This window comes from Pseudomonas sp. FBCC-B545 (assembly GCF_059134095.1).
Genome location: NZ_CP101441.1, coordinates 4899427 through 4954060, shown reverse-complemented (window position 1 = coordinate 4954060; position 54634 = coordinate 4899427). Strand labels below are relative to the sequence as shown.

At 58.2% G+C, this 54634-nt stretch carries 62 protein-coding genes and 3 pseudogenes (2 of these 65 running past the window's edge); 42 read left to right on the top strand and 23 right to left on the bottom strand.

Annotated elements, in window-relative coordinates; genetic code table 11:
* Nucleotides 1–842: the 5' portion of an ornithine carbamoyltransferase gene (gene argF / locus NMB39_RS23020; RefSeq protein ID WP_057021818.1), read on the bottom strand. Its footprint begins 79 nt before the window's first position; 842 of the gene's 921 nt are visible here — the first part of the coding sequence; it begins with the start codon at nt 840–842; its stop codon lies beyond the left edge, outside the window.
* Between the two features lie 435 nt (nt 843–1277).
* On the opposite strand from argF, the gene NMB39_RS23015 reads away from it, so the two are divergent.
* Both NMB39_RS23015 and grxD read left to right on the top strand, forming a co-directional pair.
* A complete protein-coding gene (locus tag NMB39_RS23015) occupies nt 1278–3386 on the top strand; it encodes a molybdopterin oxidoreductase family protein (RefSeq protein WP_494340024.1) in 2109 nt (702 codons plus the stop codon).
* Nucleotides 3387–3472: 86 nt separating this feature from the next.
* Nucleotides 3473–3811, top strand: coding sequence for a Grx4 family monothiol glutaredoxin (gene grxD / locus NMB39_RS23010; RefSeq protein ID WP_005785264.1), 339 nt, complete (start codon nt 3473–3475; stop codon nt 3809–3811).
* A gap of 63 nt (nt 3812–3874) precedes the next feature.
* Here grxD and bfr read toward each other — a convergent pair whose 3' ends face one another.
* Both bfr and NMB39_RS23000 read right to left on the bottom strand, forming a co-directional pair.
* Nucleotides 3875–4345, bottom strand: coding sequence for a bacterioferritin (gene bfr, locus NMB39_RS23005; RefSeq protein WP_043048827.1), 471 nt, complete (start codon nt 4343–4345; stop codon nt 3875–3877).
* Nucleotides 4346–4545: 200 nt separating this feature from the next.
* A complete protein-coding gene (locus NMB39_RS23000) occupies nt 4546–4764 on the bottom strand; it encodes a bacterioferritin-associated ferredoxin (protein ID WP_017526354.1) in 219 nt (72 codons plus the stop codon).
* A 242-nt stretch (nt 4765–5006) separates the two neighbouring features.
* On the opposite strand from NMB39_RS23000, the gene NMB39_RS22995 reads away from it, so the two are divergent.
* Nucleotides 5007–5609 carry a peroxiredoxin gene (locus NMB39_RS22995; protein ID WP_003172097.1) on the top strand — a complete coding sequence of 201 codons (603 nt, stop codon included), beginning with the start codon at nt 5007–5009 and terminating at the stop codon, nt 5607–5609.
* A gap of 67 nt (nt 5610–5676) precedes the next feature.
* Here NMB39_RS22995 and rnt read toward each other — a convergent pair whose 3' ends face one another.
* Together rnt and pyrC are read right to left on the bottom strand one after the other, a co-directional pair.
* The gene (gene rnt / locus NMB39_RS22990; RefSeq protein ID WP_046071155.1) at nt 5677–6348 is read right to left on the bottom strand and encodes a ribonuclease T; all 672 of its coding nucleotides are present in this window, start codon (nt 6346–6348) and stop codon (nt 5677–5679) included.
* Nucleotides 6345–7391 carry a dihydroorotase gene (gene pyrC / locus NMB39_RS22985; protein ID WP_057021819.1) on the bottom strand — a complete coding sequence of 349 codons (1047 nt, stop codon included), beginning with the start codon at nt 7389–7391 and terminating at the stop codon, nt 6345–6347. The genes rnt and pyrC overlap by 4 nt, the downstream gene beginning before the upstream one ends.
* 157 nt (nt 7392–7548) lie before the next feature.
* Here pyrC and NMB39_RS22980 point away from each other — a divergent pair, with 157 nt between their 5' ends.
* The 3 genes from NMB39_RS22980 (at nt 7549) to NMB39_RS22970 (ending at nt 11062) form a co-directional block, all read left to right on the top strand.
* Nucleotides 7549–8457 (top strand): flagellar protein MotY, encoded by a 909-nt coding sequence (locus NMB39_RS22980; protein ID WP_057021820.1) that lies wholly within the window; start codon nt 7549–7551, stop codon nt 8455–8457.
* Nucleotides 8458–8586: 129 nt separating this feature from the next.
* Nucleotides 8587–9804 (top strand): argininosuccinate synthase, encoded by a 1218-nt coding sequence (locus NMB39_RS22975; RefSeq protein WP_034118348.1) that lies wholly within the window; start codon nt 8587–8589, stop codon nt 9802–9804.
* A 625-nt stretch (nt 9805–10429) separates the two neighbouring features.
* Complete coding sequence (locus NMB39_RS22970; protein WP_003188986.1) at nt 10430–11062, top strand: response regulator transcription factor; 633 nt, start codon at nt 10430–10432, stop codon at nt 11060–11062.
* A gap of 83 nt (nt 11063–11145) precedes the next feature.
* On the opposite strand, the gene NMB39_RS22965 is transcribed toward NMB39_RS22970, so the two are convergent.
* From NMB39_RS22965 to metG, 4 genes are all read right to left on the bottom strand, one after another.
* Entirely contained in the window at nt 11146–11328 is a 183-nt protein-coding gene (locus NMB39_RS22965; RefSeq protein WP_057021821.1) for a PA3496 family putative envelope integrity protein, read from the bottom strand.
* Nucleotides 11329–11435: 107 nt separating this feature from the next.
* Nucleotides 11436–12074 (bottom strand): endonuclease III, encoded by a 639-nt coding sequence (nth, locus tag NMB39_RS22960; RefSeq protein ID WP_046071159.1) that lies wholly within the window; start codon nt 12072–12074, stop codon nt 11436–11438.
* A gap of 115 nt (nt 12075–12189) precedes the next feature.
* Complete coding sequence (gene rsxB / locus NMB39_RS22955; RefSeq protein WP_057021822.1) at nt 12190–13356, bottom strand: electron transport complex subunit RsxB; 1167 nt, start codon at nt 13354–13356, stop codon at nt 12190–12192.
* An 84-nt stretch (nt 13357–13440) separates the two neighbouring features.
* Nucleotides 13441–15492 carry a methionine--tRNA ligase gene (gene metG / locus NMB39_RS22950; RefSeq protein ID WP_057021823.1) on the bottom strand — a complete coding sequence of 684 codons (2052 nt, stop codon included), beginning with the start codon at nt 15490–15492 and terminating at the stop codon, nt 13441–13443.
* Between the two features lie 172 nt (nt 15493–15664).
* Between metG and apbC the strand changes: the two genes are divergently transcribed.
* Nucleotides 15665–16759, top strand: a complete 1095-nt coding sequence (gene apbC / locus NMB39_RS22945; protein ID WP_057021824.1) for an iron-sulfur cluster carrier protein ApbC — start codon at nt 15665–15667, stop codon at nt 16757–16759.
* A gap of 495 nt (nt 16760–17254) precedes the next feature.
* Here apbC and fdxA (NMB39_RS22940) read toward each other — a convergent pair whose 3' ends face one another.
* From fdxA (NMB39_RS22940) to NMB39_RS22930, 3 genes are all read right to left on the bottom strand, one after another.
* On the bottom strand, nt 17255–17578 hold the full coding sequence (fdxA, locus tag NMB39_RS22940; protein WP_046071163.1) for a ferredoxin FdxA: 324 nt from the start codon (nt 17576–17578) through the stop codon (nt 17255–17257).
* A gap of 142 nt (nt 17579–17720) precedes the next feature.
* Complete coding sequence (gene mutS / locus NMB39_RS22935; protein WP_059397989.1) at nt 17721–20312, bottom strand: DNA mismatch repair protein MutS; 2592 nt, start codon at nt 20310–20312, stop codon at nt 17721–17723.
* A 214-nt stretch (nt 20313–20526) separates the two neighbouring features.
* Nucleotides 20527–20802 carry a DUF3077 domain-containing protein gene (locus NMB39_RS22930; RefSeq protein WP_494340025.1) on the bottom strand — a complete coding sequence of 92 codons (276 nt, stop codon included), beginning with the start codon at nt 20800–20802 and terminating at the stop codon, nt 20527–20529.
* 421 nt (nt 20803–21223) lie between these two features.
* Between NMB39_RS22930 and NMB39_RS22925 the strand changes: the two are divergent.
* Nucleotides 21224–21513: pseudogene (locus NMB39_RS22925) on the top strand (phage terminase large subunit family protein); the annotation flags it as partial.
* Between the two features lie 26 nt (nt 21514–21539).
* Here the strand turns inward: NMB39_RS22925 and fdxA (NMB39_RS22920) are convergent.
* Entirely contained in the window at nt 21540–21863 is a 324-nt protein-coding gene (fdxA, locus tag NMB39_RS22920; RefSeq protein WP_082636609.1) for a ferredoxin FdxA, read from the bottom strand.
* A gap of 550 nt (nt 21864–22413) precedes the next feature.
* Here fdxA (NMB39_RS22920) and NMB39_RS22915 point away from each other — a divergent pair.
* Nucleotides 22414–22809 (top strand): annotated as a pseudogene (locus NMB39_RS22915) (DNA adenine methylase); the annotation flags it as partial.
* A gap of 43 nt (nt 22810–22852) precedes the next feature.
* Here the strand turns inward: NMB39_RS22915 and NMB39_RS22910 are convergent.
* Nucleotides 22853–23026 (bottom strand): annotated as a pseudogene (locus NMB39_RS22910) (DUF3077 domain-containing protein); the annotation flags it as partial.
* Between the two features lie 436 nt (nt 23027–23462).
* On the opposite strand from NMB39_RS22910, the gene NMB39_RS22905 reads away from it, so the two are divergent.
* The 4 genes from NMB39_RS22905 (at nt 23463) to NMB39_RS22890 (ending at nt 28187) form a co-directional block, all read left to right on the top strand.
* Nucleotides 23463–26150: a phosphoenolpyruvate carboxylase gene (locus NMB39_RS22905; RefSeq protein ID WP_494340026.1), complete on the top strand. Its 2688-nt coding sequence runs from the start codon at nt 23463–23465 to the stop codon at nt 26148–26150.
* Nucleotides 26151–26214: 64 nt separating this feature from the next.
* Nucleotides 26215–27270 (top strand): NAD(P)-dependent oxidoreductase, encoded by a 1056-nt coding sequence (locus NMB39_RS22900; RefSeq protein WP_306957222.1) that lies wholly within the window; start codon nt 26215–26217, stop codon nt 27268–27270.
* A 27-nt stretch (nt 27271–27297) separates the two neighbouring features.
* Complete coding sequence (locus NMB39_RS22895) at nt 27298–27951, top strand: RraA family protein (protein WP_057021830.1); 654 nt, start codon at nt 27298–27300, stop codon at nt 27949–27951.
* Nucleotides 27952–27977: 26 nt separating this feature from the next.
* Nucleotides 27978–28187 (top strand): ultraviolet light resistance protein B, encoded by a 210-nt coding sequence (locus NMB39_RS22890; protein ID WP_307718377.1) that lies wholly within the window; start codon nt 27978–27980, stop codon nt 28185–28187.
* Nucleotides 28188–28249: 62 nt separating this feature from the next.
* Here NMB39_RS22890 and NMB39_RS22885 read toward each other — a convergent pair whose 3' ends face one another.
* Together NMB39_RS22885 and NMB39_RS22880 are read right to left on the bottom strand one after the other, a co-directional pair.
* Nucleotides 28250–28621, bottom strand: coding sequence for a hypothetical protein (locus tag NMB39_RS22885; RefSeq protein ID WP_057021831.1), 372 nt, complete (start codon nt 28619–28621; stop codon nt 28250–28252).
* Complete coding sequence (locus NMB39_RS22880) at nt 28614–29102, bottom strand: Panacea domain-containing protein (RefSeq protein WP_056845367.1); 489 nt, start codon at nt 29100–29102, stop codon at nt 28614–28616. Before NMB39_RS22880 ends, NMB39_RS22885 begins: the two co-directional genes overlap by 8 nt.
* A 234-nt stretch (nt 29103–29336) precedes the next feature.
* Here NMB39_RS22880 and NMB39_RS22875 point away from each other — a divergent pair, with 234 nt between their 5' ends.
* The 25 genes from NMB39_RS22875 to recX all read left to right on the top strand — a co-directional run bounded on the left by NMB39_RS22875 (nt 29337) and on the right by recX (nt 46353).
* Entirely contained in the window at nt 29337–30080 is a 744-nt protein-coding gene (locus tag NMB39_RS22875; protein WP_172833446.1) for a LexA family transcriptional regulator, read from the top strand.
* Nucleotides 30081–30670: 590 nt separating this feature from the next.
* Entirely contained in the window at nt 30671–31015 is a 345-nt protein-coding gene (locus NMB39_RS22870) for a phage holin family protein (RefSeq protein ID WP_198721266.1), read from the top strand.
* Between the two features lie 88 nt (nt 31016–31103).
* A complete protein-coding gene (locus NMB39_RS22865; protein WP_124399550.1) occupies nt 31104–31304 on the top strand; it encodes a Com family DNA-binding transcriptional regulator in 201 nt (66 codons plus the stop codon).
* Complete coding sequence (locus NMB39_RS22860) at nt 31294–31809, top strand: hypothetical protein (RefSeq protein WP_198721265.1); 516 nt, start codon at nt 31294–31296, stop codon at nt 31807–31809. The genes NMB39_RS22865 and NMB39_RS22860 overlap by 11 nt, the downstream gene beginning before the upstream one ends.
* A 152-nt stretch (nt 31810–31961) precedes the next feature.
* Nucleotides 31962–32474, top strand: a complete 513-nt coding sequence (locus NMB39_RS22855; RefSeq protein ID WP_306957227.1) for a hypothetical protein — start codon at nt 31962–31964, stop codon at nt 32472–32474.
* 3 nt (nt 32475–32477) lie between these two features.
* Nucleotides 32478–33089 carry a phage baseplate assembly protein V gene (locus NMB39_RS22850; protein WP_494340027.1) on the top strand — a complete coding sequence of 204 codons (612 nt, stop codon included), beginning with the start codon at nt 32478–32480 and terminating at the stop codon, nt 33087–33089.
* Between the two features lie 9 nt (nt 33090–33098).
* Nucleotides 33099–33431, top strand: coding sequence for a hypothetical protein (locus NMB39_RS22845; RefSeq protein ID WP_057021834.1), 333 nt, complete (start codon nt 33099–33101; stop codon nt 33429–33431).
* Nucleotides 33428–34423 carry a baseplate J/gp47 family protein gene (locus NMB39_RS22840; RefSeq protein WP_056845364.1) on the top strand — a complete coding sequence of 332 codons (996 nt, stop codon included), beginning with the start codon at nt 33428–33430 and terminating at the stop codon, nt 34421–34423. Before NMB39_RS22845 ends, NMB39_RS22840 begins: the two co-directional genes overlap by 4 nt.
* Entirely contained in the window at nt 34420–35148 is a 729-nt protein-coding gene (locus tag NMB39_RS22835; RefSeq protein ID WP_494340028.1) for a phage tail protein I, read from the top strand. Before NMB39_RS22840 ends, NMB39_RS22835 begins: the two co-directional genes overlap by 4 nt.
* Nucleotides 35145–35675 carry a hypothetical protein gene (locus NMB39_RS22830; protein WP_494340029.1) on the top strand — a complete coding sequence of 177 codons (531 nt, stop codon included), beginning with the start codon at nt 35145–35147 and terminating at the stop codon, nt 35673–35675. The genes NMB39_RS22835 and NMB39_RS22830 overlap by 4 nt, the downstream gene beginning before the upstream one ends.
* Nucleotides 35676–35722: 47 nt before the next feature.
* Nucleotides 35723–36508, top strand: coding sequence for a phage tail protein (locus tag NMB39_RS22825; RefSeq protein ID WP_494340030.1), 786 nt, complete (start codon nt 35723–35725; stop codon nt 36506–36508).
* Nucleotides 36509–36811, top strand: a complete 303-nt coding sequence (locus NMB39_RS22820) for a hypothetical protein (RefSeq protein ID WP_494340031.1) — start codon at nt 36509–36511, stop codon at nt 36809–36811.
* Nucleotides 36812–36898: 87 nt separating this feature from the next.
* The gene (locus NMB39_RS22815) at nt 36899–37072 is read left to right on the top strand and encodes a hypothetical protein (protein ID WP_494340032.1); all 174 of its coding nucleotides are present in this window, start codon (nt 36899–36901) and stop codon (nt 37070–37072) included.
* 2 nt (nt 37073–37074) lie between these two features.
* Nucleotides 37075–38241 (top strand): phage tail sheath protein, encoded by a 1167-nt coding sequence (locus NMB39_RS22810; RefSeq protein WP_057021840.1) that lies wholly within the window; start codon nt 37075–37077, stop codon nt 38239–38241.
* Nucleotides 38241–38747 (top strand): phage major tail tube protein, encoded by a 507-nt coding sequence (locus NMB39_RS22805; protein WP_056845359.1) that lies wholly within the window; start codon nt 38241–38243, stop codon nt 38745–38747. Before NMB39_RS22810 ends, NMB39_RS22805 begins: the two co-directional genes overlap by 1 nt.
* Before the next feature lie 184 nt (nt 38748–38931).
* Complete coding sequence (locus NMB39_RS22800) at nt 38932–39504, top strand: phage tail assembly protein (RefSeq protein WP_056845358.1); 573 nt, start codon at nt 38932–38934, stop codon at nt 39502–39504.
* A 127-nt stretch (nt 39505–39631) separates the two neighbouring features.
* Nucleotides 39632–41452 (top strand): glycine zipper domain-containing protein, encoded by a 1821-nt coding sequence (locus NMB39_RS22795; protein ID WP_494340033.1) that lies wholly within the window; start codon nt 39632–39634, stop codon nt 41450–41452.
* Nucleotides 41452–41835: a phage tail protein gene (locus NMB39_RS22790; protein ID WP_494340034.1), complete on the top strand. Its 384-nt coding sequence runs from the start codon at nt 41452–41454 to the stop codon at nt 41833–41835. The genes NMB39_RS22795 and NMB39_RS22790 overlap by 1 nt, the downstream gene beginning before the upstream one ends.
* The gene (locus tag NMB39_RS22785; RefSeq protein WP_017137071.1) at nt 41828–42040 is read left to right on the top strand and encodes a tail protein X; all 213 of its coding nucleotides are present in this window, start codon (nt 41828–41830) and stop codon (nt 42038–42040) included. The genes NMB39_RS22790 and NMB39_RS22785 overlap by 8 nt, the downstream gene beginning before the upstream one ends.
* Before the next feature lie 9 nt (nt 42041–42049).
* Nucleotides 42050–43060: a phage late control D family protein gene (locus NMB39_RS22780; RefSeq protein ID WP_494340035.1), complete on the top strand. Its 1011-nt coding sequence runs from the start codon at nt 42050–42052 to the stop codon at nt 43058–43060.
* Between the two features lie 67 nt (nt 43061–43127).
* Entirely contained in the window at nt 43128–43685 is a 558-nt protein-coding gene (locus tag NMB39_RS22775; RefSeq protein WP_198720727.1) for a glycoside hydrolase family 19 protein, read from the top strand.
* Nucleotides 43673–44152, top strand: coding sequence for a lysis system i-spanin subunit Rz (locus NMB39_RS22770; RefSeq protein WP_198720728.1), 480 nt, complete (start codon nt 43673–43675; stop codon nt 44150–44152). The genes NMB39_RS22775 and NMB39_RS22770 overlap by 13 nt, the downstream gene beginning before the upstream one ends.
* An 82-nt stretch (nt 44153–44234) precedes the next feature.
* The gene (locus NMB39_RS22765; RefSeq protein WP_046071230.1) at nt 44235–44735 is read left to right on the top strand and encodes a CinA family protein; all 501 of its coding nucleotides are present in this window, start codon (nt 44235–44237) and stop codon (nt 44733–44735) included.
* Between the two features lie 83 nt (nt 44736–44818).
* A complete protein-coding gene (gene recA, locus NMB39_RS22760) occupies nt 44819–45877 on the top strand; it encodes a recombinase RecA (protein WP_005785454.1) in 1059 nt (352 codons plus the stop codon).
* Between the two features lie 8 nt (nt 45878–45885).
* Complete coding sequence (gene recX, locus NMB39_RS22755) at nt 45886–46353, top strand: recombination regulator RecX (protein WP_034118389.1); 468 nt, start codon at nt 45886–45888, stop codon at nt 46351–46353.
* 60 nt (nt 46354–46413) lie between these two features.
* Here recX and NMB39_RS22750 read toward each other — a convergent pair whose 3' ends face one another.
* Both NMB39_RS22750 and NMB39_RS22745 read right to left on the bottom strand, forming a co-directional pair.
* Nucleotides 46414–47526, bottom strand: a complete 1113-nt coding sequence (locus NMB39_RS22750) for an LOG family protein (protein WP_056847464.1) — start codon at nt 47524–47526, stop codon at nt 46414–46416.
* 292 nt (nt 47527–47818) lie between these two features.
* A complete protein-coding gene (locus NMB39_RS22745) occupies nt 47819–48253 on the bottom strand; it encodes a PA3611 family quorum-sensing-regulated virulence factor (RefSeq protein ID WP_043048893.1) in 435 nt (144 codons plus the stop codon).
* Nucleotides 48254–48432: 179 nt separating this feature from the next.
* On the opposite strand from NMB39_RS22745, the gene NMB39_RS22740 reads away from it, so the two are divergent.
* From NMB39_RS22740 to NMB39_RS22730, 3 genes are all read left to right on the top strand, one after another.
* Nucleotides 48433–49152 carry a tRNA-uridine aminocarboxypropyltransferase gene (locus NMB39_RS22740; RefSeq protein ID WP_057021864.1) on the top strand — a complete coding sequence of 240 codons (720 nt, stop codon included), beginning with the start codon at nt 48433–48435 and terminating at the stop codon, nt 49150–49152.
* A 252-nt stretch (nt 49153–49404) separates the two neighbouring features.
* Nucleotides 49405–50055 (top strand): response regulator transcription factor ErdR, encoded by a 651-nt coding sequence (gene erdR, locus NMB39_RS22735; RefSeq protein WP_046071233.1) that lies wholly within the window; start codon nt 49405–49407, stop codon nt 50053–50055.
* A 75-nt stretch (nt 50056–50130) separates the two neighbouring features.
* Nucleotides 50131–50493: a diacylglycerol kinase gene (locus NMB39_RS22730; RefSeq protein ID WP_043048897.1), complete on the top strand. Its 363-nt coding sequence runs from the start codon at nt 50131–50133 to the stop codon at nt 50491–50493.
* Nucleotides 50494–50496: 3 nt separating this feature from the next.
* Here the strand turns inward: NMB39_RS22730 and NMB39_RS22725 are convergent, their stop codons facing one another.
* Nucleotides 50497–51423: a LysR family transcriptional regulator gene (locus tag NMB39_RS22725; RefSeq protein ID WP_057021865.1), complete on the bottom strand. Its 927-nt coding sequence runs from the start codon at nt 51421–51423 to the stop codon at nt 50497–50499.
* Between the two features lie 125 nt (nt 51424–51548).
* On the opposite strand from NMB39_RS22725, the gene fpr reads away from it, so the two are divergent.
* Entirely contained in the window at nt 51549–52328 is a 780-nt protein-coding gene (fpr, locus tag NMB39_RS22720) for a ferredoxin-NADP reductase (protein WP_003172178.1), read from the top strand.
* Nucleotides 52329–52451: 123 nt separating this feature from the next.
* Here the strand turns inward: fpr and tsaA are convergent, their stop codons facing one another.
* The 4 genes from tsaA to NMB39_RS22700 all read right to left on the bottom strand — a co-directional run.
* Entirely contained in the window at nt 52452–53147 is a 696-nt protein-coding gene (gene tsaA / locus NMB39_RS22715) for a tRNA (N6-threonylcarbamoyladenosine(37)-N6)-methyltransferase TrmO (RefSeq protein WP_494340036.1), read from the bottom strand.
* A gap of 3 nt (nt 53148–53150) precedes the next feature.
* On the bottom strand, nt 53151–53612 hold the full coding sequence (locus NMB39_RS22710) for a YehS family protein (RefSeq protein WP_043048901.1): 462 nt from the start codon (nt 53610–53612) through the stop codon (nt 53151–53153).
* 68 nt (nt 53613–53680) lie between these two features.
* A complete protein-coding gene (locus NMB39_RS22705) occupies nt 53681–54391 on the bottom strand; it encodes an rRNA pseudouridine synthase (protein WP_057021867.1) in 711 nt (236 codons plus the stop codon).
* A gap of 71 nt (nt 54392–54462) precedes the next feature.
* Nucleotides 54463–54634, bottom strand: partial view of a GNAT family N-acetyltransferase gene (locus NMB39_RS22700; protein WP_057021868.1) — the end only. Its footprint extends 302 nt past the window's final position; only the last 172 of its 474 coding nucleotides appear in the window; its start codon lies beyond the right edge, outside the window; its stop codon occupies nt 54463–54465.

Genomic DNA, 54634 nt, shown 5'->3' with positions numbered 1-54634 from the left:
CAAGCCACCGAACGTGGGTCGTCGAGCAGGTCGAGGCTGATTTCTTCGCCACGGTGGGCAGGCAGGCAATGCATGAACAGCACGTCGGGCGCGGCCGTATCGAGCAGGGCACGGGTCACCTGGAACGGCGCGAACAGGGCCAGGCGCTTGGCCGTTTCGTCTTCCTGGCCCATGGAGGTCCAGACGTCGGTGCTGACCAGGTGGGCGCCGACTACGGCATCCTTGGGGTCGCGTAGCAATTGCACACGGCCATCGGCCTTGGCCATGAACTCGGTGCTCGGCTCGTAGCCTTCAGGGCAGGCGATACGCAGGTGGAAGTCGAACTGGATCGCCGCTTCTATATAGCTGTTGCACATGTTGTTGCCGTCGCCGATCCAGGCCACGGTCTTGCCCTGGATCGAGCCCCGGTGTTCGAGGAAGGTTTGCATGTCGGCCAGCAACTGGCAGGGGTGCAGGTCATCGGACAGGCCATTGATCACTGGCACGCGGGAGTTGGCGGCAAATTCAGTCAGGTTGCTGTGGGCGAAGGTACGGATCATCACCGCGTCGAGCATGCGCGACATGACCCTGGCGCAATCGCTGATCGGCTCACCGCGGCCCAGTTGGGTATCACGCGGTGACAGGAAAATCGCCTGGCCGCCCAGCTGGATCATGCCAGCTTCGAACGACAGGCGTGTACGCGTCGAGGATTTCTCGAAAATCATCCCGAGTACGCGGTTTTTCAAAGGCTCAAACAGTACGCCGCGGTTACGCAGGTCTTTAAGCTCAATGCCTCGACGGATCACGCTGACCAGCTCTTCGGGCGTGCAATCCATCAGGGAGAGAAAGTGCCTTGCGCTCATCATTAACTACCTTTTTGCAACAGACCGCAGATACTCAAAGCCTTGTTTATTGTGACAACGGGCGAGACCTGCGGCGGAAGCCGCACGGGGCGACGAAATAGGGGAAGGCGCGATATTGACATTAAATGTCGCGTCTTACCAATAGGGCTACGGTTTTTAGGGGTGTTCAAGCAGGGCGCTGACGCGCGTTTGAAGACGATTTCCTGACAGCAGCGGGTCATTTGTACACTGGCGCCGAGGCCTTTTGCAATGCGCCGAGGCGGGCCCAAGCCAGGTAGCGTCGGTTTTAGCCAATGGGTGGAGGATTTCTGAAACATTTACTCATGCTTAGCCATGCCTTGGCCTATGCCCACCGATTCACAGCACGAAGGTTGCTGGCGCGCTGGCAGCTCGCCGCCCATAGTTAAGCCAAAGCCCCTATAAAAGAGACTGGCCATGACCAAGACTCTCCATCACCGTGCCTGCCACCTGTGCGAAGCCATCTGCGGCCTGACCCTGGAAACCACCCAGGCTGACGATGGCAGCCTGGCGATTACCTCGATCAAGGGCGACCCCCTGGACAGTTTCAGTCGCGGGCACATCTGCCCCAAGGCCGTGGCCCTGCAGGATATCCAGAACGACCCGGACCGCCTGCACCAGCCGATGCTGCGGGTCGGCAGCGAATGGCAGCCGATCGCATGGGATGAAGCGTTTGCCATGGTGGCCGAACGGCTGGCAAGCATCCAGGCCCGGCACGGGCAGAACGCCGTGGCGGTGTATCAGGGCAACCCCAGCGTGCACAACTATGGGTTGATGACCCACAGCAACTACTTTCTCGGGCTATTGAAAACGCGCAATCGCTTTTCCGCCACCTCGGTCGACCAACTGCCCCATCACCTCACCAGCCACCTCATGTACGGCCATGGCCTGTTGCTGCCCATTCCGGACATCGACCATACCGACTTCATGTTGATTCTCGGCGGCAACCCGCTGGCCTCCAACGGCAGCATAATGACCGTGCCGGACGTGGAAAAACGCCTCAAGGCCATCCAGGCGCATGGCGGCAAAGTGGTGGTGGTCGACCCTCGGCGCAGCGAGACAGCCGCCATCGCCGACCAGCACTTGTTCGTACGCCCCGGAGGCGACGCGGCGCTGTTGTTCGGGCTGCTCAACACCTTGTTCGCTGAGGGGCTGACCCGCGACAGCCATTTGCCAGTTGAAGGGCTGGAAGACGTGCGCCGAGCAATTGTCGGCTTCAGCGCCGAGGCAATGAGTCGTCAGTGTGCGGTGCCTGCCGAGCAGATTCGGCAGTTGGCCCGCGATTTCGCTGGCGCTGACAAAGCCGTTTGCTACGGCCGAATGGGCGTCTCGACCCAGGCGTTCGGCACCCTGTGTCACTGGTTGGTGCAGTTGATCAACCTGGTAACTGGCAATCTCGACCGCGTGGGCGGTGCGCTGTGCACCAGCCCGGCGGTCGACCTGGTGGCCTCGACTGGTGGCGGCCATTTCAATCGCTGGCAGAGCCGTGTGTCCGGGCGCCCGGAATACGGTGGAGAGTTGCCGGTGTCGGCCCTGGCCGAGGAAATGCTCACCGAAGGCGAAGGACAGATCCGCGCGCTGGTGACAGTGGCCGGCAATCCGGTGCTGTCGACGCCCAACGGTCGCCAGTTGGAGCAGGCGCTGGATGGATTGGAGTTCATGGTCAGCGTCGATCTCTATATCAACGAGACCACGCGTTATGCCGACCTGATCCTGCCGTCCACCTCTGCATTGGAAAACGATCACTACGACACCACCTTCAATATGTTCGCGGTGCGCAATGTCACCCGCTTCAACCGTGCGATCCTGCCCAAGCCCGAGGGGGCGCTGCATGACTGGGAGATCTTTGTCGGCTTGGCCAAGGCATTCGCGGCGCAGACCGGCGTAGCGCTCAAGCCAACCCTGCCTCCGGCACAGATGATCGATTTCGGGCTGCGCGCAGGCGCCTACGGTGATGCATCCAGTCATAAGCTATCGGTGGCGATGTTGGCCGATCATCCCCATGGTGTGGACCTGGGGCCGCTCAAGGCCAATCTCGCAGCGCGTTTGAAGACTGTCGATGGCAAGGTCCAGGCGGCACCGGCTGTGATCCTCGCTGACCTGGCGCGCTTCGAGGCGCAGCCGGTGCCGGTGGCCGACGAGCTGCTGCTGATCGGCCGGCGTCATGTGCGCAGTAACAATTCCTGGATGCATAATTACCATCGGCTGGTGAAGGGCAAGCCACGCCATCAATTGCTGATGCATCCTGACGACCTCGCCAGGCGACAGCTCAATGACGGTCAACGGGTGCGGGTGAGTTCGCGCATCGGCATGATCGAAGTGGACGTGTTGGCCAGCCTGGACATGATGCCGGGCGTGGTCAGCCTGCCTCATGGCTGGGGGCATGGCCGCCCGGGCGTACAAATGAGCATCGCCAGTGCTCAGCCCGGGGCGAGTGCCAATGACTTGACCGACGAGCGGCAGTTGGACGAGTTGTCGGGTAACGCCGCGCTTAATGGCGTGCCGGTGCAAGTGGCAGCGGCGTGAGGTGCCCGAGCACCGCGCTGGGATTTTGCGTTACAATGCGCCACCGTGCCGACCTGTGAGTCGCAAAGTTCCAGCCGAGGTGTTCCATGGATATCATCGAAACGATCAAAGACCAGATTGCCAACAACACCATTCTGCTCTACATGAAGGGCGCGCCTAACGCTCCTCAGTGCGGTTTTTCCGCAAAAGCCTCCCAGGCCATCATGGCGTGTGGCGAGAAGTTCGCCTACGTGGATATCCTGCAGAATCCGGAAATTCGCGCCAACCTGCCTAAATACGCCAACTGGCCGACTTTCCCGCAACTGTGGGTAGCCGGTGAGCTGGTTGGCGGCAGCGACATCATCACTGAAATGGCAGCCGATGGTTCGCTGCAAGCGCTGATCAAAGACGCAGCGGAAAAAGCGGCAGCCAAGACTGAAGCTTGATTGACCGGCAATAAAAAGCCCCGCTTCTCAATACGAGAGCGGGGCTTTTTTGTACGCTAGGAGTTATTCACCCATCTGCGATTGCAGGTAGTTCTCCAGGCTGACCTTGTCGATCAGGCCCAGCTGGGTTTCAAGCCAGTCGATATGCTCTTCCTGGTCTTCCAGGATGTCTTCCAGCAGTTCACGGCTGCCGAAGTCGCCCTTGGTTTCGCAATGGGCGATGGCGGCCTTGAGGTCGCTATGGCTCTTGCGCTCAAAGCCCAGGTCGCTGCTGAGCATTTCCTGGGTATGCTCGCCGATGTTCAGCTTGCCCAGGTCCTGCACGTTCGGCAGGCCTTCCAGGAACAGGATGCGCTTGATCAGCGCGTCGGCGTCCTTCATGGCCTTGATCGATTCTTTGTATTCGCGCTTGCCAAGCTTTTCCAGGCCCCAATCGTCGTACATGCGCGCATGCAGAAAGTACTGATTGATCGCGACCAGTTCATTGGCAAGGATTTTGTTGAGTTGCTGGATGACTGAGATGTCGCCTTTCATGACTGGGGTCCTGCCCTGTAATAGCTGTGTATAGGGCAGAGTCTGAGCGGTGGAAATCCTAGTGTCAAACCTAAGTTATTGAATAATAAATGAAAATTAATCGGAATAAGAATGTTTGTGTTCCGCGTCTTGGTGCTAACTAATTGAATTACAGGCATAAAAAAACCGGACACTAGGTCCGGTTCTTTAAAACAGCCTTTTCAGGCGTGTGTAAATTCTGTCGAGTAGGGGAGCGCGGCCTGGGCTGTTTGCAGCTGCGTCAGGGTTTCCCGTACCACTTGCTTGGCGAGGCACGCACATTTACCACACTGACTGGCAACGCCGGTGGTTTCACGCACTTCTTTGTAGCTGCAGCAACCTTCGTAGATTGCTTCGCGGATTTGTCCGTCGGTGACGCCAGTGCAGAGGCAGACATACATAAGGGAGAACCGTCGCGGGTTTAAGGCTTAAGTGCGATGGATCTTAATGTTAACGAGAATGATTGTCAAAGTAGTTTCATCAACGATCTGCCGCGCATTGCCCATGCGCTGACGAACGGTTTTTTCAGTGTATGATGGACGGTCTTCACGAAGCGTGATTGCGTCATGTTTCTGTCGGATTCTACAGGCAGACTCGACCGGTCCTTTTGCTTCAATCGTCATCCCATATCAGGAGATATCCAATGAGCGTACTCGTCGGTAAACAAGCCCCGGATTTCGACGTCCCAGCCGTCCTCGGCAATGGCGAAATCGTTGATAGCTTCAAACTGTCCGAAGCCATCAAAGGCAAATACGGCCTGGTCTTCTTCTACCCGCTGGACTTCACCTTCGTCTGCCCTTCGGAGCTGATCGCCCTGGACCACCGCATGGACGACTTCAAGGCGCGTAATGTAGAAGTAGTGGCTGTTTCCATCGACTCCCACTTCACCCACAACGCTTGGCGCAACACTGCCATCAATGATGGCGGCATCGGCAAAGTCAAATACACCATGGCTGCCGACATGAAGCATGACATCGCCAAGGCCTACGACGTTGAATCCGAAGGCGGCGTGGCCTTCCGTGGCGCGTTCCTGATCGACGACAAGGGCGTCGTTCGCTCGCAGATCATCAACGACCTGCCGCTGGGTCGTAACATGGAAGAGCTCATTCGCCTGGTCGACGCCCTGCAATTCCACGAAGAGCACGGTGAAGTCTGCCCTGCCAACTGGAAAAAAGGCGACAAGGGCATGAACGCTTCGCCAGAAGGTGTTGCTGCTTACCTGACCGAGAACGCTGGCAAGCTGTAAGCGCCCGTTTCACGGCACAAAAAAACCGGCCTGAGAGGGCCGGTTTTTTTATGTGCGGGGTTCAACTTCAATCGCTGAAGTCTTCCCAGCCGCCCATCTGCTTCCAGCGATTGACGATGCCGCAGAACAGCTCGGCAGTCTTCTCGGTATCGTAGCGGGCCGAGTGAGCCTCACGGCCGTCGAAGTCGATACCGGCCGCCTGACAGGCTTTGGCCAACACGGTCTGGCCATACGCCAGACCGGCAAGGGTGGCGGTGTCGAAGCTGGAGAACGGGTGAAACGGATTGCGCTTCATGTCCAGTCGCGCCACGGCGGCATTCAGGAAGCCCAGGTCGAAACTGCTGTTGTGGCCCACCAGGATCGCGCGTTTGCAGCCATTGGCCTTCAGCGCTTTGCGCACACCGCGGAAGATATCGGTCAGCGCCGCTTCTTCGCTCACCGCCATGCGCAGCGGATGGTCGAGCTTGATGCCGGTGAACTCCAGGGCTGCCGCTTCGATATTGGCGCCTTCGAATGGCTCGACGCGGAAGAAGTGGGTATGTTCCGGGAACACAAAACCGTGTTCATCCATGCCGATAGTGGTAGCGGCGATTTCCAGCAAGGCGTCGGTGGCGCAATTGAAACCACCGGTTTCTACGTCGATGACAACCGGCAGATAGCCGCGAAATCGCTCGGCCATCGGGTGACGGGAACCGCCACCACTGTGCTCTTGTTCGTCGTCGTAATGGTCTTCACTCACTTGCTTTCCTCCAGCAGGCGCCAGCGCAGTGTTTCACCGGCGCGCAGCGGGATAACAGTCAGCTCGCCGAATGGCAGGCTGGCAGGGGCGGTCCAGTCTTCACGAACCAGGGTGATGCGGTCGGTATTTGCCGGCAGGCCGTAGAAACGCGGGCCATTGAGGCTGGCGAAGCCCTCGAGTTTGTCCAGGGCATTGCGCTGTTCAAACGCTTCGGCATACAGCTCTATAGCGGCGAACGCCGTGTAGCAACCGGCGCAACCGCAGGCGGCTTCCTTGGCGTGCTGGGCATGGGGCGCGGAGTCGGTGCCGAGGAAGAACTTCGGGTTGCCGCTGGTGGCGGCGTCCAGCAACGCCACCTGGTGGGTGTTGCGCTTGAGGATCGGCAGGCAGTAGAAGTGCGGCCGAATGCCGCCCACCAGCATGTGGTTGCGGTTGTAGAGCAGGTGATGGGCGGTGATGGTCGCGCCCACATTGGCCGAAGCCTCGGTGACGAACTGCACGGCATCGGCCGTGGTGATGTGCTCGAACACCACCTTCAGGGTCGGGAACAGCTCGACCACGCGACGCATGTGCTCGTCGATGAAGACCTTCTCGCGATCAAAAACGTCCACGTCGCCACGGGTGACTTCCCCGTGGATCAGCAGCGGCATGCCCACCTCGGCCATGGCTTCGATGGCTGGCAGGATCTTGTCGATGCTGGTCACGCCGGAATCGGAGTTGGTGGTCGCGCCGGCCGGGTACAGCTTGGCGGCGTGCACGAAGCCGCGGGCCTTGGCCTCACGAATTTCTTCAGGCTGGGTGCGGTCGGTCAGGTAGAGCACCATCAACGGTTCGAAGCGGCTGCCGGCCGGTCGTGCAGCGAGGATGCGCTGGCGATAGGCGTCGGCTTCTGCGGCATTGCGCACCGGAGGTACCAGGTTAGGCATGATGATGGCACGGCCAAACGTGCGCGCCACATCGGCCACGGTTTGGGGTAACGCAGCACCATCGCGAAGATGAATATGCCAGTCGTCGGGACGCAGCAGGGTCAGGCGGTCGGACATTGGGGATTCCAGGCGGGTCAATCTGGTGGGAATGCTACCGGAAAAGACTCTTGCAGGCACTCGCTATCAAGTTTTGCCGGATGCGACCGATATTCCCGGGTATGCCTTAACGATGTATGACGCTTTGAAGTGTTGTAGAAACCAGTGGAGCCTTCCCGTGCGCCAGCATTATCTAGCCCTGCTCAGTGTGTTCGCCAGCCTGCCTGCGATGGCCCTCACGTTCCAGACCCGCCTGGAGAATATTGAGTGGAAGGTAGAAGGTGACCAGTTCGAGTGCCGCCTGACCCAGCCGATCACCGATTTCGGCTCCGGCGAATTCGTGCGCCGCGCCGGTGAGCAGGCGACGTTTCGCTTGAAGGCCTATAACGGCTCGTTCGGCGCAGGTTCGGCGACTTTGTTGGCTGCTGCTGCGCCCTGGCAGCCGGGCCGAGGGGATATCAACCTCGGCGCCGTACGGGTCGGCAGTGGTGACGTATTGTTCAACAGCTCCCAAGCCCAGGCCGGGCGTCTGTTCACCGGCTTGCTCGAGGGGCGTAGCCCGACCGTGCGGCATTACGGACGTGAGGGTGGTTATTCGGAAATTCGCCTGCTGCCGGTGAAGTTCAACAAGGCCTACAGCGACTATCAGTTGTGCACCACCAAGCTGCTGCCAATGAATTATGACCAGGTCAAACAGACTGAAGTCGGCTTCCCCGGTGGCGGCATCGAACTGGACGCGGCTGCCAAGAAGAAGCTGTCGGTGATTCTTGCATTCATGAAAGCCGACCCCACGGTCAATCACGTCGAGTTGAACGGCCATTCGGATAACAGTGGCAACCGACTGACCAATCGCGATGTCTCGCGCCGGCGCGCCCTGGCGGTGATGGACTATTTCAAGGCCAACGGCATCGCGGAATCGCAGATCACCCTGCGGTTTCATGGCGAAAGCTATCCTTTGGCGCCCAACACCAATGCGGCCAACCGCGCCCGCAACCGTCGTGTGAATATCCAGCTTGAGCGGGTAGCGGCCCCCGAGAAACCGGCATCCCAGGCCACTGCGCCGAGCAATCCTGCCGCCACATCATAAGGTGCGACCATCGGTCGCCCACTCGACATAATCTGTCGCTTTATCTTCATTTGCTGTCGCGCCCCTGTAATTTCACGGTTTTGATCGGTAGAATCGACGCCTTTCCGTACAAACCCGTGGAGTGATGGCATGGCCGACGTAAACAAGGTCGTTCTCGCGTATTCCGGCGGCCTGGACACTTCGGTGATCCTCAAGTGGCTGCAGGATACTTATAACTGTGAAGTGGTGACCTTCACCGCTGACCTGGGTCAGGGCGAAGAGGTCGAACCTGCACGTGCCAAGGCGCAAGCCATGGGCGTGAAAGAGATCTACATTGACGACCTGCGCGAAGAGTTCGTCCGCGATTTCGTCTTCCCGATGTTTCGCGCCAACACTGTCTACGAAGGCGAGTACCTGCTGGGTACCTCTATCGCACGTCCGCTGATCGCCAAGCGCCTGATCGAAATCGCCAACGAAACCGGCGCCGACGCTATTTCCCATGGCGCCACCGGCAAGGGCAACGACCAGGTACGTTTCGAACTGGGTGCCTACGCCCTCAAGCCAGGGGTAAAAGTGATTGCCCCTTGGCGTGAATGGGACCTGCTGTCCCGTGAAAAGCTGATGGACTACGCTGAAAAGCACGGCATTCCGATCGAACGCCATGGCAAGAAGAAGTCGCCGTACTCGATGGATGCCAACCTGCTGCACATCTCTTATGAAGGCGGCGTGCTGGAAGACACCTGGACCGAGCACGAAGAAGACATGTGGAAATGGACCGTCTCCCCGGAGAACGCTCCTGACAAGCCGCAGTACCTGGAACTGACCTATCGTAACGGCGATATCGTTGCGCTGGACGGCGTTGAAATGACCCCGGCCACCGTACTGGCGACCTTGAACCGGATCGGCGGCCAGCACGGCATCGGGCGCCTGGACATCGTTGAGAACCGCTACGTAGGCATGAAGTCCCGTGGCTGCTACGAAACCCCTGGCGGCACCATCATGCTGCGCGCCCACCGCGCCATCGAGTCCATCACCCTGGATCGTGAAGTAGCCCACCTCAAAGACGAACTGATGCCCAAGTACGCCAGCTTGATCTACACCGGCTACTGGTGGAGCCCTGAGCGCCTGATGCTGCAACAGATGATCGACGCTTCCCAGGCTCACGTGAATGGCGTCGTGCGCCTGAAGCTGTACAAGGGCAATGTGATTGTCACGGGCCGCAAGTCCGATGAGTCGCTGTTCGATTCCAACATTGCCACCTTCGAAGAAGACGGCGGGGCCTACAACCAGGCGGATGCGGCCGGGTTTATCAAGTTGAACGCACTGCGTATGCGTATTGCTGCTAACAAGGGCCGCTCGTTGTTCTAACTGTCAGGCGCATTGTGAAAATGGCCCCTTGTTCAAGGGGCCATTTTTTTTCGCCTGGGTATTGGTAGGCAAGCGTTAAATAGGTGTTGATGTTTATTTGCGTTTAGCCTGTGTAAGTTTTTCCGCAACTTGCAAGAGGTATTTCGGTTGTTGTCTTTTATTTTTTAGGATGAATGATTTTTTACATCTGCGGAGGAACTATTTCTGACAGAAAATTCACTCATGTAAGTGATGGAGGTATGCGACTTGTTGAATTTTCTGTAGGAATTTTGAGTGTGTGTAAATATGTTAAATGGAACTAACGTAAATGGAATGTGCTCGCCACTTTGCGTGCGTCATCGCGAGAAACAAGGGGCATTTCCTGAAAGTCATGTGCGGCGCGTTTACCTTCTGCAGCTTATGCCGGGGATATTTCACTCAAAATATGTATGTGTCGAGAAAGGTCTGAAAGGAAGCATAAAGCCACACACCTCTAAGTTGGCGATTTTTTGTAGGTTAATTCCTATCTTCTTGTGGGGTGGGTCTCTGCCTACTGTTGCTCGGGGGTGAATGCTATGCCAACTAGCAATCGACTAGGCTATTGTGCTTGCTCTAAATAATTCGAACAGCGAAATTGGACTTTCTCATGAATAAAGTGCTGATCGTGGATGATCATCCCGTCATTCGTCTTGCTGTGCGCATGCTAATGGAGCGTCATGGTTATGAGGTCGTTGCCGAGACTGATAACGGTGTCGATGCATTGCAACTTGCACGGGAACATATGCCGGACATTGTCATACTGGATATAGGAATTCCCAAGCTCGATGGCCTGGAAGTTATTTGTCGGCTGGCTTCGACCAAGCAGGCGGTATCGTTCAAGGTGCTGGTGCTGACGTCACAAGCTCCTGGCCATTTTTCCATGCGCTGCATGCAGGCAGGGGCGGCCGGCTATGTGTGCAAGCAGCAGGATCTGACAGAACTGTTGAGTGCCATCAAGGCGGTGCTTTCCGGCTACAGCTACTTCCCGAACCAGGCGCTGAACTCGGTGCGCTCAACCATGGGCAACGCCAGTGAAGCCGATATGGTCGAACGCCTTTCAGGCCGAGAGATGATGGTGCTGCAACAATTGGCCCGTGGTAAAACCAACAAGGAGATTGCCGACGGCATGTTCCTCAGCAACAAAACGGTCAGTACCTACAAGACTCGCCTGCTACTCAAGCTCAATGCCCGCTCCCTCGTGGACCTGATCGAACTGGCCCAGCGCAACGGCCTGGTCTAGGCGGGCATTGCACCGCTCGTACACCCGTGTAACCGGCAGAAAAAAGCCTCCGTCAGGGAGGCTTCCGGTCGTTGACGCATCGATCAGAAATCGAAGTCGTAATCGGCCAGCTGTTTTTGCAAGCGTCGCTCTTCCAGAAGATTGTCGATAGTGCGGCGTTTGCTCAAATTGGTCTTGGCCACCTCTGCCACAGGTGCCTCTACCACATCATCGTCCGACTCAACGAGGTCGTCTTCTACTTCCAGTTGTTCTTTGCCAGTGCTCATAAGGTTAACTCCAGGCTAAGACTGCCGTTGGGGCTCCTTATAGCGATAAACCGCGAGTGGGTAAAAAAGATTTTTTCAATCGACTGATCAAGAAACCTAATGATCGCTCAATCGTCGGACGTCTTGTCCTTGTATTCACACAGGTCTTCGATACGACAGCTGCCGCAGCGTGGCTTGCGAGCCTGGCAAACGTAGCGCCCGTGCAGGATCAGCCAGTGGTGGGAGTCGAGCAGATACGGCTTGGGTACGAACTTCATCAGTTGCTTTTCCACCTCGACCACATTCTTCCCGCGTGCAATACCGGTTCGGTTACTGACGCGGAAAATGTGCGTGTCCACCGCCATGGTCAGTTGCCGGAATGCCGTATTGAGCACGACGTTAGCCGTCTTACGCCCCACGCCCGGCAAGGCCTCAAGGGCTTCCCGCGTTTGTGGTACCTCGCCTGCGTGCAGTTCCATTAGCAGGCGGCATGTCTCGATCACGTTCTTGGCTTTGCTGTTGTACAGGCCAATGGTCTTGATGTATTCGGACAAGCCTTCCACGCCGAGGGCATAAATCGCTGCGGGGGTATTCGCTACCGGGTACAACTTGGCGGTCGCCTTGTTGACGCCCACGTCGGTGGACTGAGCCGACAGGATCACCGCAATCAATAATTCGAACGGCGAGGAGTAGGCCAGCTCGGTTTTGGGTTCCGGATTGTCTTCGTGAAACCTGCGGAAAATTTCCAGGCGTTTTGCGGCGTTCATGGGCAGAGCGATTCCTTGCGGGTGGTCTACGTCATTTGAAAAAAGAGCCCAGGCCTTAAACCCGGCACGTATCAATGTGGTGGCGGCCATGTCGCGTAGCAAGCCCCCCGACTCATTATGGGCTCGGTCTATGGGCTTGCAGCTGACGCTCTGCCTCGTCCAGCCTTCGCTGCGCGGCGTTCAATTCATCCACAGATGGGGCCGGTTGACGTTGTAATTTGCTGACATCAGCGCGAGCGTAGGCCAACGCGGTTTTCAACTGACGCAGTTGGCTGTCGATAGGGCGTTTTTCCACGCGCTGCAAAGACGGTCGCGGCTGCTCGGAGGCTGCTTCGGCTTCATGCAGGTTGTGCTCGGCGGCAGTCAACGCGGCACTCAATGTGGCCAGTTGCTGGTTGTCAGCACGCTGCTCCCGCGCCTTTTTCAATTCCGCACGACGCATGGCCAGTTGGATCTTGGCACGCTTGAGTGCTGGGTCCTTGGGTATTGCTGTCGCTGGCGGGCTGTCCACCTCAAGCATGGCCAGCACCTGCTCCGCAGCTTCGAATTGCCGTTGCAGGACGATCAGTTGCGACTGCTGCTCAAAAGTCGGTGGATGGCCAAACGCTTTCAAGGATTTGTACAACTGGGCGCGGCTCATCGCGACGGTGATCCTGGCTTTCTTGATCGCAGCATCCTGAACAACCTGATGGTTATCTACAGGTATTGTGTCCATCGGTGCCGAGCGCTCGGAACGTGCCAGGCGTTCAGCGAGCTTGTGTTCTTCTTCCCGTTGCAGGCGCGCATTGCGTTGTTCATAACGCCTGCGTGCCCGATCACGCTTGAGGCTACGTTCATGGCGCTCGAGATCGTTGGTCGCCAGGCCACCCACTATGGGGACGACACTGACCAGTGGGCGCAGCTCAATGCAGTCGACAGGGCAGGGGGCGACGCACAGATCGCAACCGGTGCACTCGTCGATTATCACCGTATGCATCAATTTGGCGGCGCCAACGATGGCATCCACTGGGCAAGCCTGGATGCATTTGGTACAACCGATGCATTCGGCTTCGCGGATATAGGCAATCTGCGCCGGTGCTTCGCCGCGGCTGATATCCAGGTCCAGCACCGGTACGCGTAGCAAGTACGCAAGCCCAGTGATGGTTTCTTGCCCACCCGGCGGGCACTTGTTGATTGCCTCGCCTTTAGCGATACCCTCGGCGTAAGGCTTGCAGCCCGGGTGCCCGCACTTGCCGCATTGAGTCTGCGGTAGCAGCGCGTCGATACGTTGAATGAGGTTCATGCTTTGATCATAGCGTTGACGCCCGGCCCTGTGAGGTGGGCAAGCTGAAAAGCCCCGTCGTTGAAACGGGGCATTTTGCTGGACTTACTTGATACGTTGACCCGGCTTGGCGCCGCTGTCCGGGCTCAGCAGGTAGATTTCCTCGCCTCCGGGGCCAGCTGCCATCACCATGCCTTCGGAAATGCCAAACTTCATTTTCCGTGGCTTGAGGTTGGCAATCATCATGGTCAGGCGACCATCGAGCTTGGACGGGTCCGGATAAGCGCTCTTGATCCCGGAGAACACGTTGCGCTGTTCGTCACCGATGTCCAGCGTCAGGCGCAGCAGCTTGTCGGCACCTTCCACGGCTTCGGCCTTGATAATCAGCGCCACGCGCAGGTCCACGGCGGCAAAGGCGTCGAAATCGATTTCCGGGGAAATCGGGTCCTTGGCCAGTTCGCCATTGCCCGCAGGTGAGGATTGCCCGGTATCGGTCTGGCTGGCGATCAGGTCTTCTTTCGAAGCGTCGGTCATGGCCTGGACTTTCACCGGGTCGATACGGGTCATCAGCGGCTTGAACGCGTTCAACTGATGGTTGCTGAGCCACGTGGCGTGGTCGGCCCAGGTCAAGGGAGCCACATTGAGGAACGCCTCGGCGTCGGCGGCCAGCAATGGCAGGACCGGCTTGAGGAAGATCACCAACTGGCGGAACAGGTTGATGCCGGTGGAGCAGATCGCCTGGACTTCAGCTTCTTTGCCTTCCTGCTTGTTCAGCGACCAGGGCGCTTTGTCGGCAATCCAGGCGTTGGCACGATCGGCCAGGCCCATGATCTCGCGCATGGCGCGGGCAAAGTCGCGGGCTTCATAGGCGTCGGCAATGCTTGGCGCGGCCGCCAGGAAGGCTTCAGTCAGTTCCGGCGCAGCGTTTTCCGCCACCATTACACCGGCGTTGCCCTTGTGGATAAACCCGGCGCAACGGCTGGCGATGTTGACGACTTTGCCCACCAGGTCCGAGTTGACCTTTTGTACGAAATCTTCCAGGTTCAGGTCCAGGTCGTCGACGCCACGGCCCAGCTTGGAGGCGTAGTAATAGCGCAGGTATTCCGGCGACAGGTGATCCAGGTAGGTGCGCGCCTTGATGAAGGTGCCGCGAGACTTGGACATCTTCTGGCCGTTGACCGTCAGATAGCCATGCACAGCGATGCCGGTTGGCTTGCGGTAGCCCGAGCCTTCAAGCATCGCTGGCCAGAACAGCGCGTGGAAGTTGACGATGTCCTTGCCGATGAAGTGGTACAGCTCGGCGGTGGAGTCCTTGGCCCAGAACGCGTCGAAGTCCAGCTCCGGCGTGCGGTCGCACAGATTCTTGAAGCTGGCCATGTAGCCGATCGGCGCATCCAGCCACACATAGAAGTATTTGCCCGGCTCGTCCGGGATCTCGAAACCGAAGTAAGGCGCATCGCGGGAGATGTCCCACTGTTGCAGGCCAGCATCCAGCCACTCGGCGATCTTGTTGGCCACCGCGTCCTGCAGGGTGCCGCTGCGGGTCCAGGTTTGCAGCATCTGCTGGAAATCCGGGAGCTTGAAGAAGAAGTGCTGGGAATCCTTGAGCACCGGGGTGGCACCTGAAATGGCCGATTTCGGATTCTTCAGGTCAGTCGGCGCGTAGGTGGCACCGCACTTTTCGCAGTTGTCGCCGTACTGGTCTTCGGTGCCGCATTTCGGGCAGGTGCCCTTGATGAAGCGGTCGGCCAGGAACATTTTCTTGTCCGGGTCGAAATACTGGGTGATCGAGCGCGTGGCAATGTGCCCGGCGTCACGCAGGCGCTTGTAGATCTGGCTCGACAGCTCGCGGTTTTCTTCGGAATGGGTGGAGTGGAAGTTGTCGAAGTCCACCAGGAACTCGGCAAAGTCGGCGCTGTGTTCAGCCTGCACGTTGGCGATCAGTTGTTCCGGGGTGATGCCTTCCTTTTCGGCGCGCAACATGATGGCCGAACCGTGGGCGTCGTCCGCGCAGACATAAATGCATTGATTGCCGCGATGCTTCTGGAAGCGCACCCACATATCGGTCTGGATGTACTCAAGCATATGGCCAAGATGGATGGAACCATTGGCATAGGGCAGGGCGCTGGTGACGAGGATCTTGCGTGGCTCGGACATGGGGCTCGGCTACTTGATGAAACGGAGGTCGGCCACTATAAAGCGCCGGGAAATTTATTTCACCCCGTGAGGCTGTTTCAGAATTTTCGGCGCCTCAGAAAGCATGCCGTTCGCCGGCCGGAACGGTTAGGATAGCCGCCTGTTTCAGTCAGTCTTTTTTCGGGAGTAGCCCATGAGCGCCGTCAATCGCGCAGCGGTGGAAGCCGTTCTTCGCCAATACACCGACCCTTATTTGAACCAGGACCCGGTCAGTGCCGGTTGCGTACGTGCCATCGAGGTCCAGGGTGACCAGGTGTCGGTACAACTGGAGCTGGGCTATGCCGCCGGCCTGTTCAAGAGCGGCTGGGCGCAGATGTTGCAAATGGGCATCGAGGGCCTGGATGGCGTGGCTTCGGCCAAGGTCGACATCCGGTGTGTGATCGCGCCGCACAAGGCTCAGGCGCAGATCCCGGGCCTGGCCAACGTCAAGAACGTGGTGGCGGTGGCCTCCGGCAAGGGGGGCGTGGGTAAATCCACCACCGCGGCCAACCTGGCCCTGGCCCTGGCCCGGGAAGGTGCACGGGTGGGTATTCTCGACGCCGATATCTACGGGCCGAGCCAGGGCGTGATGTTCGGTATCGCCGAAGGCACGCGGCCGAAGGTCAAGGACCAGAAATGGTTTGTACCCATCGAGTCGCTGGGCGTGGAAGTGATGTCCATGGCCTTTCTCACCGATGACAATACACCGATGGTCTGGCGGGGGCCGATGGTCTCCGGTGCGTTGCTGCAACTGGTCACGCAGACGGCCTGGGGCGACCTCGACTACCTGGTAATCGACATGCCGCCAGGCACTGGCGACATCCAGCTCACCCTGGCGCAGAAAGTCCCGGTGGCGGGGGCGGTGATCGTTACCACCCCTCAGGACCTGGCGCTGCTGGACGCCAGGAAAGGCGTGGAGATGTTCCGCAAGGTCAATATTCCGGTGCTGGGCGTCGTGGAAAACATGGCGGTACACATCTGCTCCAACTGTGGTCATGCCGAGCATCTGTTTGGTGAGGGCGGGGGTGAGAAGCTTGCGACTCAATACGGCGTCGAACTGCTCGCCTCGTTGCCACTGTCGATGGATATCCGCGAACAGGCCGATGGCGGTAAACCCACTGTTGCGGCCGAACCCGATGGGCAGGTTGCGATGATCTATCAGGAACTGGCCCGTCATGTGGGGGCGCGCATCGTGTTGCAGGAAGCAGCTGCCCCGGCGATGCCGACCATTACGGTCAGCGACGACTGATCCAGTCGACGGACAAAAGCCTCGACATTGTCGGGGCTTTTTTTGGCCCGCTCACAGGTCAAGCACGCGACTTCGCGCATTATTCAATTGGGCGTGTAAGCATTCGCTTACTTTCTCGTAAGTGTTTGGTTTTTTTGCTGGGTGTGTACGTCTCAAATGCGTGCGAGTTTTTTCTATCCATTTGAAATATAACAATTATTTATCTTAATTTTGATGTGGGCGCGTGTCAGTTCGCACGTTGGATCCCGTTGAACTTCTCATTGAACTCTCTAAGATCAGTCCTGTGTCCACGGATTGACACAGCCATCAAGGAACGATGGTTTGAGGGAACGTCGCAGGATGCGATTCATCAGGACGATGAAAAAGGAATAAAGGGACTAGGGAAAAAATGTGGGCGGGTCATACCGCCCCTTTTTTCGCCTGCAGAAAAGTAAAACACGTCCTTCAGAAACGCAAAAAGGCCCGCAAGGGGCCTTTTGGAGGGCGGCGACGCTATCAGCGTTCGAGGTCTGCAATCTTACCTTTCTTGCCATCCCATTCCGCGGCATCGGGCAGCGGATCTTTCTTCTCAGTGATATTCGGCCAGATTTCCGCCAGCTCGACGTTCAACTGAATAAACTCCTGCATCTCCGCCGGGACTTCGTCCTCGGAGAAAATCGCGACGGCCGGGCATTCCGGCTCACACAGGGCGCAGTCAATGCACTCATCCGGGTGGATAACCAGGAAGTTCGGGCCTTCGTAGAAGCAGTCCACCGGACACACTTCTACGCAGTCGGTGTACTTGCACTTGATGCAGTTGTCGGTGACGACGAAGGTCATTTCTAATTTTCTCCTCAGGCGGCGGCAGCGAAACCCCTTCCGGCGGGGCTCGCGAGGTTTGGGAGCGATAGTCTGCAGGCCAGGCTAAAAGCCCACAGCATCCCAAACCGCGCGAGAGTCTACCAGCTTGCAAGCGTCTGCGTTATATCCGAGTCTTCAGTGCATATAACATTTCGAGCGCTTTACGTGGTGTCAAGTCATCCAGATCAAGCTTGGACAACTCATCCAGTACCGGATGGGGCAGGCTGGCGAACAGATCGCTCTGGTGCGGCGCTGCAGGTTTCTTACTGGCCTTGGCGGGGCTGGCGACCACCGTTTCATGGGGCAGGGCCGTGGTTTCCAGGCGGCTGAGGTGCTCGCGGGCGCGGGTGATCACGTCGTTCGGCACACCGGCCAGCTGCGCCACGGCCAGGCCGTAACTCTGGCTGGCTGGCCCCGGAAGCACATGGTGCAGGAACACGATGCGCTCATTGTGCTCAGTGGCATTGAGGTGCACGTTGGCTACCAGCGGTTCGCTTTCCGGCAGCACCGTCAGTTCGAAGTAGTGGGTGGCAAACAGCGTATAGGCGCGCAAATGCGCCAGGCGCTCGGCCGCCGCCCAGGCCAGGGACAGGCCGTCGAAGGTGCTGGTGCCGCGGCCCACTTCATCCATCAGCACCAGGCTACGCTCGGTGGCGTTGTGCAGGATGTTGGCGGTCTCGCTCATTTCCACCATGAAGGTCGAACGGCCGCCGGCCAGGTCATCACTGGAACCGATCCGCGTGAAAATACGGTCCACCAGGGACAGCTCGCAACTGGCTGCCGGCACAAAGCTGCCGATATGCGCCAGCAACACGATTAACGCGGTCTGGCGCATGTAGGTAGATTTACCGCCCATGTTCGGACCGGTGATCACCAACATGCGTGTATCGTCGTCCAGCGACAGATCGTTGGCGACGAATGGCGTGGTCAATACCTGCTCCACCACAGGGTGTCGGCCTTGCACAATGCGCATGCAGGGCTCGCTGACAAACCGTGGACAGTTCAGGTCAAGGTTCAGCGCTCGTTCGGCGAGGTTGCTCAGTACATCCAGCTCCGCCAGGGCGGCGGCGGTGTCCTGCAATGGCGCCAGGCGGCTGATCAGGTCCTCGAGCAAGGCTTCGTAGAGCATCTTTTCGCGGGCCAGGGCGCGGCTTTTGGCTGACAGCGCCTTGTCTTCGAACTCCTTGAGCTCCGGGGTGATAAAACGCTCGGCGCCCTTGAGGGTCTGGCGACGTTGATAGTCGATAGGCGCCGACTCGGCTTGCTTGCTCGGCAGCTCAATAAAGTAACCGTGGACACGGTTGTAACCGACTTTAAGGTTCGCCAAGCCGGTGCGGGCTTTTTCGCGGGCTTCCAGGTCAATCAGGAACTGCCCGGCGTTTTCGCTCAGGGACTGCAGCTCATCCAGCTCGCTGTCATAGCCGGTTTTCAACACGCCGCCATCACGGATGATCGCGGGCGGGTTGTCGATGATGGCTTTTTCCAGCAGTGCCGCGAGGTCCGGGTAAGTGCCGGCAGTCACCGCCAGCTGTTGCAGGTGCGGCGTGTCCAGCTCGGTCATCGCCACTTGCAACTGCGGCAGGGCGCTCAAGGCATCACGCAGGCGCGCCAGGTCACGGGGCCGCGCGTTACGCAGGCCGATCCGCGCCAGGATACGTTCGATATCGCCGATTTCTTTCAGTTGCGGCTGCAGTTTTTCAAAGCGATAGCCGTCGAGCAGGCAGGTAATAGACGTCTGACGCGCTTGCAGCACGGTCAAGTCCCGTAGCGGACGGTTCAGCCAACGGGTCAGCAAGCGGCTGCCCATGGCGGTCTGGCAACGGTCGACCACCGATTGCAGGGTGTTATCGCGCCCACCGGCCAGGTTAGTGTCCAGCTCCAGGTTGCGACGGCTGGCGCCATCGAGCACCACGGTATCGTCCAGACGCTCATGACGCAGACTGCGCAAATGCGGCAGGGCGGTGCGCTGGGTTTCCTTGGCATAGCTGAGCAGGCAACCGGCGGCGCCGATGGCCAATGTCAGGGTTTCACAGCCAAAACCTTTAAGGTCTTGCACCGAGAACTGCTGACACAGACTTTTCAGTGCCGAATCACGCTCGAAATCCCACGGCGCACGACGCTTGGTCCCACGACGCTTCTCGGCGGGCAAGTCCTTGGGCCAATCATCCGGGATCAACAACTCCACCGGATTGATGCGCTCAAGCTCCGCCAGCAGGTTCTCCCAGCCCTTGATCTCCAGCACACTGAAATTGCCACTGGTGATATCCAGCACCGACAGGCCGAACAGACGCTCATCGCCCAATACCGCAGCGATCAGGTTGTCGCGACGCTCATCCAGCAACGCCTCATCACTCACCGTGCCTGGGGTGATGATGCGCACCACCTGGCGTTCCACCGGCCCTTTGCTGGTGGCCGGGTCACCGATCTGCTCACAGATCACCACCGACTCGCCCAGCTTCACCAGTTTGACCAAGTAGCCTTCCAACGAGTGATAAGGAATCCCACACATCGGAATCGACTGCCCCGCCGACTGCCCGCGGGCGGTCAGGGTAATGTCCAGCAGCTTGGCGGCCTTCTTCGCGTCTTCATAGAAGATCTCGTAGAAGTCGCCCATGCGATAGAACATCAACTGATCAGGGTGCTGGTTTTTCAGGCGCCAGTACTGCTGCATCATCGGAGTGTGGGAGGACAGGTCTGAAGTGTTTTTACTCATTGGGTAGTAGGCAAATTCGTTGAAAGTGATGGGGCAAAGGGGGCGCTTGGCCCAGCATTTTTTGCGATGGCGGCAAGGTTAACACGCGAGGTCGGGAGGACGCAGGTCGCAAACGGATAGGTAAAAAGCAAAAGCGGTGCCGCCCCGACATTCACCATTAAAGGAGCGGCGCCGCTACAGGTTAGCGGTTACCCGCCTTTTCTATTTTCGCGGCTTATTGAGTATTAACCGGCGAATCCAACACCTTCACCACATCATCAACCACCACCTTGACCATTTCCTGCAAGTAATGCGAAGCCCAGGCATAACGGTCCGTCTCCTTGGTCATCGCCGCATCTTCTGCGAGCAGCTTGGCGACGTGGAGAAGATTGGAGGCGTGGTGCAAGGCTTCTTGCAGGGAAACACCACTGTTAACGCGGAATAGAGGTTGGTCGGAGTGAAAGGAGAAGGGGGTGACGCCGAGGGTGGTCAGGTCTTGCACAGAATTCATACAGCACCTCCGAGCATGGAGGAAATGAATCGAGAAGGGTGACGCCGTTTGGTGCGGTAAACATAGAAGCACATAAGTGAAAGCTCCTTGATTTGAGGAACTGCCACGAACCTTCTCACAGATTTGGGTGGCAGCTGTGCGCAGGGTGAGAAACCGGCAATCAAGGCAACCGGTAGACCCGAGGGTCTCCCACGCACAGCCGCCATAAAACGATATCGCAGACGAAAAAAAGCGCCGCGATAGGGTTCTTGGGCGCTTTGCGCCTTGATTGACTCGGGTTCTCACGCCCGGTCGCTGAATTTGCAGCGACGAAGGGAGATTAGCGTGATGGTGGGGGGCGCGCAACTGGGGGCGTGGATTGTCCACGTTGCTGATGCTGATACGAAAGGAGTGGATTACCGATGGAAAATAAATGCGTCCCCTTATTCTGAAGGTGTATTGCTTCACGATGGCGCATTACCTCGGCATTAATCGGTATCAGGAACATGATTGGGCGCGGGTACGCCAGACACTGGTGCAATCTGGTTTGTTTGATGAGTCGCTATGCATAAATCCTGTTCAGGATGAGCGTTGTCGACGATAACGAATAAACTGCGCCAGTATTGAACAGTCCGTCGCAACAGGTGCCGGCAGTTGTAGTTGGCGTGCCTGTACGCGTAAGTTCACCTTTACAACGTCGTAGCCAGTAGCGGCTATCTTAAGAGACGATAAGCAGGCGAAAGGTGGATTTACTTATATCAACGTATTAAAAGTTCAAGTTTGTTATCCATATTCACCCATCGATAAGCATCTGGAAGTTCAGGTTTGTTTCTGGTGATTTTTGGCCAGCCCCTAGCTAATTCAGCATTGAGTTCTTTGAAATTTTTCATTTCAAGAGGTAGTGCGTCTTCGTGGAGAATAGCACCCGCTGGGCATTCTTGTACGCACGCTTCGCAATCGACGCATTCATCAGGATCTATTACTAGAAAATTTGGACCCTCGTGAAAGCAATTTACCGGGCATACCATAACGCAGTCGGTATATTTGCAGTTTATACAGTTGTCAGTCACTACATAGGTCATCTTAAATCTCCTCACATATTACGAAATCTTTTATTGGTGGTTTTTGTTGTGAGTATTAGTTGGCATGATTTGTATAGGATTTGTAACTGTCGGAAATGACAGTTTTTTATAATTCTTAGCACTCTTTGTTATTCCCCCGGATTATTAGAAGCTTGTTCATTGTCCTTCACGCCAAAGCACTTCGAAGCCATTGAGCGCGCCATCGCTGCTGAAAAGACCGTGCTCGATAGCGACCGCACAGTGGAATACCTCTACCGACGAATTGCTCAAGGCCCGCAACGATATTCGTGTGTCGCTTACAAACGTAGCCGGGCCGCGACCATGCGAGGTTCGGCTGATCAAGGATTGATCGCCTTACGGGCCTGTCGGGATTACGTAAAAGAAGTTTCTACATCGAAGTAAAAGGAGCGGTCGAGCAGGATGCGTCAACCCCCAACCCGGCACCTTTCCTGCAGATCATCCCTGCAAGTCCAGCCAACGTTCTTGCTTCCTGCACAAAGCAAAGCGAGTCTATAACTGTTTATCCATACAGCAAAGGTCTTGCTTTTTTATGTCCACACCCATCATCCCTTGGATGGGCGGCAAACGCCGCCTGGCCGACCGCCTTATCCCGCTCTTCCCGCCACACGAACGCTACGTTGAAGTGTTTGCCGGCGGCGCCGCGCTCTACCTCATGCGCCCCCAGGCAGCACCGGTTGAGGTCCTCAACGACATCAACGGCGACCTGGTGACGCTGTACCGCGTCGTGCAGAACCACCTGGAAGAATTCGTGCGCCAGTTCAAATGGGCGCTCAGTTTCCGGCAGGTGTTCGAATGGCAGAAGATGACCCGCCCGGAAACCCTCACCGACATCCAGCGCGTCGCCCGATTCTTTTACCTGCAGCAACGGATAGGTAAAAAAAACAAAAGCGGTGCCGCCCCGACATCCACCACTAAAGGAGCGGCGCCGCTACAGGTTAGCGGTTACCCGCCTTTTCTATTTTCGCGGCTTATTGAGTATTAACCGGCGAATCCAACACCTTCACCACATCATCAACCACCGCCTTGACCATTTCCTGCAAGTAATGCGAAGCCCAGGCATAACGGTCCGTCTCCTTGGTCATCGCCGCATCTTCTGCGAGCAGCTTGGCGACGTGGAGAAGATTGGAGGCGTGGTGCAAAGCTATTCATAAAGTCGTGTTTATGAAGAATTGTTTAGGTTGCGCTCGCAGGCCGTGCCTGCGCGAGATTCTTCTTGGGGCGAGCGTTTTTGAGCGGGTGGATTTAATTTCAAATAATCAGGGTTTTAGAAAAAACACCTGTACTAAAACAGAATCGTTGATGTGATTTTTATTAGCTTCCTACCAGTTTTTCCTAACTTTCTATTCCAAAAAGGTCTTTTGTTGAAAAATTCGGAGCATGTTTTATTGCTCACAGATGTAACAAATTGTTTCTTTTTTTTGCCGTTTTTCGGTACCGACAAGGGGGCTTTCTGTCGGCGAACAGGTGAGTTCCGTTCGTTGCGACGCAGTGGGTTAAGCCTGGGACATTGATGATTTTGCGTGTGTCTGTTCGGCGTACTGCAAACAAGGGATTTGACAATTATCGAGGCTTGAACCCATGAATCATGTGATCAACTCCATACTGGAAAATGCATCAACTCGCCCCTCAATCGGCCATACCAATCCTGCGCTACTGCATGACGTCCTATGGCGAGCCCTGGAGCACGCACTCAAGGCCAACACGGATGATGCTTCCCACACCCCGCATGCCCGGGCCTGTCTCAGGATCTATGCTGAAATCGATACGCTTTCGTATCTGGACAAGGGTGATTCGAAATTGGCTGCAGCCTTGGGCAAGGCGTTCTTCGAATCGCGCTCCAGCAAAGACGTCGAGGCGTTCTGGAAGTTGCTGCTGATCAAGCAACTGCTGTTCGAGTTGTCGGTCAGGAGTGTGGCGACCCAGATTGCTTCGCAAGCCAGTCTGCCTCGTCAGTTGCTCACGCTCGATCCGCAGTTGATTGCAGCGCCGGCGGGGGTAAATATCAGCCTGGGAGTGCTGTGCAAAGAGACCGACCAGCTCAAGCATTCCGTTGTGCTGGTCTTGCAGAAACTGGCACAGCACGTCGAGGACCGTGGCTTGAAAAAGCCTCAAGTCACCGCGCAGCTCCTGCTGGAGTTGTACAACGCCGTGTGGTCGGGCAGCAATGGCACCGGTATCGAGTCACAGATTTTTTACGCCGACAGTGTGTATGACGCGTTGCCCGACGTGCATCACGCTTTGGGCCTGGCGCCGCAGGAAAAATGGCTGACCTTGTTCACCTGGTTATACGGCGACAAGGATGGCCGCCCTTATGACACCAACCAGCACACCGAAACCCTGGTGGTGGCGCTGGAAACGGCGCTGCGCAATCGCTACATCGCTGATATCGACAGTCTGATCAAGGACGGCGGCGCACGGCATCGCCTTGAAGAGATTCGTGCTCGCGTGGGCAAGGATCATCCCGAGCATTTCAAGCGTCCCGCCGAACTGATCGACGCACTGAGCAGCATCCGTTTTACCCAGCCCGCCGCCATCGACCGTCTGCTGCTGCGGGTGCATGCGTTTGGCTTTCACTATCTGGATATCGAGTTTCGTGAAAACGCCGAGATGTTCAGCAGCGTGGTCGATGAGATTCTTTCCAGCCAGTGGCTGGAAACCATCGGCCTGGGCCAGGGCCGGCACTATCACGAGCTGGATGAGCGTGCGCGTCAGGCCGCCCTTGAGGTCGCGCTGGAGGGCGGGGTGGCCCGGACGCCCGCTGCCCTGTGGCAGGAGTATTTGCAACGCACCACGCCGATTTACACCCGGAAAGCCGAGCAATATGCCGGCCAGGATTACATTGCGCTGATGGAGCAGGATCCGAGCTATATCCGCATGCACGATGCGCGCAATGCGGTGGAACGGCTTGAAATGATCGACCGTTATCGCGACCGGATGAAAATCCACGGGATCGCCGAGTACACCTCGGCCCTCAGCGCGCTAGAGGTGCTGTTCCTGATGAAAGCGGCCCAGGTACGGGACGGGATTGACATCGCTTTGCAACCTGAAGATCTGGCAGGCGCCGAGCGCACGCTGGCCACGGTGCATGAGGTGTACGAAAACCCGGTGTACCGCCAGCACCTGGCAACGCGCGGCAACCGCCAATACATCACGTTTGGCCCCAGCGACACGGGCAAGCAAGGCGGCAAGGCCATGCACAAGCTGAACATGGCGATTGCCAATCAGCACAAGTTGATCGCGGCCCGCTACGGCATCGAGGTGGTCGTCCACGTCATCATGGGCGGGGAACACGCACGGTGTAATGGGGTGATCGCCGAGACCTTGCAGGAGTTCGGCGCGCTGGAGGGCCCGGAAACCCGCTTCATGCTGGCCGGCTGCGCGGAGATGCGCGCTCATCTGCTGACCCGCAACCAGTCCGTCAACTTTCTCAGCCAGTTGTACCGTATGCACGCCGAGCGCCAGCCGCAGCCGTCCGAGGAGGTCATTGCCGGCAGGATTCAGCGTTGGGGGGACGTGGTGCGCCGCTACCAGGCGACGTTCTTCGAGCATCCGGCGCTGCCTTCCCTGCTGCGGGACCTGGCGCGATTCGATGTGGTCAGGGCCACAGCCAAAGGCACCCGGCCGCCTTCTCGTATCTTCAACATCAAGGTGTTCGAGTCGCGTCCCGATGCCATTCGTGCGATTCCCTGGACCCGCGCCTTGCTGGCCGGTGGGTTGCACAGCGAACTGATCGGCGTCGGGCAGTTTGCGCAAGAACCGGCAACTTACTTGTCCAAGGCCTTCAACGAGGATGAGAGCTTTCACACCTACGTCAAAGGCATGGCCTACGCCATTGCGCGAACCGACCTCAAATGCGCCTGGCTGACCCTGACCGGCAGCATCCCGGAAAAGACCCATATCCAGATGCTGGCGCAAGCCTTGAAGACCGAAGCCGTCGGCACCGCCGAACAGCTGCTGGCCAGCCTGCATCTGGAAGTGATTGAAGGTAAGCGCTTCGTGTACAAGGCCACCACCGGCACCGAGCCGGCAGATCCATGGAAAATCAAGGAGGGCAGCTTGCTCAACCTGTGGCCCAGTCTCAAGGCCGAGGTCTACCTCAAGGAAAAGAACTTGCGAATCTATCGCTTGTTTCTGATCTACGCCAAAAGCAATCCCGCGTTCATCCAGTCGTCATCGCTGAATGATTTCTACAGCGGGTTCCTCGCGGCCGTGAGTACCGATGCAGGCCTGGTCGATCCCGCAAGCGCCCACCATTTCACTTGGTGATTAACCTCGATGCCCAGGGCAACCTGGGTATCGGCAGGCGCTACCCTCCAAGAGGATCAACTGTATGGCATTTACCACCCTGATATTGGATGCCCCTGGGCCGCCGTTACTGTTTGAGGAAGTCGATCGCTTTCTTGAACTGGGCCTGGGCGTCACCCTCAACCTGCATTATTTCGCGGACAAAGAGCGCATTCGGCAGCACTACGGCACGCGCATTCACTATGCCGAGATCAACTGCCATGACGAGCCTGGCTTTATTGCCGCCGTGAGTCAGGCCGGGGGCTACAGCGTGTTCAAGACGCGCCTGAACATCCCGTTGGGCGCTGGCCTGATCCGCGCTGCCACCTCGCCGGCGTTGGCCACGCCACTGCGCGCCATTGCCCAGGCTGGCACAGGGGTCAATCATATTGATCGGCTGGCGTGCGAGCAGTGTGGTGTGGCGATCCTCAACACCCCAGGCTCCAACGCGGCCGCTGTTGCCGAATACGTCGTGGCCCAGGCGCTGTTTCTGTCGCGCGACCTGGATGACTACAACACTGAAACGCACAACGGCCATTGGGCAAAAGGCTCCTTGGCACCTGCCTGCGAATACGCCGAACTGACGCTTGGGCTGGTGGGCACCGGCAGCATTGCCCGGCAGGTGGCGCGCAAGGCTGCGGCGCTGGGCATCAAGGTGATCGCTACCGGGTCCGAACGTTTTACCGAACCGGTGGCGCACAGCCTTGGGCTTGAACGACGGGCAGGTCTTGAACAGTTACTGGCCGAGGCGAACATCGTCTCGATCCACGTACCGCTCACCCCGCAGACCCGAGGCTTGTTCGGCACTGCCGAGTTCCAGCAGATGCGCCAGGGATCAATCCTCATCAATACCGCGCGCGGCGGGATCGTCGACGAACACCAGTTGGCCGCCTTCATGCGCCAGTTTCCCAGGCATATCAAAGCCGTCGCCATCGATACCTTTGCCCTTGAAAAAGACCGCTTCGACTCGCCATTGACCGCTATTGCCAATGCGCAATTGACGCCGCACATCGCTGGCAATACCGCCACGGCAATCCGGACGGCGTCACGCCAGATCGTCGACAAGATCCACGCATTCAGTGCCGACGCCACCGCGCGTTAACCCACAGGACACAAGGAAGGCCACATCATGCAAACCTCTATTGTTACCCGCCTCGACGCCCTGAGTTGCACCGACCTCAGCGATGCGATGGACCGCCTGAAAATCGTTTGCCAGTGCACCGACATCATGCCTCTGGACCGGTCGTTCAACCTCACAGGCAAAGCCTGGACCCTGCGCTACGGCCCTATTGGCCTGGACGGCGGCTCGGTGGGTGACTACATCGACGACCTTGAGGCCGGCCAGGTGGTAGTGATCGACAACCAGGCGCGGCTCGACACCACCGTGTGGGGCGATTTGCTGACCTCTACCGCCGCCCGTAGGCAGTTGGCCGGGACGGTGATTGACGGTATCTGCCGCGATGTCGACCGTGCGTTGGAGCTTAACTACCCGATCTTTTCCCGGGGTAACTGGATGCGCACCGGCAAGGATCGCGTGCGTGTCGAAGCGATTCAGGCGCCCGTTACGCTGGGTGGCGTGCGGGTACAACCCGATGATTGGTTGCGCGGCGACGGTGATGGCCTGGTGGTGATTCCGGCCGGTTCACTGAGCGAAGTGCTGGCGGTGGCCGAAGAAATCCACCAGGCCGAAGAACATATTCGTGCGGCTATCGAGGCGGGCGTTCCTCTACGCAAAGCTCGCGCCGATTACGGCTACCACGCCTTGCAGACTCCGCGCCGCTGACTGGCCGACGACAGAAGCCGCCGCGGGTGCGGCTTCAGTTGATGCTGGCCGGGGTGGCCAATATCACCGACCCGATTAAGCGGAACTGGGTCTTGCGCAATACGGACGTGGCGGAAATCTGGGGTGTTGGCCGCAAGATGAAACTCCGCCTCGGTGCGATTTTTGCAGCCGGTCGCTGCTGGATAAGGTGGGCAAAAACTAAAAATCCGATCAGTGCCTTGAAAATGATGAGCTGACTTTTGCGCGCTCACATCTCAATGCCGGATAGAGAGAAGTCAGGGGCATGAGTACGACCAGACTATTTGGATTTACGCCCACTAGCCGGAAACAACCCCCTGATCACCCCAAGAAACGCCGCAAACAAGTTGATTGAAGTCGCCGTAGTGATGGCAATCAATACATTGTCCGAGAACGGCGCCTTACCCGAGTAATACGTCGACCAGCCATTCCACACCAGCAGGACCCCCCAGAAGATCACCCCGCACGCAGCGAACCAAAACGCACGCCCCGCATACTTCTTGCGCAGTTGCCTTTCGGCCTTCTGGTCTTTGAGGTTCTGGCTTCTTTCATCGTCGGTGCCTAGGGCTTGCTCGCCGCCGGCCTGGGAGTCCTGGTCAGGCCCTGCCACAGGGGGCAGGGTGAGTTCCAGGTTGTCGAGTTCCTCACTCACGGATGCGGCTCTTTGGGTGAATGAGTGCTGCCATGTCTTCCCAGTCAATGGCCGAACCGTCGGCGCCCTTGAGGGCCCAGGCTGTGCCGTCCTCGTGGGAAAGGTTGGACAGTTGGGTGCCGGACCATTTGCCGTATTTGTTAATGATCCGGTCAATCAAACGATGGGTGTAGGTGTCGCTCTCAGGAACCCTCGGTGTCACGAAGACAATGTCTTCGGCGTCGGGCTTCAGGTTGCTGAGCAGCGCGGTCACCGGGCGATTACCATAGGATTTCAACTCATGGTAAAGCGACGGGATGACCGGGCCATATTGCCAGCGGGCGAAGTGGTCATCCATAAGGGGCTGGTCCCGTTCGCGCAAATGCCAGGACTGCGTATAGAACAACAGTTTCTGCAGCTTCATCGGGGTCAGGCCCGAAACCTTGCCTTCCTTCGCACGTTCAATGAAGGCGTTAGCAACAGCTAGCGCTGAATAAGCCATGAGCACCTCCGTCGTTGCTGGCTAGGTGATTAAGGAGTTTTATACATAGCCCCTGAATTGTCGATAAGCAAGGGACGCTGACATCCGTGGCGTCTCAACATCAGGCCGCCCGCAAGAGTAGTGGGTAATTTACTGTTTGCATATACAGTATTTTGTTTCATGGTAAACAGAATTGGCTGTTTAATGCATAAATATGCAAATTAGCATTTGCCAACTCCGAAAACTCCCGTCACTATCCGCGTTATGCAAAAACGCAACGTTTCTATCGTCTTAAGAGAGCTGCTGGATCGCGACCGAATCTCCCCCACGGAGCTTCATCGGCGCACCGGCGTGCCTCAATCCACACTGTCCCGGATCCTCAGCGGCAAGATCGTTGATCCGTCGGATAAACACATCTCGCGCATCGCCGAGTATTTTCGCGTGAGCACCGACCAACTGCGCGGGCGCGCTGCGGTGGGTGGGTTGCGCGATGACGGGCGCGACCCGATGCATTCGGAACTCAAGGACATAAGCCTGTGGGACGACGACACTCCCGTCAATGATGACGAGGTGTCGATCCCCTTTCTGCGCGAGGTTGAATTGGCTGCTGGATCAGGAAGATTCGTCATCGAGGAAAGCGAGAAGGCCAGCCTGCGGTTCGGCAAGCGCAGCCTGCGGCATAACGGAGTGCAGTTCGACCAGGCCAAGTGCGTGACGGTGCGCGGTAACAGTATGTTGCCGGTACTGCGCGACGGCGCCACGGTTGGCGTGAATGCCGGCAAGAGCGGCATCGGCGATATCGTTGATGGTGATCTGTATGCCATCAACCACAACGGCCAACTGCGGGTTAAACAGCTCTACCGCCTGCCTTCGGGAATCCGCCTGCGCAGTTTCAACCGTGATGAGCATCCGGATGAGGACTACAGCTTCCAGGATATCCAGGATGAGCAGATCAGCATTCTCGGGCATGTTTTCTGGTGGGGCATGTACGCCCGTTAACCTCCTCGCGTAAGACGAAACCCGCCCATGAGCGGGTTTTTTTTCGCCCGCAGAAAACCGCCAAACCCCAAGCCCGCAAGGCTTCGAATGCATACGTGCATTTCCACGGCCAAAATAAATGCATTTATGCATTGACTGTATATGCATACATGCATATTCTTCACCTCAAGCCAGCCAACAAGGCCTGGTGGAGGCGGCAAGGATGCTGCCAAGGAAGACAAGGAAGGCACGCAACATCGGCAAGGACGCCATCGAAGCGATGGCAGGGATGCCAGGCAACACCGGCAAGGATGCCGACGCTCTTTAGTTTCAACGCTTCAAAAACAGGCAGCGATGAACCGGCCTTGACGGTTCAGAGGGTTGGCAACTGACCCGGGTGTGCAGCGTAAAGCACCAGAAGCAGTTATCCGGCAGACAGGGATCGTGGTCGGAAAAACATTGAGGAAAGGACCGTACCGCGCCAGTAGCGCCGAAAGTCCGAGGACAGCATTACTGAAAAGCCCGGGTAACCGGGCTTTTTGGAATGCCTACCTATCGAAGCATGTGTAAATGAAATATGGATTATTAATTGCTCAGCCAGGAGGCGTGACATGACAAATGAACAGCAAGCGTTAGCGGAAATGCCTATCTGGCTGGTGATCGTATTGGCCGTGATCGGCGGAGTGTCTGGAGAAATGTGGCGCGCCGACAAGGAAGGTGCTCGCGGTTGGTCGTTGATCCGCCGTCTGGCGCTGCGCTCCGGGGCCTGCATGGTCTGCGGGGTTTCGGCGCTGATGCTGTGCTACGCCGCCGGCATGTCGATCTGGACCGCCGGCGCCATTGGTTGCCTGACCGCCATGGCCGGTGCCGATGTGGCCATCGGCCTTTATGAGCGGTGGGCCGCCAGGCGTATTGGAGTCGATGACCCTTCTAGCACACGCCCGGATCAACAGTGATTGGTGCGATGACCGGGTATTCGCCGCGATGAATGACAAGCCCAGACCATGTGCGCCTGGGTCATAAATTCGCGAAAGGAGTCCCTACATGCTCAAAGAATTCAGATGCGGCAGTTGCAATAAATTACTTGCCCGAGCAGGCAGGTGTAACGAGCTCCAGATCAAGTGTCCCCGGTGTGGGACGTTGAATCATGTGAAGGCTACGAGCCTCGGGCAATCGCCTTCGAGCGACGTGAAGCGGAATTCTCCGCAACAAACCGACCAAAAAGGTGATCAACATGTCCAGTAGTGGATTTCATATTATTCCGTTTACCCAAGACGGAAGCTCAGTGCTACCTCCCCGCAACTTCATGCTTGTTGGACAGTATCTCGAGTCTCCGAGCAAGCAGTACAAGCTGATCTTGGAGGCCGACGCAAATCTGGTGCTTTACGACAACGGTGTGAAGATCTGGGTAGCAGATAGCACTGTGCCCTATACCTATGTGGATGATCGTCCTAATTCGGATTTGGCCAATTGTTTCTACATGCAAGGTGGGGCTTTTCTCGTTGATCACGTGCATAGCCGTACATGGATCGCCCTGACCAGCTGGATTCCAGTGAAAGAACAGAATGGCCGACCTGATCGTACCTACCTGCAATTGCAGGATGACGGCAACATTGTCTTGATCGATGGCGTGCCGATGTGGGCTCGTTTTGGCTTTACGCCAACTGCGGCGCCTACGCCTCACGTTTTCTATCCGGATCACGGTACCGGTCCTCTGCCTACCTTTCCAGCATGGAGCTGGACGTTCTAGGCCCATTTCCCACTAGCAGGAAGTCCCCGCCGCCGTGCGGGGCACCCCGGCTTGCCTGGAAAAAATGCCCATGACGGGTAACCAGGCCAGTTGCTGTAACCAACGCCCCGTCTTTCCGCACGGATCAGCAATAACCTGCAAGGACGCGACAGATGACATTTATTGAAAAACCTTCCCAGCTTCCCATTGCCATTGGCGAGGTGCTCAAAAGCGCTTTTCCCCAATTACGTGTAGGCAATCACCAGGATTTTCAAATCACAGAGGATAAAACAGGCGTACTGATTACCGTGGAACGTAACGGCCCTGGTATCCGCTCGCTGGAGGGGCGTAAAGCTCACGCGCTGTCGATTTCGCTCAAGGCCATGATCATCCAAGGTGTGCCGTTCGAGGCCTGCGATCTGGCGAGCCAGTTGATGGACCTGGTCCTGGATAACCGCTGGGGTTTGCCCCCGGAGCAATGTGATCTACCCGCCGGCATCGTCGCCGCGCCTGGCGCACAGGGCGATGTGCCGATTGCCTACGACATCTGGACCGTGTCCTTTATCCAAACCCTCTACCTCGGCCCGCCATTGCTTGAAGATCCTGCCGGTCGACCGCTGTTCGCCTGCACCTGGGACGTCTCGAACATCGATGACCCGGATCAATACAGGCCACTGGGGGAGTAACCCATGTTCGACGCGCTGTTACGCATGCAATTGGGACCGATCGTCGAACGCCTGGCAGAGATGGAGACCCAACTCGAAGACCTCTATCGACGCGCCGAAAGCTTCTGCCGGATTGGCGTTTGCCAGCAGGTCGATGCTGCCAGCAATACCTGCAAGGTCAGCCATGGTGACTTGCTCACCCCTGCGATCCGCTTTTTTAACCCCAGCGCCGGTGCGCAAACGGAAACCCGCATTCCAACGGTGGGCGAGCAATGCCTGTTGCTTAACTACGGTGGCGGGGAGGGCGGCGTGCAATCAGTGGCTCTGTTCGGCCTCAACAGTGATCGCTTTCCGCCGGTCTCCAGCGTTGCGACGCTGACCAGGCGTCGCCATCAAGACGGCACCCAAAGCGACTACGACGACGCCAGCCATACCTTCAACTGGGTCAACGGCCCAACCACCGTCAGCGGCTCCCGTGAACAGGTCGACATTAAAGTCGGCGCTGCCAGCCTGACCATGAATGCCCAGAGCATCACTTTGCAAATCGGCGGCACCAGCCTGTTGCTGGATGCTGGCGGAGCTCACTTCAGCGGCCCGGTAGTGGACCACCAAGGACGACTCATCAGCCCCCGATAAGGACACCCCATGCTCGGAATCGAGAGGAACACCGGGGCAGCCGTCGATGACTGGCTGCAATTTGTGCAGCGCGCCACCCGAGCGCTGACCACCCCCGTGGGCACTCGGCAAAAGCGTCCGTTGTACGGTTCGCTGATCCCGCAGTTGCTCGGGCAAAACCTCGGTGATGACCTGCTGATCCTCGCCCAGAGCCACGCCGCCCAGGCGTTCTACAACACCCACAACGGCATCGACGATTTTGAACCCCAGGTCATCGTCGCTACCCGCCAAGGCGCCGGCCTGTTGCTGCGGTTTGCCGGCACCTGGAAAAACCGCCAACAATCCTTCGAGGTCGTGACATGAGCATGCTGATCCCCGGCCAGAACCAACTGGCGGAACCGGCCATCATCAAGGTGGATGAGTTCGAACCGTTGCTGGCCGAGTTCAAGGCGTTCGTCATCGACTACGTTGCCAGCCGAGCTCCGCAAAGCGCGGCCAAACTCAAGGTCAGCCTCGACAACGAAAGCGAACTGCTGACCCTGGCCCTGGAAGCGTTTTGCGTGCGCCTGCAAACCCATGAGCGCAAATACAACGCCCGTATCAAGCAAATGCTCGCGTGGTGGGCCACCGGCAGTAACCTGGATGCGCGCCTGGCCGATATGGGCCTGGAGCGCCAAGTGCTCGACCCTGGCGACCCGGCGGCTTTCCCGCCCGTGCCGCCCACCCTGGAAAGCGACGACGACGCTCGCCTGCGTTACTACCTGGCGCCCCATGCTCCGGCGGCCGGCTCGCGGATGCAGTATCGCCGCGAAGTCTTCACCCTTGGCGAGCGTCCTGCGGTGAAAGTGCAGAGCGCGACGCCTGGAGTGGTGACCGTCACCTACACCTTCGATCCGGATGGTTATGCGGCCCAGGTCAAGGACGGCAACGCTCGACGCACCGCACCGGGCGAAGTCATGGTCACCGTGCTTTCCAGGGAGGGCGACGGTACACCGTCTGCGGACTTGCTTGACGGTGTACGTCGACATTTCGCACGGCCGGATGTAAGGCCGGAAACCGATCTTGTCACCGTCCAGGGCGCTCAGATTCAACCTTACAAGATTCGCGTGGTGGCCAAGATCAACGCCGGCCCGGACTCAGGGCTGACCCAAGTAGCGGCGCAGAAACTGCTGCAAGACTACGCAGAGTCCTGCCATCGCCTGGAAGGGCGGGTTGACCCCAGCTGGATCGACTATGCCATACACAGCGCTGGCGCTGCGCAACTGCAAATCCTTGAACCGCTGGCGCCGATTGTCAGCACCGCGTTCCAGGCCCCGTATTGCACGGGTGTCGAGGTGGAGGTGCGCACGCTATGAGTGAACCTAAAGCGAGTTTGTTGCCGGCCAACAGTTCACCGCTGGAAAAGGCGTTGGACTTGGGCTTCGGCACGTTGCTTGAACGAGTCACACCGCCGTTTCCAGCGCTGATGAATCCACTTCAAACCCCAAGCGAATTCCTCCCTTACCTGGCCGCCGACCGCGGCGTCAGCGAATGGGATGCCGAGGCCAGCGAGGCGGAAAAGCGTCTGACCGTCGCATTGTCCTGGCAGATCCAGCGCCAGGCCGGTACGCCCAAGGCGCTGAGTCATGCGGTGGAGTCATTGGGTTTTACCCCCAACATCAGCGCCTGGTATCAGCAGCGCCCCTTGGGTGTGCCTTACACCTTCGACGTGCAGGCGATCATCGGACGCAGTTGGTCCAGCGGCGATCACAACCGACTGATCCGGCGTATCAATGCGGCCAAGAGTGAGCGCGATCAGGCGACGATTACCATCGTGCATGAGACCACCCAAGGCTTGCGTGTCGCTGCAGCAACGGATCCGGCACTGAGTATCAGTGACCATAGCCGACCCGGAGCCTTGCCCGAGGTGAAGCTACTAGGTTCCGTCTCCTTCAACAGCGCTGCTCACAGACCCCTAAGCGATGGCGAGTTGCAGCTTCAGGGCGCGCTACCTGAATTCGGGCTTGCCGCCCGACTGAACAGTGCCGGGGTTGCCCGGCACTACACCATTAACGACTACGACCTCAGGGCGCAGCCATGACAGATGACATTACGCGCCTGGTGCGCTTCACCTCCAAGGGTTTGGATGAAGTGCTGCAGGCGAAGAACCAAGGCATCAAAGGCGAAATCACCCACATCGGCGCCGGTACCGGCCGCTACACTCCAGACGGCACGGAAGTGGCCTTGCGCGATGAGCGCCAGCGGGTCGCCATTGTGGATTATGAAGACCTGGGCGAGCGCCAACTCAGGATGGCCGCGCTGTTTGATGGCGACGGTGAGTATGAGATTGGCGAGTTCGGTTTTTACCTCGCCAGTGGAACCTTGCTGGCGGTGTATTCCGTGGCGGGGAAGCTGCTGACGTATAAAGCGGCGGCGGCGCGGGTACTGCAAAAGTTTACGCTGGATATTTCGCCGTTGCCGGCGGATAGCGTGACGATTGTGGTGGGGAGTGAAAACTTGAATGTGTTGTTGGCCGAGGAGATCGCAATCATGGCGGCGGCTTCGGTTGGCAATATGTCCCGGCATATGGATTTGATGTTTCGAGTTATGAATCTCGAAGCGAAGTAGGAGCACTTATAAAAGTGCTGGACGGATTACCTAACAGGAAGTTGAAAATGGGAATTGAAACGACTATTACGAAGGTTGTAGATGCGTGTAACCAACTTACGGAGACCGTGACAACCCAGATTGGGAAAATTAATGCCCAAGTAGATGCTGCATCCAACCAGTTCACTGCGTGGCGCGGCAGTGTTCAGGCAAAAGATATTAACGGTCGTGCACTCTATAGTCAGGATATTGATCTGACGGGGTTGCCGACGGACACGTTCTATCCAGTCTGGTGGACTATGCCAGGTAATGATAGCGGTGAGACTGAGATCACGTTTTCTCGTATTTACAGCCGCGATGCTGGTCTGTGGCCGTTTGGACAAGGGATCGTCCACATAGCGGGGTTGAATCTGCAAATGGAAGGGTGTGGGCACCTATGGAGTGGAGATGGAAACTACCTGACGGTAAAACGCATTTCGCAGACATACCGTGAAACAGTCCGTGGCATCAGTTTTGGGATGACCTGTATTGCTCGACACGTAACAGGCGTTAGACCTTTGTACTTGAACCTGAAGGATGGGCAGATCATTCAGTCGTCCATACACTCTGGACTTTATCTACGCGGTGGGTTGAGCTACACCGTTAACAAATCGTTCCCCGGCGCCATCGGTTTTAGCCGCTTAGATGCCGAAGTGCCTATGGGCGAAAGTAGCCAAGGTGATTGGGAGATCCGTTGGTGCGTTCGTCCATATCGTCTTTCAGAGGCCGACGCAGTATTGGGCGTTACGTTGCCCGAAAAGCGAATGGCTTACGCTTATGACAATGACAAAATCTACGCGATGAAGGGGGCGTAAATGACTATTTCCATCAAGTCCGCAGTAACACCTGGCGGCGAGCAGCTGATTAACATTCCTGCGGAACCCGAAATTCTCAAAAGTCTCGGTTTTTCCGCTGAGCAAGCGGCAGAACTGTGTAACGAGGCCGCTAAAGTCATTCAACTTGAAAACTCTATCGCTGCACGCCGCACGCTATATGTGACAGAAGCCGATCCTTTGTTTCTCGAGTGGCAATACGACGAAACCCCCGAAAAGGAAAAGGCCTGGCGTGACAAAGTCGCTGAAATCAAGGCGCTTTACCCCTTGCCTGATCGAATTTGACGCCCACCGCGAAAGCAGTTTTTTCGCCTCCCCCAAAAGCCCCTCCCGCAGGGGCTTTTGGCGTTTTTCACTCGGAGAATCCTACCCATGCCCACCCGCCAAACCTACACCGTCCTCATCTCATTCCCCATCGGCAACGGCCATTGGTCCACCGCCGGCGAGGAACTGGAACTGCTCGACGTCGAAGCATCCGCCCTACGCACCGCTGGCCGCCTTGAACTGACCAGCGTCCTCAATTCCACCCCCAAGAAGGCTGAATAACCATGGCAGAAGTCCTGAACTTCGAGCACAACGGCATCACTGTGAATGCCACTGAATCCCCCGAGGCCATGGGTGGCCTGGGTGATAACGTGATCGGCCTGGTCGGCACTGCGCCGAATGCCCACGCATCGATCCCGAAAAACGCGCCGTTCCGTATCAACAGCTTCACCACCCAGGCGTTGCTGGACCCTACCGGCACCGAGTCGGGCACCTTGTTCCAGGCTGTGTACCAGATCCTCAAAGTGGTCAAGGTGCCGGTCTATGTGGTCATCGTCGAAGAAGGCGCCACCCCGGCTGATACCGTCAACAATGTGATCGGCGGCAACGACCCGGTCACCGGTCGCAAGCTGGGACTGGCGGCCCTGAGCAGCGTCCCGGAAGACCTGACCATCATTGGCGCCCCAGGCTTTACCGGAACCAAGGCCGTGGCCGGTGAATTCGCCTCCTTCGGCAAGCGCATCAAGGCGCGTGTGGTGCTGGATGGCAAGGACGCTTCCGTTGCAGACCAAGTTGCCTACAGCGGCGAGCTGGGCGGTGCCGACCTTGGCTTCGACCGTTGCCTGCTGGTGCACAACATGCCGTCGGTGTACTCCAAGGCCGCGAAGAAAAACGTGTTCCTGTCGCCATCCTCGTTGGCCATCGCAGCATTGGCCAAGGTCAAGCAGTGGGAAAGCCCCGGCAACCAAGTGACCTTCGCCGAGGACGTTTCCCGCGTGGTCGAGTACAACATCCTCGACACCTCCACCGAGGGCGACCTGCTCAACCGCCATGGCGTGAGCTACTACGCCCGCACCATCCTCGGCGGTTTCTCGCTGTTGGGTAACCGCTCCATCACCGGCAAGTTCATCAGCTACGTCGGCCTGGAAGATGCCATCAGCCGCAAGCTGGTCAAGGCCGGCCAGAAAGCCATGGCCAAGAACCTCACCAAGTCCTTCATGGACCAGGAGGTCAAGCGCATCAACGACTGGCTGCAAACCCTGGTGGCCGACGAAACCATCCCCGGCGGCAGCGTATACCTGCACCCGGAACTGAACAGCGTCGAGAAGTACAAGAACGGCACCTGGTTCATTGTTATCGACTACGGCCGCTACGCGCCGAACGAACACATGGTTTATCAACTCAACGCCCGCGATGAAATCATCGAGCAGTTCCTGGAGGACGTTCTCTAATGTTTACCAACCGAGTCAGACAGGCCATCGCGGCCACCCTTCAAGGCCTGCCGTTGTCCGCAACCGTGGAAGAGTTCACCCCGCCGAAGATCGAGTTCGACATGGAAGCCATGTCCGGCGGGCGTTTCATCGCCGAAGAAATGGCCAAGAGCGGCAAAGTGCTCAATGCCAAACTGGTGCTGCAAGGTGCCGGCCCGGAAATCATGCTGGCCCTGGGTGTGCGCACGGGCGACGACATTTTGCTGAACGTGCGTGAAGCCGGCCAGGACCAGGACGGCAAGACCTACTTCACCTACCACACCGTCGGCGGCAAGCTCAAATCCCTGGAGGAGGCGAAGCTGAAGATGGGCGACAAGGCCACCACCACACTGGAACTGTCTTGCCGTACCTACAACCGTCTGGAAAATGGCATTTCGGTGATCGACATCGACGTGCGCACCCAGAAGTTCGTGCTCAACGGTGTCGACATTCTTGGCGATGCGCGCCGCGCCGTACTGATGCCTTAAAAAAATGACTGCAATCTAAGGCAGGCACGGTCAATGTGGGAGCCGGGCTTGCCCGCGATGCAGGCGACTCGGTGTGTCTGGAGCACCGAGTTGACGCTATCGCAGGCAAGCCTGCTCCCACAGGGACCGCGTTCAGATCTGGATTTTCGGTACTTTTCAATACCTTTCAACAAGGAATTGCCCCATGGCCTGGATGCCACCGTTGCATATCCTGCTGGCTCCGATCACCGCCGACACCGGCGCGACGATCCAGCAGGTTCAGCTCAAACCGTTGTTTTACGCCGCGCAAAAAGACGCGCTGGCCCGGGCCGGTGATGACGAGGACGATCAGTTTTTCGAACTGGCGAAACTCGCCACCGGCCTGTCGGAAAAAGAGCTCGACCAGCTCAAGCGCCCGGATTACGTGAGCATTGCCCAGTACGTACATGAAATGTCGACGCGCCCTGCGTCGTTCTTCATGGACGCACAGGACGCGACACCCCACGACCAACCCGTCCAGTTGCTATTGCCCTTGGACGCAGCCGGCCGAACCCTGACCGAACTACCCCTGGAAATGCCCGCCCTACGCGCCACCAAAGTGATGAAAAAGCTCGCCACCAATAAAGAGCGCGCCGAGTTCATCACCGCCCATTGCACTGGCCTGATGATTCCCGACCTGGCCGGTTTGACCGTGCCCGACTGGACGGAACTGCAGGAGCGCATCGACGATTTTTTAAATCAACCGGCGGACTTCTTTCGCAGCGCGACATCGACGTAATCCTCGATGTGGTGCCGCTGATCTACTCGGTCAATGAGGCGGAGATCCTCGACTGGGACGCCGGAAAAGCATTGCGCCGCTACGACATTGCGATCACTCGCCTTGGCGTTAAACAGGAGTAAGCGGGATGCAGGACAAGTATTCGCTCGCATATGCCATGGCCAAGAATGGCCGGGATGCGTTCGGCACTACAGACGGCGCACATGACGCCGATATCGTCAGCCTTGGCGCTTTGTCGGTTGGCAGCTCAACCCCATCAACAGGTCTGGCTGACTTGTCCGGGACAGTTGCCGCCCTCACTGACGCGACGCTGAAACTCGATGAGCTAGCTCTGTCGCTCGGCTCATTGCGTGAGGGTGTGGATTCTCTCGACACCGCCTTGTCGTCGCTCAGGGCGATTGCTGTGCGTTCGTCCAACATGGATGGGCGAACAGAATCGAAGACGGTGGCTGAATCCGTTTCGACCACCTCAGAGGATTTGCGCCATACCCGCGAGGCCATGACGCTGGCCAGCGCACAGATAATCGACCTGGCAAGTGCGCTGCAGCATTCAGGCAGCCAGTTGAAGTTTGACAAAACGGCGACTTCGGAAAAGTCGATCAAGGCGCTGCGCGAGGAGTCCGGCGAAAGCGGCAAGCGTTTCTCTACGACCCTGGAGGCCACGCCGGTCTGGGGCGAAGCACTTTGGCTGAAAGCCAAAACGGGCCTGGTGGATAGTGTCAATGGCGCTGCTGCAGAGTCGCCGGCTCTGGCGGGCGCGGTTAAAACAGCGGGCGCCGTTACGCCGGTGTTTTCCGAGTTTTTCTCCGGTTTGGGTGAAACGATAAAAACCCGCGTTGCAGGCAACGTGGTCGATGCGACGCTGGGTAAGCTTCCGGGTGTTGGCAAGCTGTTCAAGGAGGGCGGTGCTGAAAAAGATAAGTCGTGCTGCTGTGCAACGGCAACTCAGCATCCCATCGAAAGCCGCCGTTCGCGCTCGCCAGGTTCTCGCGGGAAAAAGAACCCTCGTCAGCCGAGGTCGCAAAAAAAGCAGGGATCTCAACACACTCAGAACAGACCGAAGAAACAACTGGTTGCACCGAAGACTGCCTCGACCAAACGATCACCCGCCCGCAAGAACGGCGGTGTGTTTGCGCGGATCCTAAACAGCCTCGAACGTGATGCAAAGGCATCGTTGCCTGCACCATTTTTAGGTTTCGATGCCGGTGGTCCGGCTCGACGGTTGCAACCTCGAGTGGCCGTGGCGAACCGTCGAAGCAAGAGTGGAACTGCGGGCCAGTCGCCAGCGAGCAGAGGTCCAGGGCTGATCGAAGCCTTAGAGCGCAAGCTCATCCCCATGCCTTCCGAAGGTCGGGTAGCGACCGCGCCACAGGCTCGCAACTTCAGTCGTGAACCTCTGCCGGGCCCTCTGAAGATGCCTGCCAATCCTTCGGGAGCAATGAGCAAACTGGGGCTGGCGGGTGCTCGCCGCCTTGGCCCGATGAGGTACGCCGACACGGCTTTTGATGTGATTCAGGGCGTACGCACTGGCGACGCCAAGGCTGTCGGTACCGGTCTCAGCACCGCCGGTGGCGCCTGGGCCGGAGCGTCCGCCGGCGCCGCTCTCGGCACGTTGATTTTCCCTGGTGTCGGCACCGCAGTTGGCGGCGCCATCGGTGGCTTGCTGGGCAGCGAAGCGGGCAGTTGGCTCGGTGACAAACTGTTCAGCTCAAAGGATCGCCTGCCCGCGCCCAATGCACTGAGCAAGGAGCTCAACAGTGCCCGCACCGACAACGTTCAGGTCACGATCTCACCGAGTATCCAGATCACCGGCGTCAACCCCGCCGATGCCCAGCAAGTGGTCAACCAGGTGATCCAGGCCCTGCAGTTTCAATGCATGCCCATGGTCACCGATTCCCTTGGCATCCGGCGCAACGCGGCACTGGCCGATCCTTCAGGAGGTGATTGATGCGACAACAAATGGTACTCGGCGACTTTATCTTTGGCTTGTCCCGAGGTTTTGCCTATTCGTCGTTCATCCGCAACAGCGACGGCGGCTGGAGTGACCTGGCGATTATTGCCAGCAAACCCCAGTCGCGGCAGAACGGCCAGAAGCTGGAAAAGCTCACGTTCAGCGGCACGGCCATGTACGCCACCGGCATGCAGCGCCTGGACGAACTGCGCGCACTGCAAAATGCGCGTGCGCCTTTGCCGCTGGTCGATGGTATCGGCCGTAACTGGGGGCTGTGGCGGATCAACTCAGTGGTGGAAACCCAAAGCAACGTGATCGATGACGGCACTGCCATGGTCATGACCTGGACCCTGGAACTGGAGGAGTTCGTCAATGCGTAGAGTGCGAAGTATCGCCGGTGATTCGGTCAACCTGTTGCTCTATCGCGAGCTGGGGCGTTGCGACGACGCTGCGGAAGAAACCCTCTGGCGCTTGAACCCTGAACTGGCTGAATACGGTCCGGTATTGCCGGCCGGCGTATGGGTGATCGTGCCTGAGATGCAAGCCAGGCCGGCGGCTGTACGACCCGTGCTGGCGTGGGATTAAGGAGGCTGCATGGCACAGGGATTTACCCCGATCGTAGAGTTCTACGGCGCCAACGCGGCGCTGCTCAATCAACGCCTGATGCACTGGAGCCACACCGACGCTGCCGGTATCCAGACTGACCGCCTGGAATTGACCCTCAATATCGAAGGGCTGGAGGGGTTGCCCAGCCTGAGCGGCAAGATCGGCCTGCGCGTCGGTTACCAGGAAACCGGCTTGGTGGAAAAAGGCGAGTTTGTCGTCACTCAACGCACCCCGGTGTTGTTTCCGATGCGCCTGATGATCGTGGCCACGGCCGCGCCCTTCAGTGAGGGGGATAAGAGCGGATATCGCCAGCGCCGCTCCGCCAGCCATGGGCCGACGACATTGGGGGCATTGTTTCGCCAACTGGTCAGCCGCCATGGTTTTTCACCGCGAGTTGCACCGACGCTCGACGGCATTGCGATTGCGCACATCGACCAGTCCAATGAAAGCGACATGGCCTTCATCACTCGCCTGGCCAAGCGCTACAACGCGGTCACCAAGCCGTTCAACGAACTCTATGTACTCGCCGAAGCGGGGCAGGCCAAGTCACTCTCCGGTCAGCTATTGCCGCCAGTGAAATTATCGGTGACCGAGGACAACCGGCCCGGTGAGCATGCCTTCATTACCGCCAAGCTCGACGAAAAATCACGCTCCAAATACATGGGCAGCCGCGTCAGCTGGTGGGACGCCGCCGCCGGCAAGCAGCGCGTGGTCCAGGTCGGAATTGCCCCGTTCAAGACCTTGCGTCAGCGCTGCCAGAACGAAGCCGAAGCCCGCGCCGTGGCCGAAGGCGAACTGCGCCGAGTGGGCCGTGAAGGTTTGAAGCTGCAGATCGATTGCCCAGGTAACCCGTTGCTCGCTGCCGAAGGCTTGCTGGTGCTGGATGAAACCTGGCCTTCGTATATGCAGGGGCGCTGGTCGATTACCCAAGTGACTCACGTTGGCGACCCGGCGACGGGGTATCGCAGTTCGATCATGGCCACTGGGTTGGCGTCTTAGGCGCGGGCAGAAGAGGGAGCTTGAGTTCGTGTATCACTGAAAGCTCGACCTCAAGAAGGAGGGATGCATGGTTCTATCTGAGCAACAGCTGGTTAAAGTCTTACCAAACTCCCGCCTTAAAGCGGGAGTTTTCATTTCGGCATTAAACACGGCGATGTCCCATCACCAAATCACCACACCTGAACGCACTGCCGCATTCCTCGCCCAAATCGGCCACGAATCTGCTCAGTTGCTCTATGTGCGAGAAATGGGCAGCGATCACTACCTGAGCAAATACGACACCGGTACCCTAGCCGCCCGGCTGGGCAACACGCCCGAGGCGGATGGCGATGGCCAGAAATATCGGGGCAGGGGGCTTATTCAGATCACGGGGCGTCGTAACTACCTGCTCTGCAGTCGAGCGCTGTTCGGCGATGATCGCCTGCTTCTGCAGCCGCAATTGCTGGAGCAACCGCAATGGGCTTGCGAATCGGCAGCCTGGTTTTGGCAGAGCAACGGTTTGAATGAACTGGCCGACAGGGACCAATTCACCGCTATCACTCGGCGTATCAACGGCGGTCTCAATGGCCTGGATGAGCGTTTGCGCTTGTGGGCGCGGGCCAAGGCGGTGTTATGCATCTCCTAAGTGCGTTGCGTTTGATCGGCGTGTGTCTGCTCATGGCGTTTGTTTGGCAGGTCCAGGCTTGGCGATATGGTGCGCAGCTTGAGCTGCAATCAAGCACCCATGCTCAAGCGCTGAACCAGCAAAGGCTGGCAGCACAAAACCAACGCCAGGCTCTGGAGCAACAACTCAACGCCAACGACCGCCAACACACCCAGGAGTTGAACGATGCCCAACGCAACCAAGCTGCTCTGCGTGACCGTCTGGCCACTGCTGATGTGCGGTTGTCAGTCCTTCTCGACGCCGCCGATTTCGCCAGTGGCTGTACAGTGCCAGCCACCACCACCGCCGGCAGCCTGGTTCATGCAGCCCCGCGAGCCCGACTTGACCCGGCGCATGCTCAACGAGTTATCCGCATCACCGATGACGGTGACAACGCCCTGATCGCCCTGCGTGCCTGCCAGGCGTATGTGCAGGCCGTCGCACGTTAGCCTCTTGATGCACTCTGTATCTTGCATGGTCGATAAGCTCCTGTAGGGTAGGCGAACCCCTCGCTCATTCCTGGAGAAGACCGTGAAGGAAATCACTCAACTGGCTGCCGACCTTGGTCGTCGTTTGCAGGTGCTCAATGCTCACGTCACCACTGCCGAGTCCTGCACCGGCGGCGGGATTGCCGAGGCCATTACGCGGATACCGGGCAGTTCGGCCTGGTTCGAGGCGGGCTATGTCACCTATTCCAACCGGCAGAAGACGCGGCAGTTGAACGTGCCGGAAAAACTTTTCTCCAAAGTAGGCGCCGTCAGCCAGGAAGTGGTGGAGGCCATGGCCCGTGGCGCGCAGGAAAAAAGCCTGGCGCGCTTTGCCGTCGCGGTCAGCGGTATTGCCGGCCCGGATGGCGGTTCGCCGGACAAGCCGGTCGGTACTGTCTGGCTGGCCTTTGCAGTAGGTGACGAGGTCACGGCCGAGCTTGCGCACTTTCCCGGCAACCGCGATGACGTCCGCCGACAAACGGTAAAAGCCGCGCTGGAGGGCTTGTTGCGACGAGCTGCAGCAGAAATAGAAAAACAGGGGTAGGCGATCCCGGATCTTTGTGGAACAATACTGTCTACTTATACAGGTGTTGGCCGTCAGGCCTTATTGATTACGTGAGGACTTTAATGGACGACAACAAGAAGAAAGCCTTGGCTGCGGCCCTGGGTCAGATCGAACGTCAATTCGGCAAGGGTGCCGTAATGCGTATGGGCGATCACGACCGTCAGGCGATCCCGGCTATTTCCACTGGCTCTCTGGGTCTGGATATCGCGCTCGGCATTGGCGGCCTGCCAAAAGGCCGTATCGTTGAGATCTACGGTCCTGAATCTTCCGGTAAAACCACCCTGACTCTGTCGGTGATCGCCCAGGCGCAAAAGATGGGCGCCACCTGCGCATTCGTCGACGCCGAGCACGCCCTGGACCCTGAGTACGCCGGCAAGCTGGGCGTCAACGTCGACGACCTGCTGGTTTCCCAGCCGGACACCGGCGAACAGGCCCTGGAAATCACCGACATGCTGGTGCGCTCCAACGCCATCGACGTGATCGTGGTCGACTCCGTGGCCGCATTGGTACCCAAGGCTGAAATCGAAGGCGAAATGGGTGACATGCACGTGGGCCTGCAAGCCCGCCTGATGTCCCAGGCGCTGCGTAAAATCACCGGTAACATCAAGAACGCCAACTGCCTGGTGATCTTCATCAACCAGATCCGTATGAAGATCGGCGTGATGTTCGGCAGCCCGGAAACCACCACGGGTGGTAACGCGCTGAAGTTCTACGCTTCGGTCCGTCTGGATATCCGACGTACTGGCGCGGTGAAGGAAGGTGATGAGGTTGTCGGTAGCGAAACCCGCGTCAAGGTTGTGAAGAACAAGGTGGCTCCTCCGTTCCGTCAGGCCGAGTTCCAGATCCTCTACGGCAAGGGTATCTACCTGAACGGCGAGATGATCGACCTGGGCGTGCTGCACGGTTTCGTCGAGAAATCCGGTGCCTGGTATGCCTACAACGGCAGCAAGATCGGTCAGGGCAAGGCCAACTCCGCCAAGTTCCTGGCAGACAACCCGGATATCGCCGCCACGCTTGAGAAGCAGATTCGCGATAAGCTGCTGACCCCAGCGCCGGACGTGAAAGCTGCCGCCAACCGCGAGCCGGTTGACGAAATGGAAGAAGCAGACACTGACATCTGAAGCAAACGATGACTGTGGTACTGGATACACTCGTCGCCGTTCGGCGCACTGCGATGGACCTGCTCGCTCGCCGCGAGCATGGTCGAGTCGAGCTGACGCGTAAATTGCGTCAGCGCGGCGCAGAGCCTGAGATGATCGAAACAGCCCTTGACCGGTTGACGGAAGAGGGACTGTTGTCGGAAGCCCGTTACCTTGAAAGCTTTGTGTCTTACCGCGCGCGCTCTGGCTATGGCCCAGCGCGAATTCGCGAAGAGCTGAGCCAGCGTGGCCTGCAACGTGCCGATATCGACCTCGCGCTACGTGAATGCGGTATCAGTTGGCAGTCGCAGTTGGAAGACACCTGGCGTCGCAAGTTTGCCGGTCACCTTCCGATAGATGCCAGGGAGCGTGCGAAGCAAGGTCGTTTTCTGAGTTATCGTGGGTTTTCCATGGACATGATCAGTCGCTTGTTAAGCGGTCGAGATATGGACGATTGAACGCTACAAAAAAAAGGCCCACTATGAAAATAGTGGGCCTTTTTTTCGCCTGCAATAAAGTCACGCGGGTTCTGGCGTCACCCGTTGCTGCGTCTTGCCCTGAGCCTGCGCCCAGTTTTCCGGGAGGTTGATGTAATCCACCAACTCTCGTAGCCGCCCCTGATCGCGGCCATTGAAGTTGAACACCAAGCGGGTCAAATGACTGAATCGCGGTTCGTCGTGGTCTTCACCTGTATAGGCGAGTTGCTGGAACTCACCACTGAGCCGCAGGCTGGCAAATTCTTCCTGCAAATGGGCCAAGGCATGGTCGCTGAGGGGATGGTGCATGCGCACCACAAACTCACGCTTCAACCAACGGGTAGAGTGGAAGTTGGCGTAAAACTGGTTGATTTCGTCCACCGCTTCCTCGGCGCTGTAGACCAGGCGGATCAGCTTGAGGTCGGTGGGCAGGATATAGCGATTGGCTTCCAACTGGCTGCGGATAAAGTCCAGGGCGCCTTGCCAGAACCCACCACCCGGTGCATCCAGCAATACCACCGGCACCAGTGGGCTCTTGCCGGTCTGGATCAAGGTCAACACTTCAAGTGCCTCATCCAGGGTGCCGAAACCACCTGGGCACAGCACCAGCGCGTCGGCTTCCTTGACGAAGAACAGCTTGCGGGTAAAGAAGAAGTGGAAGGACAGCAGGTTTTCGGTGCCATCGATGGTCGGATTGGCGTGCTGTTCAAACGGCAGGGTGATGTTGAACCCCAGGCTGTGCTCCAAGCCCGCGCCCTCGTGGGCTGCGGCCATGATACCGCCGCCGCCGCCGGTGATGACCATCAGGTCGGAACGCGCCAACGCAGCGCCCACTTCTCGGGCTAACGCATACAGTGGGCTTTCCACAGGTGTGCGTGCCGAGCCGAATACTGTCACCTTGCGCCGCCCCTTGAACTGTTCGAGTACACGAAAGGCGTGGTCCAATTCGCGGATGGCGCGCAGGGTGATCTTGGCGTTCCAGCGGTCGCGGTCGTCCTGGGCCATGCGCAGGACGGTGAGGATCATGTCGCGATAAAGGGGGATATTTGGGCTATTAGGGGCGATCAGCTGGATTTGCGCGTCGACCTGCTGCGTGAGGTCGGTCCCGTTTTCTTCAAAATGACGAAGCAATTGCTCATTCGATTCATAAGGCATTCAACTTCTCCTTCTTTGCAGGGCCTGGGTAGTCGACGAGAGCGTCGTCGGGGCCACGACACTGCATGTGTCGCGACATGCCGCAGGAGGGCAGGCCTTTCTTGCCCTGAAAGTACTACAGAACAGCATTGAAACTGCTGTGGATGGGCGTATGGGATGGCTGATCATGGGCCGAAAAACCCTTGGCTGGCAACCGCTTATTGGTCACCCATCACGAAGTTCGGTTGTTGGCAGGAAACGCAGCGGGGGCGTACGCGCTACTGGACAGCAGCGCGTGAGGAGTCAGCAATGGTTACTTTTTCTTCTTTGCCGGCGCCGGGCAATCGGCCTCAACAAACTTGACCGACGCTACAGGACGGTTGGTCTTGTTTTCGGTGATTTCGTAGCGCATCACCGCGCCCTTGGCCATCAGCTCGCGATAGCCCGGGTTGGTGCACACACTGCGGCCCAGCTGGAAGTACACAGCCTTGGGGTTGGCGCGCATCTGTTCGGCGCGATCAGGTAGCACGCTGAGGTGATCAATCAGCTGCATGCCTTCGACGGTGTAGGCCACTTCCAGGGTCTTTTCATCGATTTCCCGGGGCAGGTCCTTATTGCTTTCAGCCGCGACGCTTTGCAGCTTCCTGTTCATTTGAGCCTCCAGCAGCGAGGCCGCATGGGCGCCCATAGGCAAGGCCAACGCAAGGGCGACGGATGGGGCAACAAGGCGCAGCATGGAACGCAGCATTAAACTCTCCTGATTCGGTTACTGGTGCATAGACCAGCCACTGCGCTGTGCGTTCAGTGGCGCGCAATTATAGGTGAGCCCTTGCCACTACAGCCAGGCGTATCGCTGGTAAACTGCGGGCACTTCTGTTTTTCACGAGTTTGTTCCGTGTCGATTTCCTTTTCTTCGCCGCGTGCCCGATGAGCCACGCCGTTTCCCGCTTGCGCACCCAACGCCTGGCGCGTGCCATCAGGCCGTTTCTCAATCGTGGTTCCCGGGCTGAGCGCTGCCCCGGCTGTCGGGTGATTCCCGAATATTGCTTGTGCGCCTGGCGGCCCAAAGTCGCGGCCAGGTCAGCCATGTGCCTGCTGATGCACGACGTTGAACCGATGAAGCCGAGCAACACGGGCTGGCTGATTGCCGATGTAATCGGCGACACCACGGCATATGCCTGGTCACGTACCGAGGTGGATCCTGATTTGCTGACGTTGTTGGCTGACCCGCAGTGGCAGCCATACATCGTATTTCCCGGCGAGTTTGTGGCGCCGCAACGGGTGGTCAGTCAAGTTCGCGTGGAGGAGGGCAAGCGTCCGCTGTTTATCCTGCTGGATGGCACTTGGAGCGAAGCGCGCAAGATGTTTCGCAAAAGCCCCTACCTGGAGCATTTGCCAGTCCTGAGCCTGGCCCCTGAGCAGTTATCACGCTACAAGCTGCGGCGTTCCAAGCGTGATGACCATTTCTGTACTGCCGAGGTGGCGGCGCTGTGTCTGGAGCTGGCCGAAGACTTGACTGCAAGCGAAGTGCTGGACGCCTACCTCGATGTATTCAGCGCCCATTACCTGGCAGCCAAGTTCCAAATGCCCTTGGACCCGATGGACGCTGTCCATACGCGCCTTGCACCCTATATACCGGCAGTCTAGCCAGACGACGTTTGCATGATGGCACCCTGAACCCGCCACCCGCTAGAATGCCCACGGGCGTAGCGCTTGACCCTCCAGGCTGCGCTGGGCATGCTGGGCGCCGATTGGGGCGCAACCGTGAATGCTCGACGTCATTTCATGTGCTTTTGGCGTTGGGCGAGCCCTGTGGCGATAGCTGCCTGGCCGTCGCCTTGTGTATTGGTGAACCCTGAACCCATCAGGGCTCCCATAAAAAACAGGATCATTTAACCAATGGCCACATACGAAATCCTGATAGCCGATGACCACCCGCTGTTTCGCAGCGCACTGCATCAGGCGGTAACCCTGGGCCTTGGTCCTGATGTACGCCTGGTCGAAGTGGCCAGCATCGCCGAACTCGAAGCCCGCCTCACCGAAAAATCCGACTGGGACCTGGTATTGCTCGACCTGAATATGCCGGGCGCCTACGGTTTCTCGGGCCTGGTGCTGCTGCGCGGGCAATACCCACAAATTCCTGTGGTGATGGTTTCGGCCCAGGAAGAAGCCGACGTGGTAGTGCGCTCCAAGGAGTTTGGTGCCAGCGGTTTCATTCCCAAGTCCAGCGCGATGGAAGATATCCAGAAAGCCGTGCGCGCGGTGTTGGATGGCGATGTGTCGTGGCCACCCCAGGCGTTTGAAGAAATCAATGTGTCCGAGGAAGCCAAGGCTGCCCGTGATGGCCTGGCCAGCTTGACTCCCCAGCAGTTTCGCGTGTTGACCATGGTCTGTGAGGGGCTGCTGAACAAGCAGATTGCCTACGAGCTGAGCGTGTCCGAGGCGACCATCAAGGCACACGTGACAGCGATTTTCCGCAAGCTGGGGGTGCGTACGCGAACCCAGGCGGCACTGCTGTTGCAACAACTTGAGTCAATTTCGCAGCATTAAGTTACAACCGCTTCACGCTTTTTTGACTTTGCGTGATCTAGCTTCCCCACTTCTTTGGTTCAGTTGCCTACATCTATGTCGCCTTTCAAGGGTCAAACCGGTATCAAACGTATCTTCAATGCAGGGGGCTATTCCCTGGATGGCCTGCGCGCGGCTTTCACTGGCGAGGCGGCATTCCGTCAGTTGGTGTTGCTGAACGTTATCCTGATCCCAGTGAGCTTTTTCCTGCAGGTCAGCCGGGTTGAGCGGGCACTGCTGATTGCGGTGTGCCTGTTGGCCCTGATCGTCGAGCTGCTCAACTCCGCGGTGGAAGCGGCTATCGACCGCATTTCCCTGGACCGCCACCCCTTGTCGAAAAATGCCAAGGACATGGGCAGCGCCGCGCAATTCGTGGCGCTGACCATGATCACCCTGGTGTGGGCGGTGATCCTCGTCTGAGCATCAAGCGATACTCGGCAGTACGATCTCGTCGCTGCGCTGCACCCCCGCAGTGAAGGCGCGGCACAGCTCCAGGAACTCGCGCATGGCCGAGGTCTGGTACTTCTGCTTATGCCAGATGAAGTAGAACTGCCGGGCCAGGTCCAGATCTGGGGTTTCCACCGGCACCAGGCTGCCACGGCGGAACGCATCGCGTAGCGCCAGCCGCGAAATGCAACCAATCCCCAAACCAGATTCCACCGCCCGTTTGATCGCCTCTGTGTGTTCCAGCTCCAGGCGGATATTCAGCGCGCTGCGGTGATGACGCATGGCCTGGTCGAAGGTCAGGCGCGTGCCCGAGCCTTGTTCCCGCAGGATCCAGGCTTCATGGGTCAACTCCTCCATGCTTGCCACGCCACCCTTGGCCAGGTGATGCTGCGGCGCACAAAACACCACCAGTTCGTCCTCCACCCAGGTTTGCACCTCGATATCCGGGTGGCTGCAGTCGCCTTCGATTAGACCCAGGTCAATTTCATAGTGCGCCACCTGATGCACGATATGCGCAGTGTTCTGCACGTGCAGCTTCACTTGGCTCTCGGGGTGTTGCTGCATAAAGCTGCCGATCAACAGCGTCGCCAGGTAATTGCCGATGGTCAGGGTGGCACCGACCGCCAGGGAACCGAAGCCGGACTTGCCGTTGAGCAGGTCCTCGATCTCCTTGGCCTGGTCCAGCAACGCCACGGCCTGGGGCAGCAGCTGGTGGCCGAGGGCGTTGAGGCTCAGGCGTTTACCGGCGCGGTCGAATAATTGACAGCTGGATTGACGCTCCAGCTCGGTGATCGATGTGCTGGCGGCAGATTGAGATAAGGCCAGAAGGCCAGCAGCGCGGGAGACGCTTTCCTGCTGGGCGACGGCGACGAAGACTTGCAGTTGACGGAGAGTAAATCGCATATCGATATAACCGATAACCCTTATCTTAATAATCCAGTTAACAGATATTGTCGCCGCCATTAGAATGCTGTGCAATTGCGCATCTGTATCTTTGGCGCAGACCCATTTCCAGGAGTCCCCCGTACATGAGCAACATGAACCACGAGCGTGTCCTCAGTGTTCATCACTGGAACGACACTCTGTTCAGCTTCAAGTGCACCCGCGATCCGGGCCTGCGCTTCGAGAACGGTCAGTTCGTGATGATCGGCCTGCAACAGCCCAACGGCCGCCCGCTCATGCGCGCTTACTCGATTGCCAGCCCGAACTGGGAAGAGCATCTGGAGTTTTTCAGCATCAAGGTGCCCGATGGCCCGCTGACTTCCCAATTGCAGCACTTGAAGGAAGGCGACGAGATCATTATCAGCAAAAAACCGACAGGCACCCTGGTGCTTGACGATTTAAAGCCGGGCAAGCACCTGTACCTGCTCAGCACCGGTACTGGCCTCGCGCCCTTCATGAGCGTGATCCAGGACCCGGAAACCTACGAGCGTTTCGAAAAAGTGATCCTGTGCCACGGCGTGCGTTACGTCAACGAAGTCGCCTACCGCGAATTCATCACCGAGCATCTGCCGCAGAACGAATTCTTCGGCGAGGCCCTGCGTGAAAAGTTGATCTACTACCCGACCGTGACCCGCGAGCCGTTCGAAAACGAAGGCCGCCTGACCGACCTGATGCGCAGCGGCAAGCTGTTCAGCGACATCGGCCTGCCGCCGATCAACCCCGAGGACGACCGCGCCATGCTGTGCGGCAGCCCGAGCATGTTGGACGAGACCAGCGAAGTGTTGAACAGCTTCGGCCTGAAAGTTTCGCCACGGATGCGTGAGCCGGGTGATTACTTGATTGAGCGTGCGTTCGTCGAGAAATAATACAAAGTCAGCAAGACCCAATGTGGGAGGGGGCTTGCCCCCGATAGCGGTGTACCAGTTAACAAATAACTGACTGACACACTGCCATCGGGGGCAAGCCCCCTCCCACATTGGGTGTCCGGTTTATCCGGCGGGAACCACTTCCAGCACACAAATCATCCCCGGTTCCGGATAGTGCCAGCGCACATCTACATCCCAGAATTGCGCCCCGTACTCCCGTTCGGACGTAGGCACCTGGTACGCCGGCCGCGGATCCTGCGCCAAGCACTGCTCAATCAGTTCCACCAACGGCTCGCCAAGGCGCTGAGCGTGGCCTTGTGCCTGTTGCAGCGCAGTCTTGAGCCACTGCACAGCAATCAGCTGCGGCGCACTGCTGGCGATGCCGTTGGTGGCGCCGTCGATAACGTCGGCATACGGCACATACGGCTTGATATCCAGCACCGGAGTACCATCGAGCAGATCAATCCCGGATATCCACAGCCGCCCCGGCTCCACCTTGTCCAGCTTCACCACTGACTGGCCAATGCCATTAGGCCGGTGAGTGGCGCGAGTGGCAAAAACGCCCATGGACGTATTGCCACCCAAACGTGGCGGGCGCACTTTCAGGCGCGGCTTGTCTTCCAGGGCCTGGTGAAACAGAAACAGCAACCACACATGGCTGACCTGCTCCAACCCCTGCACCGCCTCACCCTGGTCGAACGGCGCCACCAGCTCCAGCACGCCGCGGGCGGCCGGCGCCAGTTGCGGTTGGCGCGGGATAGCGAACTTCTCCTTAAAGCAGGAGCGTACGAAGCCGACGGGCGAGACCTGGTAACTCATGGCTTAAGCGCGGACCCGCAGGGTCAGGCCCTTGAGGAAATTACGCAGCAACTGGTCGCCGCACGGGCGGTAATTGGTGTGACCGAACTTGCGAAACAGCGCGCTCAGTTCAGGCTTGGACACCGGGAATTCAGCCGCCTTGAGGATCGCATGCATGTCGTCTTCTTTCAGCTCGAAGGCCACGCGAAGCTTTTTAAGGATAATGTTGTTGGTCACCGGGGTTTCAATCGGCTGCGGCGGACGGCTTTCGTCCTTGCCGCGCTTGAAGATCACCAAGCCATCGAGGAAGTGGGCCATGACCTCATCCGGGCAGAACACAAAGCCTTCTTCCTCATCTTTCTTGAGATAGGTCAGCAGGTCTTCCTTGGTCACGTCCATGCCGCCGAGCTTGATGATCTCGACCATCTTGTTGTCGCTGATGTCGAGCATGTAGCGCACGCTACGCAGTACGTCGTTGTGAATCATGGTGGGTAATCCTGGTTTTCAACGGTGGACACCGCCCAATCAGGCGGTGTCGGGAAACGGGGAACGACTTAGAACTTCTCTTTACCGGACAAGTAGCGCCATTGGCCAACTGGCACCTTGCCGATGGACACGCCGCCGATGCGGATACGGCGAATGGCGACGACTTTCAGGCCAACCGCTTCGCAGAACAGCGCGATCACGCCGGGTTGCGGATTTTTCATCGCAAAGCGCAGGCGGTTTTCGTTCTGCCAGCTGGCTTTGACGGCCGGCAGCTCTTTGCCTTTGTAGGTCAGGCCATGGTTCAGGCGGTTGAGGCCGTGGGCAACCATGTCGCCTTCGACTTCTACCACGTACTCTTGCTCGATCTTGGCGGCATCGGCAGTCAACTTGCGCAGAATCTTCCAGTCCTGGGTGAACACCAGCAGGCCGCTGGCCTTGGCTTGCAGGTCGGCGCTGGCGGTCAGGCGCAGGAAATGCCCCTTGAGCGGGCGCTTGCTGAAGCGATGTTCTTCGGACAAGGTCTCGGCGCTGATCAAGCCCATGGCGGTTTCAGCATCCATGCCCGCCGGTGCGTGCAGCAGGATGGTGACCGGCTCTGGCGCGGTGGCTTTAGCCTCCGGATCCAGCTCGACTTTCTCGGTCGTGACTTTGAACTGCGGCTCGTCGATCACTTCGCCGTCCACCGAGACCCAGCCGCCTTCGATAAACAGCTCAGCCTCCCGACGGGAGCAACCGACCAGTTCGATAAGGCGTTTGGAGAGGCGTATGGGGTCAGTCATGACAAGGGCCGTAGCAAAAGGGGGCGGCTATTGTACCTGCCTGGCGCCGGTTAATCCCGAGCCCATTTCATTTAGCCCTGACGCGACTGTTGTTGCGCCTGGCGCAAACGCATATGCAGCAACGGGTAGGGCTGGCCAAGGCCGTCATGTTCCGTGCGTCCGATCACCTCGAAGCCTTGTTTTAAGTAAAATCCCAGGGCCTGGGGGTTCTGTTCGTTGACGTCCAGCTCATCGGCATTCATG

Excerpts from the sequence above, each read along its gene's own strand:
- NMB39_RS23015 (WP_494340024.1), top strand. The coding sequence starts at position 1,278 with ATGACCAAGACTCTCCATCACCGTGCCTGCCACCTGTGCGAAGCCATC.
- grxD (WP_005785264.1), top strand. The coding sequence starts at position 3,473 with ATGGATATCATCGAAACGATCAAAGACCAGATTGCCAACAACACCATT.
- bfr (WP_043048827.1), bottom strand. The coding sequence starts at position 4,345 with ATGAAAGGCGACATCTCAGTCATCCAGCAACTCAACAAAATCCTTGCC.
- NMB39_RS23000 (WP_017526354.1), bottom strand. The coding sequence starts at position 4,764 with ATGTATGTCTGCCTCTGCACTGGCGTCACCGACGGACAAATCCGCGAA.
- NMB39_RS22995 (WP_003172097.1), top strand. The coding sequence starts at position 5,007 with ATGAGCGTACTCGTCGGTAAACAAGCCCCGGATTTCGACGTCCCAGCC.
- pyrC (WP_057021819.1), bottom strand. The coding sequence starts at position 7,391 with ATGTCCGACCGCCTGACCCTGCTGCGTCCCGACGACTGGCATATTCAT.
- NMB39_RS22975 (WP_034118348.1), top strand. The coding sequence starts at position 8,587 with ATGGCCGACGTAAACAAGGTCGTTCTCGCGTATTCCGGCGGCCTGGAC.
- NMB39_RS22970 (WP_003188986.1), top strand. The coding sequence starts at position 10,430 with ATGAATAAAGTGCTGATCGTGGATGATCATCCCGTCATTCGTCTTGCT.
- NMB39_RS22965 (WP_057021821.1), bottom strand. The coding sequence starts at position 11,328 with ATGAGCACTGGCAAAGAACAACTGGAAGTAGAAGACGACCTCGTTGAG.
- nth (WP_046071159.1), bottom strand. The coding sequence starts at position 12,074 with ATGAACGCCGCAAAACGCCTGGAAATTTTCCGCAGGTTTCACGAAGAC.
- rsxB (WP_057021822.1), bottom strand. The coding sequence starts at position 13,356 with ATGAACCTCATTCAACGTATCGACGCGCTGCTACCGCAGACTCAATGC.
- metG (WP_057021823.1), bottom strand. The coding sequence starts at position 15,492 with ATGTCCGAGCCACGCAAGATCCTCGTCACCAGCGCCCTGCCCTATGCC.
- apbC (WP_057021824.1), top strand. The coding sequence starts at position 15,665 with ATGAGCGCCGTCAATCGCGCAGCGGTGGAAGCCGTTCTTCGCCAATAC.
- fdxA (WP_046071163.1), bottom strand. The coding sequence starts at position 17,578 with ATGACCTTCGTCGTCACCGACAACTGCATCAAGTGCAAGTACACCGAC.
- mutS (WP_059397989.1), bottom strand. The coding sequence starts at position 20,312 with ATGAGTAAAAACACTTCAGACCTGTCCTCCCACACTCCGATGATGCAG.
- NMB39_RS22930 (WP_494340025.1), bottom strand. The coding sequence starts at position 20,802 with ATGAATTCTGTGCAAGACCTGACCACCCTCGGCGTCACCCCCTTCTCC.
- fdxA (WP_082636609.1), bottom strand. The coding sequence starts at position 21,863 with ATGACCTATGTAGTGACTGACAACTGTATAAACTGCAAATATACCGAC.
- NMB39_RS22905 (WP_494340026.1), top strand. The coding sequence starts at position 23,463 with ATGAATCATGTGATCAACTCCATACTGGAAAATGCATCAACTCGCCCC.
- NMB39_RS22900 (WP_306957222.1), top strand. The coding sequence starts at position 26,215 with ATGGCATTTACCACCCTGATATTGGATGCCCCTGGGCCGCCGTTACTG.
- NMB39_RS22895 (WP_057021830.1), top strand. The coding sequence starts at position 27,298 with ATGCAAACCTCTATTGTTACCCGCCTCGACGCCCTGAGTTGCACCGAC.
- NMB39_RS22880 (WP_056845367.1), bottom strand. The coding sequence starts at position 29,102 with ATGGCTTATTCAGCGCTAGCTGTTGCTAACGCCTTCATTGAACGTGCG.
- NMB39_RS22870 (WP_198721266.1), top strand. The coding sequence starts at position 30,671 with ATGACAAATGAACAGCAAGCGTTAGCGGAAATGCCTATCTGGCTGGTG.
- NMB39_RS22865 (WP_124399550.1), top strand. The coding sequence starts at position 31,104 with ATGCTCAAAGAATTCAGATGCGGCAGTTGCAATAAATTACTTGCCCGA.
- NMB39_RS22860 (WP_198721265.1), top strand. The coding sequence starts at position 31,294 with ATGTCCAGTAGTGGATTTCATATTATTCCGTTTACCCAAGACGGAAGC.
- NMB39_RS22855 (WP_306957227.1), top strand. The coding sequence starts at position 31,962 with ATGACATTTATTGAAAAACCTTCCCAGCTTCCCATTGCCATTGGCGAG.
- NMB39_RS22850 (WP_494340027.1), top strand. The coding sequence starts at position 32,478 with ATGTTCGACGCGCTGTTACGCATGCAATTGGGACCGATCGTCGAACGC.
- NMB39_RS22845 (WP_057021834.1), top strand. The coding sequence starts at position 33,099 with ATGCTCGGAATCGAGAGGAACACCGGGGCAGCCGTCGATGACTGGCTG.
- NMB39_RS22840 (WP_056845364.1), top strand. The coding sequence starts at position 33,428 with ATGAGCATGCTGATCCCCGGCCAGAACCAACTGGCGGAACCGGCCATC.
- NMB39_RS22835 (WP_494340028.1), top strand. The coding sequence starts at position 34,420 with ATGAGTGAACCTAAAGCGAGTTTGTTGCCGGCCAACAGTTCACCGCTG.
- NMB39_RS22830 (WP_494340029.1), top strand. The coding sequence starts at position 35,145 with ATGACAGATGACATTACGCGCCTGGTGCGCTTCACCTCCAAGGGTTTG.
- NMB39_RS22825 (WP_494340030.1), top strand. The coding sequence starts at position 35,723 with ATGGGAATTGAAACGACTATTACGAAGGTTGTAGATGCGTGTAACCAA.
- NMB39_RS22820 (WP_494340031.1), top strand. The coding sequence starts at position 36,509 with ATGACTATTTCCATCAAGTCCGCAGTAACACCTGGCGGCGAGCAGCTG.
- NMB39_RS22815 (WP_494340032.1), top strand. The coding sequence starts at position 36,899 with ATGCCCACCCGCCAAACCTACACCGTCCTCATCTCATTCCCCATCGGC.
- NMB39_RS22810 (WP_057021840.1), top strand. The coding sequence starts at position 37,075 with ATGGCAGAAGTCCTGAACTTCGAGCACAACGGCATCACTGTGAATGCC.
- NMB39_RS22805 (WP_056845359.1), top strand. The coding sequence starts at position 38,241 with ATGTTTACCAACCGAGTCAGACAGGCCATCGCGGCCACCCTTCAAGGC.
- NMB39_RS22800 (WP_056845358.1), top strand. The coding sequence starts at position 38,932 with ATGGCCTGGATGCCACCGTTGCATATCCTGCTGGCTCCGATCACCGCC.
- NMB39_RS22795 (WP_494340033.1), top strand. The coding sequence starts at position 39,632 with ATGCAGGACAAGTATTCGCTCGCATATGCCATGGCCAAGAATGGCCGG.
- NMB39_RS22790 (WP_494340034.1), top strand. The coding sequence starts at position 41,452 with ATGCGACAACAAATGGTACTCGGCGACTTTATCTTTGGCTTGTCCCGA.
- NMB39_RS22785 (WP_017137071.1), top strand. The coding sequence starts at position 41,828 with ATGCGTAGAGTGCGAAGTATCGCCGGTGATTCGGTCAACCTGTTGCTC.
- NMB39_RS22780 (WP_494340035.1), top strand. The coding sequence starts at position 42,050 with ATGGCACAGGGATTTACCCCGATCGTAGAGTTCTACGGCGCCAACGCG.
- NMB39_RS22775 (WP_198720727.1), top strand. The coding sequence starts at position 43,128 with ATGGTTCTATCTGAGCAACAGCTGGTTAAAGTCTTACCAAACTCCCGC.
- NMB39_RS22770 (WP_198720728.1), top strand. The coding sequence starts at position 43,673 with ATGCATCTCCTAAGTGCGTTGCGTTTGATCGGCGTGTGTCTGCTCATG.
- recA (WP_005785454.1), top strand. The coding sequence starts at position 44,819 with ATGGACGACAACAAGAAGAAAGCCTTGGCTGCGGCCCTGGGTCAGATC.
- recX (WP_034118389.1), top strand. The coding sequence starts at position 45,886 with ATGACTGTGGTACTGGATACACTCGTCGCCGTTCGGCGCACTGCGATG.
- NMB39_RS22750 (WP_056847464.1), bottom strand. The coding sequence starts at position 47,526 with ATGCCTTATGAATCGAATGAGCAATTGCTTCGTCATTTTGAAGAAAAC.
- NMB39_RS22745 (WP_043048893.1), bottom strand. The coding sequence starts at position 48,253 with ATGCTGCGTTCCATGCTGCGCCTTGTTGCCCCATCCGTCGCCCTTGCG.
- NMB39_RS22740 (WP_057021864.1), top strand. The coding sequence starts at position 48,433 with ATGAGCCACGCCGTTTCCCGCTTGCGCACCCAACGCCTGGCGCGTGCC.
- erdR (WP_046071233.1), top strand. The coding sequence starts at position 49,405 with ATGGCCACATACGAAATCCTGATAGCCGATGACCACCCGCTGTTTCGC.
- NMB39_RS22730 (WP_043048897.1), top strand. The coding sequence starts at position 50,131 with ATGTCGCCTTTCAAGGGTCAAACCGGTATCAAACGTATCTTCAATGCA.
- NMB39_RS22725 (WP_057021865.1), bottom strand. The coding sequence starts at position 51,423 with ATGCGATTTACTCTCCGTCAACTGCAAGTCTTCGTCGCCGTCGCCCAG.
- fpr (WP_003172178.1), top strand. The coding sequence starts at position 51,549 with ATGAGCAACATGAACCACGAGCGTGTCCTCAGTGTTCATCACTGGAAC.
- tsaA (WP_494340036.1), bottom strand. The coding sequence starts at position 53,147 with ATGAGTTACCAGGTCTCGCCCGTCGGCTTCGTACGCTCCTGCTTTAAG.
- NMB39_RS22710 (WP_043048901.1), bottom strand. The coding sequence starts at position 53,612 with ATGATTCACAACGACGTACTGCGTAGCGTGCGCTACATGCTCGACATC.
- NMB39_RS22705 (WP_057021867.1), bottom strand. The coding sequence starts at position 54,391 with ATGACTGACCCCATACGCCTCTCCAAACGCCTTATCGAACTGGTCGGT.